This is a genomic window from Pseudomonas sp. YQ_6 (genome assembly GCF_043103245.1).
Lineage (GTDB): Bacteria > Pseudomonadota > Gammaproteobacteria > Pseudomonadales > Pseudomonadaceae > Aquipseudomonas > Aquipseudomonas alloputida.
This window is the reverse complement of record NZ_JBICJR010000053.1, coordinates 55,947-113,617: the sequence shown is the minus strand read 5'-3', so window position 1 is coordinate 113,617 and position 57,671 is coordinate 55,947. Positions and strand designations below refer to the sequence as shown.

Annotated in this window: 44 protein-coding genes and 1 tRNA gene (2 of these 45 cut by a window edge); 25 read left to right on the top strand and 20 right to left on the bottom strand. The window is 63.0% G+C overall.

The features are described 5' to 3' along the window. Positions 1 to 360: the beginning of an inactive transglutaminase family protein gene (locus tag ACF8FG_RS17740; protein ID WP_014591660.1), read on the bottom strand. It extends 1,176 nt beyond the left edge of the window; 360 of the gene's 1,536 nt are visible here — the first part of the coding sequence; the start codon lies at positions 358 to 360; the stop codon falls past the left edge of the window. A 5-nt stretch (positions 361 to 365) separates the two neighbouring features. After that, the gene (locus tag ACF8FG_RS17735; RefSeq protein ID WP_010953297.1) at positions 366 to 902 is read right to left on the bottom strand and encodes an ATP-dependent zinc protease; all 537 of its coding nucleotides are present in this window, start codon (positions 900 to 902) and stop codon (positions 366 to 368) included. A 306-nt stretch (positions 903 to 1,208) separates the two neighbouring features. On the opposite strand from ACF8FG_RS17735, the gene ACF8FG_RS17730 reads away from it, so the two are divergent. The 6 genes from ACF8FG_RS17730 to prpD all read left to right on the top strand — a co-directional run bounded on the left by ACF8FG_RS17730 (position 1,209) and on the right by prpD (position 9,749). Beyond that, positions 1,209 to 1,925 carry a GntR family transcriptional regulator gene (locus ACF8FG_RS17730; protein ID WP_014591659.1) on the top strand — a complete coding sequence of 239 codons (717 nt, stop codon included), beginning with the start codon at positions 1,209 to 1,211 and terminating at the stop codon, positions 1,923 to 1,925. Beyond that, the gene (gene prpB, locus ACF8FG_RS17725) at positions 1,922 to 2,812 is read left to right on the top strand and encodes a methylisocitrate lyase (RefSeq protein WP_014591658.1); all 891 of its coding nucleotides are present in this window, start codon (positions 1,922 to 1,924) and stop codon (positions 2,810 to 2,812) included. Before ACF8FG_RS17730 ends, prpB begins: the two co-directional genes overlap by 4 nt. Before the next feature lie 60 nt (positions 2,813 to 2,872). Then, positions 2,873 to 4,000: a 2-methylcitrate synthase gene (prpC, locus tag ACF8FG_RS17720; protein WP_003250313.1), complete on the top strand. Its 1,128-nt coding sequence runs from the start codon at positions 2,873 to 2,875 to the stop codon at positions 3,998 to 4,000. 162 nt (positions 4,001 to 4,162) lie between these two features. Next, positions 4,163 to 6,751 (top strand): Fe/S-dependent 2-methylisocitrate dehydratase AcnD, encoded by a 2,589-nt coding sequence (gene acnD, locus ACF8FG_RS17715; RefSeq protein WP_019437326.1) that lies wholly within the window; start codon positions 4,163 to 4,165, stop codon positions 6,749 to 6,751. Between the two features lie 151 nt (positions 6,752 to 6,902). After that, complete coding sequence (gene prpF / locus ACF8FG_RS17710) at positions 6,903 to 8,093, top strand: 2-methylaconitate cis-trans isomerase PrpF (RefSeq protein ID WP_017147771.1); 1,191 nt, start codon at positions 6,903 to 6,905, stop codon at positions 8,091 to 8,093. 171 nt (positions 8,094 to 8,264) lie between these two features. Continuing rightward, on the top strand, positions 8,265 to 9,749 hold the full coding sequence (prpD, locus tag ACF8FG_RS17705) for a 2-methylcitrate dehydratase (protein WP_019437437.1): 1,485 nt from the start codon (positions 8,265 to 8,267) through the stop codon (positions 9,747 to 9,749). 175 nt (positions 9,750 to 9,924) lie between these two features. On the opposite strand, the gene acnB is transcribed toward prpD, so the two are convergent. After that, on the bottom strand, positions 9,925 to 12,534 hold the full coding sequence (gene acnB / locus ACF8FG_RS17700) for a bifunctional aconitate hydratase 2/2-methylisocitrate dehydratase (RefSeq protein WP_019437438.1): 2,610 nt from the start codon (positions 12,532 to 12,534) through the stop codon (positions 9,925 to 9,927). Positions 12,535 to 12,939: 405 nt separating this feature from the next. Here acnB and ACF8FG_RS17695 point away from each other — a divergent pair, with 405 nt between their 5' ends. Continuing rightward, positions 12,940 to 13,422 (top strand): DUF1289 domain-containing protein, encoded by a 483-nt coding sequence (locus tag ACF8FG_RS17695; protein WP_003250325.1) that lies wholly within the window; start codon positions 12,940 to 12,942, stop codon positions 13,420 to 13,422. A 10-nt stretch (positions 13,423 to 13,432) separates the two neighbouring features. Here the strand turns inward: ACF8FG_RS17695 and queD are convergent, their stop codons facing one another. Together queD and ACF8FG_RS17685 are read right to left on the bottom strand one after the other, a co-directional pair. Next, positions 13,433 to 13,789, bottom strand: a complete 357-nt coding sequence (gene queD, locus ACF8FG_RS17690; RefSeq protein ID WP_003250327.1) for a 6-carboxytetrahydropterin synthase QueD — start codon at positions 13,787 to 13,789, stop codon at positions 13,433 to 13,435. Positions 13,790 to 13,842: 53 nt separating this feature from the next. Next, a complete protein-coding gene (locus ACF8FG_RS17685) occupies positions 13,843 to 14,922 on the bottom strand; it encodes a patatin-like phospholipase family protein (RefSeq protein WP_014591652.1) in 1,080 nt (359 codons plus the stop codon). A gap of 219 nt (positions 14,923 to 15,141) precedes the next feature. Here ACF8FG_RS17685 and ACF8FG_RS17680 point away from each other — a divergent pair, with 219 nt between their 5' ends. The 5 genes from ACF8FG_RS17680 to ACF8FG_RS17660 all read left to right on the top strand — a co-directional run bounded on the left by ACF8FG_RS17680 (position 15,142) and on the right by ACF8FG_RS17660 (position 19,186). Beyond that, positions 15,142 to 15,450, top strand: coding sequence for a PepSY domain-containing protein (locus tag ACF8FG_RS17680; RefSeq protein ID WP_010953306.1), 309 nt, complete (start codon positions 15,142 to 15,144; stop codon positions 15,448 to 15,450). Beyond that, complete coding sequence (locus tag ACF8FG_RS17675; protein WP_003250344.1) at positions 15,450 to 15,764, top strand: PepSY domain-containing protein; 315 nt, start codon at positions 15,450 to 15,452, stop codon at positions 15,762 to 15,764. The genes ACF8FG_RS17680 and ACF8FG_RS17675 overlap by 1 nt, the downstream gene beginning before the upstream one ends. Beyond that, positions 15,765 to 16,433, top strand: a complete 669-nt coding sequence (locus ACF8FG_RS17670) for a response regulator transcription factor (RefSeq protein ID WP_014591651.1) — start codon at positions 15,765 to 15,767, stop codon at positions 16,431 to 16,433. It begins immediately after the preceding gene. Continuing rightward, positions 16,430 to 17,749: a sensor histidine kinase gene (locus tag ACF8FG_RS17665; RefSeq protein ID WP_267273815.1), complete on the top strand. Its 1,320-nt coding sequence runs from the start codon at positions 16,430 to 16,432 to the stop codon at positions 17,747 to 17,749. Before ACF8FG_RS17670 ends, ACF8FG_RS17665 begins: the two co-directional genes overlap by 4 nt. Before the next feature lie 282 nt (positions 17,750 to 18,031). Next, positions 18,032 to 19,186 (top strand): HPP family protein, encoded by a 1,155-nt coding sequence (locus tag ACF8FG_RS17660; RefSeq protein WP_076403334.1) that lies wholly within the window; start codon positions 18,032 to 18,034, stop codon positions 19,184 to 19,186. Here ACF8FG_RS17660 and ACF8FG_RS17655 read toward each other — a convergent pair. After that, on the bottom strand, positions 19,160 to 20,026 hold the full coding sequence (locus tag ACF8FG_RS17655; protein ID WP_010953310.1) for a LysR family transcriptional regulator: 867 nt from the start codon (positions 20,024 to 20,026) through the stop codon (positions 19,160 to 19,162). The genes ACF8FG_RS17660 and ACF8FG_RS17655 overlap by 27 nt on opposite strands. Before the next feature lie 180 nt (positions 20,027 to 20,206). Here ACF8FG_RS17655 and ACF8FG_RS17650 point away from each other — a divergent pair, with 180 nt between their 5' ends. Further along, entirely contained in the window at positions 20,207 to 22,096 is a 1,890-nt protein-coding gene (locus tag ACF8FG_RS17650) for a propionyl-CoA synthetase (RefSeq protein WP_070384063.1), read from the top strand. 230 nt (positions 22,097 to 22,326) lie between these two features. Here ACF8FG_RS17650 and zapE read toward each other — a convergent pair whose 3' ends face one another. Then, positions 22,327 to 23,397, bottom strand: a complete 1,071-nt coding sequence (gene zapE, locus ACF8FG_RS17645; RefSeq protein WP_318077671.1) for a cell division protein ZapE — start codon at positions 23,395 to 23,397, stop codon at positions 22,327 to 22,329. Positions 23,398 to 23,529: 132 nt separating this feature from the next. Next, positions 23,530 to 23,772 carry a hypothetical protein gene (locus ACF8FG_RS17640; RefSeq protein ID WP_012271609.1) on the bottom strand — a complete coding sequence of 81 codons (243 nt, stop codon included), beginning with the start codon at positions 23,770 to 23,772 and terminating at the stop codon, positions 23,530 to 23,532. A gap of 259 nt (positions 23,773 to 24,031) precedes the next feature. On the opposite strand from ACF8FG_RS17640, the gene ACF8FG_RS17635 reads away from it, so the two are divergent. After that, positions 24,032 to 24,106: transfer RNA gene (locus ACF8FG_RS17635), tRNA-Gln, on the top strand. Positions 24,107 to 24,247: 141 nt separating this feature from the next. On the opposite strand, the gene ACF8FG_RS17630 is transcribed toward ACF8FG_RS17635, so the two are convergent. From ACF8FG_RS17630 to ACF8FG_RS17620, 3 genes are read right to left on the bottom strand one after another with little or no spacing between them, the layout of a single operon-like run. Next, positions 24,248 to 26,635, bottom strand: coding sequence for a response regulator (locus tag ACF8FG_RS17630; RefSeq protein WP_318077668.1), 2,388 nt, complete (start codon positions 26,633 to 26,635; stop codon positions 24,248 to 24,250). Between the two features lie 13 nt (positions 26,636 to 26,648). Next, positions 26,649 to 27,110, bottom strand: a complete 462-nt coding sequence (locus ACF8FG_RS17625; RefSeq protein WP_003250360.1) for a response regulator — start codon at positions 27,108 to 27,110, stop codon at positions 26,649 to 26,651. A 15-nt stretch (positions 27,111 to 27,125) separates the two neighbouring features. Then, positions 27,126 to 29,372 carry an ATP-binding protein gene (locus tag ACF8FG_RS17620; RefSeq protein WP_014591645.1) on the bottom strand — a complete coding sequence of 749 codons (2,247 nt, stop codon included), beginning with the start codon at positions 29,370 to 29,372 and terminating at the stop codon, positions 27,126 to 27,128. 267 nt (positions 29,373 to 29,639) lie between these two features. Here ACF8FG_RS17620 and ACF8FG_RS17615 point away from each other — a divergent pair, with 267 nt between their 5' ends. From ACF8FG_RS17615 to ACF8FG_RS17585, 7 genes are all read left to right on the top strand, one after another. Beyond that, positions 29,640 to 30,167, top strand: a complete 528-nt coding sequence (locus ACF8FG_RS17615) for a spore coat U domain-containing protein (RefSeq protein ID WP_318077665.1) — start codon at positions 29,640 to 29,642, stop codon at positions 30,165 to 30,167. Positions 30,168 to 30,197: 30 nt separating this feature from the next. Beyond that, on the top strand, positions 30,198 to 30,734 hold the full coding sequence (locus ACF8FG_RS17610) for a spore coat U domain-containing protein (protein WP_012052961.1): 537 nt from the start codon (positions 30,198 to 30,200) through the stop codon (positions 30,732 to 30,734). Positions 30,735 to 30,752: 18 nt separating this feature from the next. Then, positions 30,753 to 31,286, top strand: coding sequence for a spore coat U domain-containing protein (locus tag ACF8FG_RS17605; protein ID WP_014591643.1), 534 nt, complete (start codon positions 30,753 to 30,755; stop codon positions 31,284 to 31,286). 3 nt (positions 31,287 to 31,289) lie between these two features. Next, the gene (locus ACF8FG_RS17600; protein ID WP_014591642.1) at positions 31,290 to 31,793 is read left to right on the top strand and encodes a spore coat U domain-containing protein; all 504 of its coding nucleotides are present in this window, start codon (positions 31,290 to 31,292) and stop codon (positions 31,791 to 31,793) included. Between the two features lie 40 nt (positions 31,794 to 31,833). Next, positions 31,834 to 32,610, top strand: a complete 777-nt coding sequence (locus ACF8FG_RS17595) for a molecular chaperone (RefSeq protein ID WP_014591641.1) — start codon at positions 31,834 to 31,836, stop codon at positions 32,608 to 32,610. Positions 32,611 to 32,718: 108 nt separating this feature from the next. Next, on the top strand, positions 32,719 to 35,016 hold the full coding sequence (locus ACF8FG_RS17590; RefSeq protein ID WP_070384060.1) for a fimbria/pilus outer membrane usher protein: 2,298 nt from the start codon (positions 32,719 to 32,721) through the stop codon (positions 35,014 to 35,016). Continuing rightward, entirely contained in the window at positions 35,013 to 35,984 is a 972-nt protein-coding gene (locus ACF8FG_RS17585) for a spore coat U domain-containing protein (protein WP_070384059.1), read from the top strand. Before ACF8FG_RS17590 ends, ACF8FG_RS17585 begins: the two co-directional genes overlap by 4 nt. A gap of 76 nt (positions 35,985 to 36,060) precedes the next feature. Here ACF8FG_RS17585 and ACF8FG_RS17580 read toward each other — a convergent pair whose 3' ends face one another. From ACF8FG_RS17580 to dkgB, 5 genes are all read right to left on the bottom strand, one after another. Further along, the gene (locus ACF8FG_RS17580) at positions 36,061 to 37,209 is read right to left on the bottom strand and encodes a M14-type cytosolic carboxypeptidase (protein WP_070384058.1); all 1,149 of its coding nucleotides are present in this window, start codon (positions 37,207 to 37,209) and stop codon (positions 36,061 to 36,063) included. A gap of 142 nt (positions 37,210 to 37,351) precedes the next feature. Then, entirely contained in the window at positions 37,352 to 38,125 is a 774-nt protein-coding gene (locus tag ACF8FG_RS17575) for a helix-turn-helix domain-containing protein (RefSeq protein ID WP_019437447.1), read from the bottom strand. 36 nt (positions 38,126 to 38,161) lie between these two features. Further along, positions 38,162 to 39,394: an MFS transporter gene (locus ACF8FG_RS17570; RefSeq protein ID WP_070384057.1), complete on the bottom strand. Its 1,233-nt coding sequence runs from the start codon at positions 39,392 to 39,394 to the stop codon at positions 38,162 to 38,164. A gap of 219 nt (positions 39,395 to 39,613) precedes the next feature. Next, a complete protein-coding gene (locus tag ACF8FG_RS17565; RefSeq protein WP_076403315.1) occupies positions 39,614 to 40,801 on the bottom strand; it encodes an MFS transporter in 1,188 nt (395 codons plus the stop codon). 5 nt (positions 40,802 to 40,806) lie between these two features. Next, entirely contained in the window at positions 40,807 to 41,610 is an 804-nt protein-coding gene (gene dkgB, locus ACF8FG_RS17560; protein ID WP_014591634.1) for a 2,5-didehydrogluconate reductase DkgB, read from the bottom strand. A 204-nt stretch (positions 41,611 to 41,814) separates the two neighbouring features. On the opposite strand from dkgB, the gene ACF8FG_RS17555 reads away from it, so the two are divergent. Continuing rightward, positions 41,815 to 46,002, top strand: coding sequence for an NEL-type E3 ubiquitin ligase domain-containing protein (locus ACF8FG_RS17555; RefSeq protein WP_076403309.1), 4,188 nt, complete (start codon positions 41,815 to 41,817; stop codon positions 46,000 to 46,002). A 46-nt stretch (positions 46,003 to 46,048) separates the two neighbouring features. Here ACF8FG_RS17555 and ACF8FG_RS17550 read toward each other — a convergent pair whose 3' ends face one another. Further along, entirely contained in the window at positions 46,049 to 46,543 is a 495-nt protein-coding gene (locus ACF8FG_RS17550; protein WP_003250391.1) for a DUF934 domain-containing protein, read from the bottom strand. Next, complete coding sequence (locus ACF8FG_RS17545; RefSeq protein WP_012052949.1) at positions 46,527 to 48,179, bottom strand: nitrite/sulfite reductase; 1,653 nt, start codon at positions 48,177 to 48,179, stop codon at positions 46,527 to 46,529. The genes ACF8FG_RS17550 and ACF8FG_RS17545 overlap by 17 nt, the downstream gene beginning before the upstream one ends. A gap of 213 nt (positions 48,180 to 48,392) precedes the next feature. On the opposite strand from ACF8FG_RS17545, the gene ACF8FG_RS17540 reads away from it, so the two are divergent. Then, the gene (locus tag ACF8FG_RS17540) at positions 48,393 to 49,469 is read left to right on the top strand and encodes an ABC transporter substrate-binding protein (protein ID WP_014591632.1); all 1,077 of its coding nucleotides are present in this window, start codon (positions 48,393 to 48,395) and stop codon (positions 49,467 to 49,469) included. Positions 49,470 to 50,112: 643 nt separating this feature from the next. Here ACF8FG_RS17540 and ACF8FG_RS17535 read toward each other — a convergent pair. Further along, entirely contained in the window at positions 50,113 to 50,328 is a 216-nt protein-coding gene (locus ACF8FG_RS17535; RefSeq protein WP_014591631.1) for a DUF2970 domain-containing protein, read from the bottom strand. A 169-nt stretch (positions 50,329 to 50,497) separates the two neighbouring features. Next, on the bottom strand, positions 50,498 to 54,205 hold the full coding sequence (metH, locus tag ACF8FG_RS17530; protein ID WP_014591630.1) for a methionine synthase: 3,708 nt from the start codon (positions 54,203 to 54,205) through the stop codon (positions 50,498 to 50,500). Positions 54,206 to 54,387: 182 nt separating this feature from the next. Here metH and ACF8FG_RS17525 point away from each other — a divergent pair, with 182 nt between their 5' ends. Then, a complete protein-coding gene (locus ACF8FG_RS17525) occupies positions 54,388 to 56,688 on the top strand; it encodes a fatty acid cis/trans isomerase (RefSeq protein WP_318077681.1) in 2,301 nt (766 codons plus the stop codon). A 193-nt stretch (positions 56,689 to 56,881) separates the two neighbouring features. Further along, positions 56,882 to 57,671, top strand: partial view of an acyltransferase gene (locus tag ACF8FG_RS17520; RefSeq protein WP_267273822.1) — the 5' portion only. Its footprint extends 245 nt past the window's final position; 790 of the gene's 1,035 nt are visible here — the first part of the coding sequence; its start codon is at positions 56,882 to 56,884; the stop codon falls past the right edge of the window.

Genomic DNA, 57,671 nt, shown 5'->3' with positions numbered 1-57,671 from the left:
GTAGCGCTTGGTCAGTACCAGGCGGTAGTAGAGGGTCTGGTTGCCACTGGCGCGACGTGCCGACCAGGTAACCTTGCGGTTGCCGTCGGCACGGTTGATGCTGACCCCGTAGTTGTTGGAGATGAAGCTCTCGTTGAGGCTGACGTAGTCGCGGTTCAGCGGTGGCACGAACATCTGCACCTTGACCGGGTCCTTGCTGCTGGCCACGAACTCGACCTTGGCGTCGATGTTCCACAGGTCGTCGGTTTCATCCTCGGTCACCGGGATGCCGAGCACGAAGATCTGATAAGCCGTGACCGCCACGCCCAATAGCACCAGCACGGTGATCAGGACTTTCAGATGGAGGGTAAGAGAGCGCATCGGGATTACTCTGCTTTGGGAGCGTCGGTGGCACAGGCAGGTTTGCCGGCCGCATATTTAAGGCTTGGGTCAACCAGTGCGTCGAAGTGCTTGAGCGCCTCGGAACCGATCAGCAGCGGGAACTGGAACGCGCTGCGGTCGGTGAGGTTGACTTCGATGGTGCGCCTGGTCTGGCCCATGCAGATTTCGAGTTCGATGACCGGGCGGGCCGTATAGGCCTTGCCCGATTCGGCATCATAGTCGCCGGCCCGGCGCTTGATCTTGCTGACGCGTGCCAGTGGGCGTTCGATCGGGTGCGAATGGGCCGCATCGATGGCGAGGTAGAAGCGCACCCAGCTTTCGCCATTGCGCTTGAACCGCTTGATGTCGCGGGCGCTGAGCGACGCGGTCTTGGCACCGGTGTCGAGCTTGGCGGCCACTTCCAGGTCCAGGTCGCCCAGATGTGCGTATTCGTTGAGACCATACACGGTCTTGCCCGCAGCCTGGCCAAGGGCCGGCAGCAGGGTGAGGCATAGCAGCAATAAAACGGGTGTAAGTCTCATATTCCTGGCGCGGTGCATTGCAAGGTTCTAGGCAAGGTTCAGGTCAAGGTGACTGGCAATTACTGCGCAAGCTTCCTCGTTTATCTGCCAACAGGCACGAATGCATGACAGACAGGCTATCCATACCCCATCGGAGGCGCGGCATTCTATCACGACGACGTCTTGACGCCAGCGGTGCGCGATCTGACAGCGTTGAAGTGGTGATAGTTCGCGATTAGACGATTGTCGACAATATTCATTTTGTCTTTGACTTGCTGGTCTTGTTTCGCTAGTTTCTGGCCAAGAGTTTTAAAAGGTGTCGACAATATGCAGGACCTTCCCACCCCCGGCCCGGTGCTGACAGACGAAACGGAAACCCTCTCCGAAAACGTCTTCCGACGCATCCAGGCGGCCATTGTCAAGGGTGATATCGCCCCCGGCAGCAAGATTTCCGAGCCGGAGTTGGCGCGCACCTATGGCATTAGCCGCGGGCCGCTACGCGAGGCTATCCACCGCCTTGAAGGCCAGCGCCTGCTGGTGCGCGTGCCGCATGTGGGCGCGCGGGTGGTATCGCTCAACCACGCCGAGCTGATCGAGCTGTACGAAATTCGCGAGTCGCTGGAAGGCATGGCCTGCCGCCTGGCCGCCGAACGCATGAGCCAGGCCGACATCGACGAACTGCGCCGGGTGCTCGACACCCATGAGCGCGATGCCGCGTTCCAGGCCGGCCTGGGCTACTACCAGCAGGAAGGCGACTACGACTTCCATTACCGGATTATTCAGGGTAGCGGCAACCAGACCCTGGTCAAGATGCTCTGCGGCGAGCTGTACCAGCTGGTGCGCATGTACCGTATCCAGTTCTCTGCCACGCCTAACCGGCCACGCCAGGCCTTTGCCGAGCACCATCGCATTCTTGATGCCATCGCCGACCGTGACGGCGAACTGGCCGAACTCCTGATGCGTCGCCACATCGGCGCGTCCAAGCGCAATATCGAGCGTCACTACCTGGACGCCCACAACAACAGCACACGAGGTGAGAAATGACAGTCAAGAGCACCCCCGGTCAGCGTTTCCGTGAGGCCGTTGCCGCTGAACATCCGCTGCAGGTGGTTGGCGCCATCAACGCCAACCATGCCCTGCTGGCCAAGCGCGCCGGCTTCAAGGCCATCTACCTGTCAGGTGGCGGCGTGGCCGCCGGCTCCCTGGGCCTGCCAGACCTGGGCATCACTGGCCTGGATGACGTGCTCACCGACGTGCGTCGTATCACCGACGTGTGCGACCTGCCGTTGCTGGTGGATGTCGACACTGGCTTCGGCGCTTCGGCCTTCAACGTTGCCCGTACCGTGCGTTCGATGAGCAAGTTCGGCGCTGCGGCCATCCATATCGAGGATCAGGTTGGCGCCAAGCGTTGCGGCCACCGTCCCAACAAGGAAATTGTCAGCCAGCAGGAAATGGTTGACCGTATCAAAGCTGCCGTGGACGCCCGCAGCGATGACAGTTTCGTGATCATGGCGCGTACCGACGCGCTGGCCGTCGAAGGCCTGAACGCCGCCCTGGACCGTGCCGAGGCGTGCGTCGAAGCCGGCGCTGACATGATCTTCCCGGAAGCCATTACCGAACTGCAGATGTACAAGACTTTCGCTGATCGGGTGAAGGCACCGATCCTGGCCAACATCACCGAGTTCGGTGCCACGCCGCTGTACACAACCGAAGAGTTGGCCTCGGTCGACGTGTCGTTGGTGCTGTACCCGCTGTCGGCGTTCCGCGCCATGAACAAGGCAGCCGAGAACGTGTATACAGCGCTGCGCCGTGATGGCACGCAAAAGAACGTGATCGACACCATGCAGACCCGCATGGAGCTTTACGATGCCATTGGTTATCACGCCTTCGAGCAGAGCCTCGATGCACTGTTTGCCCAGAAGAAGGGCTAAGCGCTAGCGCCCGAATTAGCCAGAAAGCATCCATAACAAATTCAAGAAAGGAGAAACACCATGGCCGAAGCAAAAGTACTCAGTGGCGCAGGCCTGCGTGGCCAGGTGGCCGGCCAGACTGCACTGTCGACCGTGGGCCAGGCCGGTGCCGGGCTGACCTACCGTGGTTATGATGTGCGTGACCTGGCCGCCGGTGCCGAGTTCGAAGAAGTCGCCTACCTGCTGCTGTATGGCGAGCTGCCAACCCAGGCCGAGCTGGCCGACTACAAGCGCAAGCTCAAGGGCCTGCGTGACCTGCCGCAAGCCTTGAAGGAAGTGCTTGAGCGCATCCCGCGCGATGCCCACCCGATGGACGTGATGCGCACCGGTTGCTCGGTACTGGGCACCCTCGAACCAGAACTGACCTTCGAAGCCCAGCGCGACAAGACCGACCGCCTGCTGGCGCTGTTCCCGGCCGTGATGTGCTACTGGTACCGCTTCACTCACCATGGCGTACGCATCGACTGCACCACTGATGAAGACACCTTGGGTGGCCACTTCCTGCACCTGCTGCACGGCAAGAAGCCGAGCGAGCTGCACGTCAAGGTCATGAACGTGTCGCTGATTCTCTACGCTGAACACGAATTCAACGCCTCGACCTTCACTGCCCGCGTCTGCGCCTCGACCCTGTCTGATTTGTACTCCTGCGTTACCGCAGCCATCGGCTCGCTGCGTGGCCCGCTGCACGGCGGTGCCAACGAGGCTGCGATGGAGCTGATCGAACGCTTCCAGAGCCCGCAGGAAGCCACCGCCGAGCTGCTGCGCATGCTCGAGCGCAAAGACAAGATCATGGGCTTTGGCCATGCCATCTACAAAGAGTCCGACCCGCGCAACGAGGTGATCAAGGGCTGGTCGAAGCAGTTGGCTGACGAAGTGGGTGACAAGGTGCTGTACCCGGTTTCCGAAGCCATCGACAAGACCATGTGGGAGCAGAAGCGCCTGTTCCCCAATGCCGACTTCTACCATGCCTCGGCGTACCACTTCATGGGCATTCCGACCAAGCTGTTCACCCCGATCTTCGTCTGCTCGCGGCTGACCGGCTGGGCGGCGCACGTCTTCGAGCAGCGCGCCAACAACCGCATCATCCGCCCGAGCGCCGAGTATGTCGGCGTCGAACAGCGCCAGTTCGTGCCGATCGAGCAGCGCTGAATAGCTATAGAGAGGCAACCCGTTCCCCTTGTGGGAGCGGGCGTGCCCGCGAATGCACCCGGCCTTGCAACCACTGTGCACCTGCTGACGCATTCGCGGGCACGCCCGCTCCCACAGGTACGGTGAAACCTTCCGAATCCTGTGACCGAGCCTGATTCCATGATGAACACTGCATACCGCAAGCACCTGCCAGGCACCGACCTGGACTACTTCGATGCCCGCGCGGCGGTCGAGGCGATCAAGCCCGGCGCCTACGACGGCTTGCCTTACACGTCCCGCGTGCTCGCCGAGAACCTGGTGCGCCGCTGCGATCCTGCTACGCTCGACGCCTCGCTGAGCCAGCTGATCGAACGCAAGCGCGACCTCGACTTCCCGTGGTTCCCGGCCCGCGTGGTGTGCCATGACATCCTCGGCCAGACTGCGCTGGTCGACCTTGCCGGCCTGCGTGACGCCATTGCCGACAAAGGCGGCGACCCGGCCCAGGTCAACCCGGTGGTGCCGGTGCAACTGATCGTCGACCACTCGCTGGCCGTCGAGTGCGGTGGTTTCGACCCGCAGGCCTTCGAAAAGAACCGTGCCATCGAAGACCGCCGCAACGAAGACCGCTTCCACTTCATCAACTGGACCAAGAAGGCGTTCAAGAACGTCGACGTGATCCAGCCGGGCAACGGCATCATGCACCAGATCAACCTGGAGAAGATGTCACCGGTGGTCCACAGCGACCGTGGCGTCGCCTACCCGGACACCTGCGTCGGCACCGACAGCCACACGCCGCATGTCGATGCACTGGGTGTGATCGCCATCGGCGTAGGTGGTCTGGAAGCCGAAAACGTGATGCTCGGCCGCGCCTCCTGGATGCGCCTGCCGGAAATCGTCGGCGTCGAGCTGACTGGCAAGCTGGCCCCGAACATCACCGCCACTGACCTGGTACTGGCCCTGACCGAGTTCCTGCGCAAGCAGAAAGTGGTCGGCGCTTACCTGGAGTTCCATGGTGAAGGTGCCCGCGCCCTGACCTTGGGCGACCGCGCCACCATTTCCAACATGGCCCCGGAATACGGCGCCACGGCGGCGATGTTCGCCATCGACCAGCAGACCATCGACTACCTGCGCCTGACCGGCCGTGAAGAGCAGCAGGTCAAACTTGTGGAAACCTACGCCAAGGCCACCGGCCTGTGGGCTGACAGCCTGGGCGGCGCGGTCTACGAGCGTACCCTGAGCTTCGACCTGTCGAGCGTGGTACGCAACATGGCCGGCCCGTCCAACCCGCATGCCCGCGTCGCCACCAGCGACCTGGCAGCCAAAGGCATCGCCGGCAGCTGGGAAGAAGTGCCGGGGCAGATGCCGGACGGCGCGGTAATCATCGCTGCCATCACCAGTTGCACCAACACCAGCAACCCGCGCAACGTGATTGCCGCAGGCCTGATTGCGCGCAATGCCAACAAGCTGGGCCTGACCCGCAAGCCGTGGGTCAAGTCGTCGCTGGCACCCGGCTCCAAGGCCGTGCAGCTGTACCTGGAGGAAGCAGGGCTGGAGAAGGAGCTGGAGCAACTTGGCTTCGGCATCGTCGCCTTCGCCTGCACCACCTGCAACGGTATGTCCGGCGCCCTGGACCCGGTGATCCAGCAAGAAATCATCGACCGCGACCTGTACGCCACTGCCGTGTTGTCGGGTAACCGCAACTTCGACGGGCGTATCCACCCGTACGCCAAGCAGGCCTTCCTGGCCTCGCCACCACTGGTGGTGGCCTATGCCATTGCCGGTACCATTCGTTTCGACATCGAGAAGGATGTGCTGGGCGTGGTCAATGGCAAGGAAATCCGCCTCAAGGACATCTGGCCCAGCGACGAAGAAATCGATGCGGTGGTACGTGCAGCGGTCAAGCCGGAGCAATTCCGCAAGGTGTACATCCCGATGTTCGCCATCGAGGAAGACCGCGGGCCGAAAGTTGCGCCGCTGTATGATTGGCGCCCGATGAGCACCTACATCCGCCGCCCTCCCTACTGGGAAGGTGCCCTGGCCGGCGAACGCACGTTGCGTGGCATGCGCCCGCTGGCGGTGCTGCCGGACAACATCACCACCGACCACCTGTCGCCGTCCAACGCCATCATGCTCGACAGCGCCGCCGGCGAATACCTGGCGAAAATGGGCCTGCCGGAAGAAGACTTCAACTCCTACGCTACCCACCGTGGCGACCACCTGACCGCCCAGCGCGCCACCTTCGCCAACCCCAAGCTGTTCAACGAAATGGTGCGCAATGAAGATGGCAGCGTGAAGCAGGGCTCGCTGGCGCGTATCGAGCCGGAAGGCAAGGTTACCCGCATGTGGGAGGCGATCGAGACCTACATGCAGCGCAAGCAGCCGCTGATCATTGTCGCCGGTGCCGACTACGGCCAAGGTTCGTCCCGTGACTGGGCGGCCAAGGGCGTGCGGTTGGCCGGTGTCGAGGCGATCGTGGCCGAAGGCTTCGAGCGTATTCACCGCACCAACCTGGTAGGCATGGGGGTATTGCCGCTGGAGTTCAAGCCGGGGACCGACCGCAAGACCCTGGGCCTGGATGGCAGCGAAACCTATGACGTGCTGGGTGCGCGTACGCCACGGGCGACCCTGACCCTGGTGGTTACCCGTGCCAATGGCGAGCGCCTGGAAGTACCGGTGACCTGCCGTCTGGACACCGCCGAGGAAGTGTCGATCTACGAAGCGGGCGGGGTGCTGCAGCGCTTTGCCCAGGACTTCCTCGAAGCGACCGCCTGAGCATGAATCGGGGGCCGCTGTGCGGCCCTTTCGCGACACAAGGCCGCTCCCACAACGGGCGGCGCAGTACCTGTGGGAGCGGCCTTGTGTCGCGAAAGGGCTGCAAGGCAGCCCCAGGGTATTTCACCGGACTATCAGGATGCCCAAGAAAATGGCACATGTACCCCAGATCAAAATCCCCGCCACCTACATCCGCGGCGGCACCAGCAAAGGCGTGTTCTTCCGCCTGCAAGACCTGCCCGAGCAGGCGCAAATTCCAGGTCCCGCTCGCGATGCGCTGCTGCTGCGGGTAATCGGCAGCCCCGACCCTTACGGCAAGCAGATCGATGGCATGGGCGGCGCCACGTCGAGCACCAGCAAGACGGTGATCCTGTCGCAAAGCATCAAACCCGAGCACGATGTCGACTACCTGTTCGGCCAGGTCAGCATCGACAAGGCTTTCGTCGACTGGAGCGGCAACTGCGGCAACCTGTCCGCTGCGGTCGGTTCGTTTGCCATCAGCAGTGGCCTGGTCGACCCGGCGCGTATTCCGCGCAACGGTATCGCTACCGTGCGTATCTGGCAGGCGAATATCGGCAAGACCATCATCGCCCATGTCCCGATCACTGAAGGTGAAGTGCAGGAAACCGGCGACTTCGAGCTGGACGGGGTGACCTTCCCGGCGGCCGAGGTGCAGCTGGAGTTTCTTGACCCAGCAGCCGATGAAGACGGCGGTGGCGGTGCCATGTTCCCCACCGGCAATCTGGTCGATGACCTGGAAGTGCCGGGGGTCGGTACGTTCAAGGCGACCCTGATCAATGCCGGTATCCCGACCATTTTTGTCAATGCTGCCGATATCGGCTACACCGGTACCGAACTGCAGGACGCCATCAACGGCGATCCGCAGGCGCTGCTGCGCTTCGAGACCATTCGCGCCTACGGCGCCGTGCGCATGGGGCTTATCGACAACGTCGACCAGGCTGCCGGGCGTCAGCACACGCCGAAAGTGGCGTTCGTCGCGCCGCCGAGCACCTACACTGCCTCCAGTGGCAAGGCGGTGCAGGCCGGTGAGATCGACCTGCTGGTGCGGGCCTTGTCGATGGGCAAGTTGCACCATGCCATGATGGGTACGGCTGCGGTGGCAATTGGCACTGCGGCGGCCATTCCGGGCACGCTGGTCAACCTCGCCGCTGGCGGGGGCGAGCGCAGCGCTGTGCGTTTCGGTCATCCTTCGGGCACCCTGCGGGTCGGGGCCGAGGCACGCCAGGTGAATGGTGAGTGGACGGTAACCAAGGCAATCATGAGCCGTAGTGCTCGCGTGCTGATGGAGGGCTGGGTTCGCGTGCCTGGCGACAGCTTCTAACGCACCACTGGCGCTCGGCTTTAGTTCGTTGGGGCCGCCAAGCGGCCCTTCGCGGGCTTGCCCGCTCCCACAGGGTAACCACAGGTTCTGAATGCTGTGGTCAACCTGTGGGAGCGGGCAAGCCCGCGAAGGGCTGCACGGCAGCCCCGGCAATTCTGAAGGGAGCTGGATATGAGCGCCAACGTAGACCTCAACGACCGCCCGGATTACGACCGGGTGCTACAAACCCTGGCCGATTACGCCCTCGGCTACCGGGTCGAATCCCGCGAGGCCCTGGACACCGCGCGCAACTGCCTGATGGACACCCTCGGTTGCGGCCTTCTCGCCTTGCGCTTCCCTGAGTGCACCAAGCTCCTTGGCCCCCAGGTGGAAGGCACGCTGGTCCCGAATGGTGCTCGCGTCCCCGGTACCTCCTATCGCCTCGACCCGGTCAAGGCCGCCTGGGACATTGGCTGCACGGTGCGCTGGCTGGACTACAACGACACCTGGCTGGCCGCCGAATGGGCTCATCCCTCGGACAACCTTGGCGGCATCCTGGCAGTGGCTGACCACCTGTCACAGAAGCGTGTTGCCGCGGGTGAAAAGCCACTGCTGATGCGTGAGGTGCTCAAGGCCATGGTCATGGCGCATGAGATCCAGGGCGTGCTGGCGCTGGAAAACGCCTTCAACCGTGTCGGTCTCGATCACGTGATCCTGGTGAAGGTCGCCTCGACCGCCGTATGCGCCAGGCTGATGGGGGCCAACCGTGAGCAGATGCTCTCGGCCTTGTCCCACGCCTTCGTTGACGGCCAGGCCCTTCGAACCTATCGCCACGCGCCCAACGCCGGTTCGCGCAAATCCTGGGCTGCGGGCGATGCCTCCAGCCGAGGTGTACGCCTGGCCGACATCGCCTTGCGTGGGGAGATGGGCGTGCCGGGCGTGCTCACGGCGTCGCAGTGGGGGTTCTACGATGTTTCGTTCAGCCATACCAACAAAGACCTGGCGCTCAAGCCCGCCGGGCAGTACGAGCTGCGCCTGCCCCAGGCGTTGGGCAGCTATGTGATGGAAAACGTGCTGTTCAAGGTCAGTTTCCCTGCAGAGTTCCACGCCCAGACTGCCTGTGAGGCAGCAGTAACCCTGCATCCACTTGTGCGTAATCGTCTGCATGAAGTCGACCGCATCGTCATCACCACCCAGGAATCGGCGATCCGCATCATCTCCAAGAGCGGCCCGTTGGCCAATGCCGCCGACCGTGACCACTGTCTGCAATACATGGTGGCCGTGCCGCTGATCTTTGGCTATCTGGTGGCCGAGCATTATGAGGACGCCTTCCATGCCAACCACCCAAGTATCGATCGCTTGCGCGAGAAGATGGAGGTGGTGGAAGACCCGCGCTTCAGTCGCGAGTACCTGGAGCCGGACAAGCGTTCGATCGCCAACGCGCTGCAGGTGTTCTTCAAGGATGGCAGCAGCACCGAGCAAGTGGTGGTGGAATACCCGATCGGGCATCGGCGGCGGCGGGGGGAGGGGATACCGTTGCTGGAGGCCAAGTTCAGGGCCAACCTGGCGACCCGCTTTGCCCGGCAGCGGTGTCAGCAGGTTTTCGAACTGTGCAAGGACCAGCAGAAGCTGGAAGGCACGGCTGTGCACAGGTTCGTCGACTTGTTTGTGATATGAGGTGGCCTGTGCCGGTCGCTTCGCGGCTAAAGCCGCTCCTACAAGGGCATGTGCAGGTCTCGAACACCGTGGGAGCCCTGTAGGAGCGGCTTTAGCCGCGAAGCGGCCGGCACAGGCCAAAACAACAAAGCCCCGGCATCGCTGCCGGGGCTTTGTTTACAACCTGTAACTCAGCTTACGCTTGGACCACCGGGATCTTGGCGTTGGCTGCCGCTTCGCGGAACTCGGCGATCTGGTCGAAGCTCAGGTAGCGGTAAACGTCGGCAGCCATGCTGTCGATGTCTTTCGCGTACTGCATGTACTCTTCGACGGTCGGCAGTTTGCCGATGATCGAAGCGACAGCGGCCAGCTCGGCCGATGCCAGGTACACGTTGGTCGCGTCGCCCAGACGGTTCGGGAAGTTACGGGTCGAGGTGGAGACCACGGTCGAACCGGTCTGCACACGTGCCTGGTTGCCCATGCACAGCGAGCAGCCTGGCATTTCCATGCGTGCACCGGCCTTGCCGTAGATGCCGTAGTAGCCTTCTTCGGTCAGCTGGTGAGCGTCCATCTTGGTTGGCGGAGCCAGCCACAGACGGGTCGGAATGCCACCCTTGACCTTCTCCAGCAGCTTGCCGGCAGCGCGGAAGTGACCGATGTTGGTCATGCACGAACCGATGAACACTTCGTCGATCTTCTCGCCTTGTACCGAAGACAGCAGGCGCGCATCGTCCGGGTCGTTCGGCGCGCAGAGCACAGGCTCTTTGACGTCGGCCAGGTCGATTTCGATGATTTCGGCGTATTCGGCATCGGCGTCGGCCGACAGCAGCTCAGGCTTGGCCAGCCAGGCTTCCATGGCCTGGGCACGGCGCTCCAGGGTGCGGGCATCGCCGTAGCCTTCGCCGATCATCCAGCGCAGCAGGGTGATGTTGGACTGCAGGTACTCGGCGATGGCCTTTTCCGGCAGCTTGATGGTGCAACCGGCAGCGGAACGCTCGGCCGAGGCGTCGGACAGCTCGAAGGCTTGCTCGACGGTCAGTTCGTCCAGGCCTTCGATTTCCAGGATGCGGCCGGAGAAGGCGTTTTTCTTGCCTTTCTTCTCGACGGTCAGCAGACCCTTCTGGATGGCGTAGTAAGGGATGGCATGAACCAGGTCACGCAGGGTGATGCCTGGCTGCAGTTTGCCCTTGAAGCGCACCAGGATCGATTCTGGCATGTCCAGTGGCATGACGCCGGTGGCGGCAGCGAAGGCCACCAGGCCGGAACCGGCCGGGAACGAGATGCCGATCGGGAAGCGGGTGTGCGAGTCGCCACCGGTACCTACGGTGTCAGGCATCAGCATGCGGTTCAGCCAGCTGTGGATGATGCCGTCGCCCGGGCGCAGCGACACGCCGCCACGGGTGCGGATGAAGTCTGGCAGGGTGTGGTGGGTGGTGACGTCGATCGGCTTCGGATAGGCCGCGGTGTGGCAGAACGACTGCATGACCAGGTCAGCAGAGAAGCCCAGGCATGCCAGGTCTTTCAGCTCGTCGCGCGTCATCGGGCCAGTGGTGTCCTGGGAGCCGACGGTGGTCATTTTTGGCTCGCAGTAGGCGCCTGGGCGCACGCCCTGGCCTTCTGGCAGGCCACAGGCACGGCCGACCATTTTCTGCGCCAGGGTGAAGCCCTTGCCGGAATCGGCAGGCTGCTCTGGTTTCTTGAACAGGTCGGAAGCACCCAGGCCCAGCTCGGCACGGGCTTTTTCGGTCAGGCCACGGCCGACGATCAGCGGGATACGGCCGCCAGCGCGGACTTCATCCAGCAGCACTTCGGTTTTCAGCTCGAAGGTGGTGACCAGCTCGTCGCTGTCGTGACGGCGTACTTCACCTTTGTATGGGTAAACGTCGATGACGTCGCCCATGCCCAGGTTGGTGCAGTCGAATTCGATCGGCAGGGCGCCGGCGTCTTCCATGGTGTTGTAGAAGATCGGGGCGATCTTGGTGCCGAAGCAGAAGCCACCGGCGCGCTTGTTCGGCACGTAAGGGATGTCGTCGCCGAAGAACCACAGTACCGAGTTGGTAGCGGATTTACGCGAGGAACCGGTACCGACCACGTCGCCGACATAGGCAACCGGGAAGCCCTTGGCCTTGACGGCTTCGATCTGGGCCAGCGGGCCGACCGAACCAGGCTGCTGCGGTTCGATGCCGTCGCGGGCCATTTTCAGCATGGCCAGGGCGTGCAGCGGAATGTCAGGGCGCGACCAGGCGTCCGGGGCAGGCGACAGGTCGTCGGTGTTGGTTTCGCCAGGCACCTTGAACACGGTCAGGGTGTACTTGTCGGCGATGGCCGGGCGCGAGGTGAACCACTCGCCGGCAGCCCAGGAGTCCAGGACGGCCTTGGCGTGCGTGTTGCCGGCCTTGGCTTTTTCGGCCACGTCGTGGAAAGCATCGAACATCAGCAGGGTGTGCTTGAGCTGTTCGGCCGCGACGGCGCCCAGTTCGGCGTCATCCAGCAGTGCGACCAGCGTTTCGATGTTGTAGCCGCCCTGCATGGTGCCCAGCAGTTCGGTGGCGTGCTTGCGGTCGATCAGTGGCGACTTGGCTTCGCCCTTGGCGACGGCGGAGAGGAAAGCGGCCTTGACGTAGGCAGCTTCGTCGACCCCTGGCGGTACGCGGTTGGTGATCAAGTCTACGAGGAAGGCTTCTTCGCCGGCCGGCGGGTTTTTCAGCAGCTCGACCAGGCCTGCAGTTTGTTCGGCGTTCAGCGGCTGGGGAACGATACCCAGGGCGGCGCGCTCTTCGATGTGTTTGCGGTAGGCTTCAAGCACAGTTATTTCCCTCATCAGTGGTCCCTAAAGGGGGTCCGGGACGCTTATCCAGCATTCAATGCACCCATGCGCTGCCGCGGCTTTGTGGGCCGCCCAACCAGGGTCGCAAGGAATCCTTACAGAAGCTGCTTTCAAAGTTTTACGCCTGCAGAACGGGGACTGATGAGGGCTGGCGCGGGCATGCGAGGGATGCATGGCCCGGGCCAACGCCGTTCTACCGGATCAACTGTGCTCGTGACGCTTTGAAAACAGCTTCCAACGGACATTGTTGCCTTTGAAAAGGCCGGATGATTCTACGGCAAAAAAAGCCCGAAGGTAAGGCGGTGTACATGACTTTAACGAGTGACCCTGGTTAGACAAAGGGCTAACATGGGCCTGTGTTCCATCGCCAAGCTGTTGTTTTTCATGTCCAACAAGTCCATCAAAACCCCTTGCGTCGGCCTGTGCTCCACGGTGTACGGAGACACGGTGTGCCGTGGCTGCAAGCGTTTTCACCACGAAGTGATCAACTGGAACGGCTACGACGACACGCAGAAGCGCGCCGTGTGGTTGCGCCTTGAGCAGTTGCTGGTGCAGGTGATGATGGCCAAGCTTGAGGTGTTCGACAAAGGCCTGCTGCGCCAGCAACTGGAGCAGCGCTCCATCCGCTTTGTCGAGCAGCAGTCGGTGTATTGCTGGGCTTACCAGCTGATTGCCCGAGGGGCGCGGATGATCCGTGACCTGGAGGCCTATGGCATGGTGTTGCTGCCGGAGTTCCGTGACTGGGAACTGCCCCAATTGCGCGATGCGATCGATCGCGAGTTCTTTCTGCTTTCAGAGGCGCACTACCAGCGCTACATCGCCCCCAGCTTCCTGCGCGATGCCATGGGCAGCGCGCAGGGCCAGTGAGCCGGGCGAATCAGTCGCCGGTGTATTCGCAACCGCTTGTGCAGGTTTCGTGGATGCGAACCTTGGACAGCTCGGGCATCAGCGGCTTGACCTGGTCCCAGATCCACTTGGCGATCACTTCGCTGGTGGGGTTTTCCAGCCCGGGGATGTCGTTCAGGTAGTTGTGGTCCAGCTGATCATAGATCGGCTTGAAGATCGCCTTGACCTCGGCGAAGTCGCGGATCCAGCCCGTGTGCGGGTCGAGCGGGCCGGTCAGGTGCAGGCCGACCTTGAACGAGTGGCCATGCAAACGGCCGCATTTGTGCCCTTCAGGGACGTGGGGCAGGCGGTGGGCCGATTCGAATGTGAATTCCTTGAAAATTTCCACGCTGTCATAACTCTGTGTGAATCAATAATGCGCGCAGTCTACCAGCATGGCCGCTACAAGGCTTGCAGGCGTTCATGCAGCCGCCCGGTGGCGGTCAGTTCCAGAAGTTCATCCCCCAGGCGCTGGCTCTCGGCAATGGCCTTGTACCAATAGCGCTTGCGCCCTGGCGCATCGCCCATGAAGCGCTTGAAGTCGTTGCGGTCGGGCAGTTTGCCGTAGGGCAGGGCTGCCAGGTATTGCGGCGAAGGCGTCATCAGCAGCACGTTTTGCAGGCGGGTGGCATCGCCCTTGCGCCAGGGCAGGGCCTTGTCGAACCAGCCGGGTACCACCTTGTCGGTGAAGTGCGGGTACAGCACCAGCTCGTCGCCGCGATAGGGCAGGTCGAGGTGATAGTCGAGCAGGCCGCCGTCGCGGTAGGTGCCGGCGCCGGCACCGGGGATGTCTTTCACGCCCTGCATGACCATCGGTATCGACCCGGAAGCGAGCAGGGCGTGGCGCAGGTTGGTCAAGTCCAGCGGCAGGTAGCGTGAGGGGAAGTCGGTCAGCGTGTCGAGCGGAGGCGCGGCGCGCCCATCGTGCAGAATGATGCGCTCGAAGTGGCGGGCCAGGCGCGAACGGCCCAGGAGGTTACTGGCAACCACCGAGCCCAGGCCCAGCCCCAGGCGGCCGCGATGGTCGTGAGCGAGCTGGCCGTGGCTTTTCACCACCAGAATGTTCAGGCGGTAGTGAGGGTTGGCCAGCAGCTGGCCGTCGCGGCCCTCCAGCAAGTCATCAAGCATGCGTTGGCAACTGCGGCTGATTTCGGCCGGGGTGACGCCCTTGGCGAAATCCTGCTCGGTGTATAGCTCGCCCAGGCGGCGGATGCCGGCGACCGGGTCGTCGAGGCAGGCGCTGGCGAAGCGCCAGGCACCGATCGATGCGCCGATCAGGGCACGCTGACGGGGTGCCGAGGGTAGCAACTCGCCGAACAGCGCCAGGTCCAGGCCCTGGATGCCCAGCGGCTTCGGCCCACCCGCCGCGCCCGGCAATACCCCGACATCGGCCGCTTGCAGGCCGCGCTCGCGGATGTGTCGCAAGGCACGCTGGCCGGCCTTGAAGGTGAGGGCGGGGTATTTGATGTGGATGGCGCTCATGGCGGGTCTCTTGGGCTCAAAGCAGCCGTTACAGATAACACACCTGTGTGTGCCTGTATTGGCCCTTTCGCAGCGCAAGGCCGCACCTTGCACGAGGCCAAGTCGGGTTGGCGGCGTAACTGCGCTATCATGCCGCCAGTTGTTTTCAGGTTGAATTAAGGACCGCTGGTTAATCTTAACCCCGTAGACAACTTGCACAGTTCTCAGGAGAGAAGAACGATGAAAACCATGACTGCCCTGATCACCGCCGCTGCCCTCGCCCTGGGCGCCAATGCCGCCTTCGCCAAGGACGTTCAGCCTGACGAAGTGGTCAAACTGGTCAACGCCAAGACCATCAAGTCGCTGGACGAGCTCAAGGCCGCTGCCGTGGCCAAGCACCCAGGCGCCACCGTCACTGACTCGGAACTTGAAGACGAGTACGGCCGCTACATCTACAAGGTCGAGCTGCGTGATACGCAGAACGTCGAATGGGACGTCGACATGGATGCCAAGACCGGTGAGGTGCTCAAGGACGAACGAGACAGCTGATGATCCATGTATCCCGGACGGCACGTTACCTGGCGCTCTCGCTGCTTGCCGTCTGCTCCCTGGCTGTTGCCCGCGACCTGGACCAGGATGAAGCCCTGAAGCTCCGTCAGAAGGGCATCATCCTGCCGCTCGAACAGCTGCTCGAGACCGCCCTGGGGCGTCACCCCGGGGCGCGTCTGCTGGAAGCCGAGCTGGAAGAAGACGATGATCGCTACGAATATGAAGTCGAGTTGCTGACGACTGAAGGTGTGGTGCGCGAGATCAAGCTCGATGCCAGCACCGGCGCCCTGCTCAAAGACGAGGAAGATGACTGAATGCGCCTGTTGCTTGTCGAGGACAACGTACCGTTGGCCGATGAACTGACCACCGGCCTGCAGCGCCAGGGCTATGCCGTGGACTGGCTGGCTGATGGCCGTGACGCGGTTTACCAGGGACAAAGCGAGCCTTACGACCTGATCATCCTGGACCTCGGCCTGCCTGGCTTGCCCGGCTTGGACGTGCTGGCCCAGTGGCGCGCCGCCGGCCTGGCCACACCGGTATTGATCCTCACTGCCCGCGGCTCCTGGGCCGAGCGCATTGAAGGGCTGAAGGCAGGGGCTGACGATTACCTGAGCAAGCCCTTCCACCCCGAAGAGCTGCAACTGCGCATCCAGGCGTTGCTGCGCCGCGCCCGTGGCCTGGCCAATCAGCCGAAGCTGGAAGCAGCCGGCCTGCACCTTGACGAAAGCCGTCAGTGCGTGAGCCGCGACGGGGTGGATGTGCAACTGACTGCCGCCGAGTTCCGCCTGCTGCGCTACTTCATGCTGCACCCGCAGCAGATCCTGTCCAAAAGCCACCTGGCCGAGCACCTCTACGACGGTGAAACCGAGCGCGACTCGAACGTGCTGGAGGTCCACGTCAACCATTTGCGCCGCAAGCTGGGCCGCAGTGTGATCGAAACCCGTCGCGGGCAAGGCTACATCTATGCCGGGAGCGGCGAGTGAAGTCGATCCAGGCGCGCCTGAGCCTGGGCCTGGTGGCGGTACTGGTGGTAGTCGGCGTGGTGCTGGCGCAACTGACCTTGTGGCTGTTCGAAGCCGGGCTGCAACGTTATCTGGAGAGCGGCCTGCGCAAGGAAAGCGAGAATCTGCTGGTGGCATTGGTGCGTGGGCCTTCCGGCCTGCAGCTGGATGAGCGGCGCATTTCGGCTGCCTATCAGCGGCCGTTTTCCGGTTACTACTTCCGCATCGATTTCGACCAGGGTACCTGGAGGTCTCGTTCGCTGTGGGACCTGGACATGCCCAAGCCTGCAGCGCCCGGGCTTTCCGATAGCCATGAACTCGGCCCCGAAGGCCAGCAGCTGCTGGCCCTGCGTGCCGACTACCGGCGCCTGGGCCAGGACATTTCGATCAGTGTGGCTCAGGACTATTCACCGGTCCGCGAAGGTTTCCGACGCTTGCAGCAGATCGGCCTGGGCATGGGCCTGGTGGCGCTGATCCTGATTCTGGTGCTGCAGCGCATCACGGTTACCCGCTCGCTGCGGCCGCTGGAGCGGGCGCGCCAGCAGATCGCCCAACTGCAGCAGGGGCGGCGCTCGCAGCTGGATGCCGAGGTGCCCAGTGAGTTGGTACCGCTGGTGGGGCAGATCAACCACTTGCTCAGCCATACCGAAGACAGCCTGCGCCGTTCACGCAATGCCCTCGGTAACCTCGGCCATGCGCTGAAGACGCCGCTGGCGGTGCTGCTGAGCCTGGCTTCCAGTGAACGCCTGCAGGGTCTGCCGGAGGTGCGCGCGCAAATGCGCGAGCAGTTGCAGCAGATTCAGGAACGCCTGGCGCGCGAGCTGAACCGTGCGCGCCTGGCAGGGGATGCGCTGCCGGGTGCGCAGTTCGATTGTGATGCCGAACTGCCGGGCCTGCTCGGGACCTTGGGCATGATTCATGGCGAGGGCCTGCTGCTGGCAAGTGATGTGTCGCCCGGGCTGTTGTTGCCATGGGACCGCGAGGACGTTCTGGAACTGTTGGGTAATCTGCTGGACAACGCCTGCAAGTGGGCAGACAGCGAAGTGCGCGTGGGTATCGCGTCGAACGCCGAGGGCTACCGGCTGTGGGTTGATGACGATGGCCCGGGTATTGCGCAAGACCAGCGGCAGCAGGTGCTGGAGCGAGGTTCACGGCTGGACGAACAGGTGGCTGGGCATGGGCTGGGGTTGGGCATCGTGCGCGATATCGTTGACGCATGGGGCGGCCGCCTGGCCTTGCTGGAGAGCCCGCTGGGCGGGTTGCGGGTGAGCATCGACCTGCCGCGCAAGGCTCGGTGATGCCGGGGCCGCTGTGCGGCCCATCGCGACACAAGGCCGCTCGCACAGGTGTACGCAATCCCCTTTGGCCCTATCAGTACTGCAAAAAAATTGCAGTACAGCCGCAGTTTTTTGAATTAGCCCAAATTCCCCCCACCCGGCAAAATCCTCCCACGAAACCCTGTGGTTTCCATCTCTCCACGGACGGAGCCCCTTGTGGTATTGCATGCGCAATACGAGGCCCAGGCCAACTCGGCTGGGCTTTCTTTTTGAACAGAAAAACCAAAGATCCCGATTGCCCAAATGTCTGCCTCGCGTTCCGAAAGTCGTCTGCAGCGGCTGTTGCCGGCCCCTCTCAACATCCCCCCAAAAGAATGGTTGCGTGCCGGTATCGGTGCGCTATTTGGCCTTTTCCTCGCGGGCTGGCTGACCAGCATGGCCTATGGCCCGAACATCGCCCTGCACTTGCTCGGCCCGCTGGCTGCTTCGGCGGTACTGGTGTTTGCGGTGCATTCCGGCCCCTTGGCCCAACCTTGGCCGGTGTTGGGCAGCTACGCCCTGGCGGGTGCAGTGGGGCTGGCCATGCGCGAAGGCTTCGGCCCCGAGCTGTGGGTGGCTGCTGCGGCACTCGGCATCTCGATCCTGGTCATGTGCCTGTTGCGCTGCCTGCACCCGCCGGGTGGCGGTGTGGCAGTGAGCGCGGTGCTGGCCGACCCGGGGTTGACCGCCATGGGCGATCACCTGCTGGAGCCGGTGCTGCTCAATGCGCTGATCCTGGTGACAGTGGCAATCGCCTACAACCGTTTGACGGGTGTGCGCTACCCGAAAGGCGCGGTGCCACGCAAAGACCTGCACCACACCCATGACCCACTGCCCGGCGAGCGGGTCGGCATCCGCAGTGAAGACCTGGACCAGGCCCTGGAAGAGCTGGGCGAGTTCGTCGACGTCACCCGTGACGAGCTGGAGCGCATCATCCTCGCCACCGAGCAGCACGCCCTGCAGCGCAGCCTTGGCGGTATCACCGCGGCCTCGGTGATGTCCCGCGATGTGCAGTTCGTCACGCCTGATACCACGCTGGAGCAGGCCTGGAAAATGCTCGCCAGCCATCACCTGAACACCCTGCCTGTCCTGCAGCACGGCAAGCTTGTGGGCATCGTCAGCCTCAGCGACCTGGTTGGCCCGGCGATGCAGCGTGGGCGTTTCAGCTGGCGCGGTCTGTTCGGCCGCCAGGCGGTGCGCATGGCGCAAGTGATGAGCAGGCGGGTTGTCAGTGTCAGCAGCCAGCACCCGTTGGAACGCCTGCTGCCCTTGTTGTGCGAACAAGGCCTGCACTGCTTGCCGGTGCTTGATGGCGACAAGCTGGTGGGGGTGATCACCCAGACCGACCTGATTGCCGGCCTCAAGCGTCAGTTGCTCAGCAAGACCGAGGCTTCAGATAACCGGGTCCCAGCGTTGTGACCAGTCGCTGGCGCCGGCAGCTACCAGCCGGCGCAGGATCGCGAAGGCCTGTTGCAGGGCTTCGCTGTCACGTTTACGCGGGTACACCAGAAAGGTCGGGTAGGTGAACTCCGGAGCCTGAGGTACCCGCTCGAACACGCCGCTGTCCAGATAGGCCTGCACCACCCGCGTGCGGAAGTAGCCACTGCCGCCTTGGTCGAGTATGAACTGCAGGGCCAACGGGCCAAGGTTGAAGCTAAGCGCCGGGCGCGCGCAGTCGGGCAGGGCCGCATCATGCTGGCGGCGGAAGGCCTCGCCCCAGTCGATGTAGATGTACGGCTCGGGCCGCTCGACCCGGCGCACGCGAATCAGCTTCTCTTCCATCAACTGCTCCACCTGCAGGCCTGGACCGTAGGTCGGCTGGTAGACCAGCGCGGCGTCCAGCAAGCCCATCTCGACCTTGCGCAGCAGCGACTCTCCATCGCTGACCTCGCTGCGGATGGCATGGCTGGGCAGTTCACGGTGCAGGGCACTTACCCAGTCGAGCATCATCGGGTTGCCCAGGCTCACCTCGCCGCCCACATGCAGCACCTGCTGGCAACCTTCAGGCAACGGCAGGTCGCGGCGCGCGGCTTCCCAGGTTTGCACCAACTGGTTGGCATAACTGACGAACGCTTCGCCATCGCTGGTCAGGCTGGCGCCGCTGCGGCTACGCACGAACAGCTGGCAACCCAGTTGCTGTTCCAGGCGCTGCACGCGCGCGGTGATCGCGGTTTGTGACACGAACAGGCGTTCGGCCGCGGCGACCAGGCTGCCGCAACGCACAATTTCCAGGAAGGTACGGGCCTGCTCGATGTCCATGGGCTGCTCGGTGGTTGAAGGGGTGGCCTATTCTAGAGGCTTTGCACTGTTATGGGGCGTTATTGCGTTGTCTGCAAATTTGCAGGTCGGTTGTGACTTTAGTCCCATGGCGGCGTGGGTAGAGCGGTCCATACTCAGGTTTCGCCCTTCAATAACAACAAGTACCGGGTTTTTAACGACATGAGCTACCAGCACAGCTACGCCCATTCCATTTCCGACCCTGCCGCGTTCTGGGCGGAACAGGCCGCAGACCTGGCCTGGCACCGCAAGCCTGCCTTGACCCTGCAAGACAACGCCGACGGTACCCACCGCTGGTTCGCGGATGGCCGCCTCAACAGCTGTTACCTGGCCCTCGATCACCAGATCGAGCAGGGCCGGGGCGAGCAGTTGGCGCTGATCTACGATTCGCCCGTGACCGGTGTGCAGCAGACCTACACCTACAACCAGTTGCGCGACGAGGTAGCACGCCTGGCCGGTTTGCTGCGCCAGCTGGGGGTGAACAAGGGCGATGGCGTGATCATCTACATGCCCATGGTGCCGCAAGCGGCCATGGCGATGCTGGCCTGCGCGCGGATCGGCGCGGTGCATTCGGTCGTGTTCGGTGGCTTTGCCGCCAACGAGTTGGCCCTGCGCATCGATGACGCTCGGCCCACCTTGTTGCTGACGGCATCGTGCGGGCTGGAGTTCGACCGGGTCATTGCATACAAGCCGCTGGTTGACCGTGCCCTGCAACTGGCCCGGCACCAGCCGCGCAATGTGCTGGTGCTGCAGCGGCCACAGGCGCACGCTGAACTGCTGCCAGGCCGCGACCTGGACTGGCAGGCGGCCTTGGCCGGCGCCGAACCGGTGGCGCCCGTCGAGCTGGATGCCGGCGACCCGCTGTATATCATGTATACCTCAGGCACCACCGGTAAACCCAAGGGTATCGTCCGGGAAAACGGCGGCAATGCCGTGGCGCTGTGTTACGCCATGCGCCATATCTATGGCATGCAGGCCGGCGATGTGTGGTGGGGCATTTCCGACGTCGGTTGGGTGGTCGGCCACTCACTGATCGTCTACGGGCCGTTGATGAGCGGCTGTACCACCGTGTTCTACGAAGGCAAGCCAATCCGCACCCCGGATGCTTCGGCCTATTGGCGGGTGGTGGAGCAGTACCAGGTCAACGCGCTGTTCTGTGCACCTACGGCCATGCGCGCCATCCGCAAGGAAGACCCGGAGGGCGACCTGATTCGCAAACATGACCTCAGCTCGCTGCGGCAACTGTTCCTGGCGGGGGAAAAGCTGGATTCCAGCACCCATGAATGGCTGGAACGGGTGAGTGGCAAGCCGGTGCACGACCACTGGTGGCAGACCGAGACCGGCTGGCCGGTCACCGCGCCTTGCGTCGGGCTGGAGGGCAGCGCGGCGAAGCCAGGGTCGAGCAACCGGGCGGTGCCGGGTTACAACGTTCGCGTACTGGATGACGAAGGCCACTTGCTCGGGGCCAACCATCAGGGTTCGATCGTGATTGCACTGCCACTGCCCCCCGGCTGCAGCCAGACGCTGTGGGGGGATCACGAGCGCTACCTGCAGGCCTACCTGCGCACATATCCGGGGTACTACCACACGGGTGACGGCGGCTATCTGGACGATGATGGCTTCGTCTACATCATGGGGCGCACCGATGATGTGATCAACGTTTCCGGTCATCGTTTGTCCACCGGTGAAATGGAAGACCTGGTCGCCCGCCACCCGGCGGTAGCGGAGTGTGCTGTGATCGGTGTGCATGACGAGATCAAGGGGCAGGTACCGTTGGCGCTGGTGGTACTCAAGGATGGCGAGGGCATTGCCGAGGCGCAGTTGCTGGTGGAGCTGGTGGGCAGTGTGCGCGAGGAAATTGGCCCGCTGGCCTGTTTCAACCGGGTCCGGCTGGTGAAGCGCCTGCCCAAGACCCGTTCCGGCAAGATTCTGCGGGCGGTGCTGCGCAAGATTGCCGATGGGCAGGATTATGTGCCGCCTTCGACCCTGGATGACCCTGCGGTGCTGGGTGAGATCGAAGCGGTGCTGGCGGATTTGCCCAGGGCGGGTTGATGGTTTGACCTCGATGGCCCCTTCGCGGGCGGGACGTGCATCGGTGGCTCGGCAGAGGCCGTCGTAGGCGCGGGTTCACCCGCGAAGAGGCCGGGCCTGCTGGCCAATTACCACCCGCCGTTCACCGTTGCGGCCGCTACCGTACTCGCGGGTAAACCCGCTCCTACAGACGCATCGGTGGTCGTAGGAGCGGGTTCACCCGCGAATGGGCCGGCTCAGGCACTGCAGGCTCAGGGGGCAATCTGGTGCAGTTGCCCCAACCGGCTGCGGGTACGCATCAGGTCGGCCAGCGGGCCGCCCAGGCTCTCTTTCAGCGGACGTTTACCTATGACAATCACCCGCCGATCCTGGTCATACAGCACATCCACCAGGTTGACGAAGCGCTGCTGAGCCGCCAGCGAACACGCCGAGAGGTCATCCAGCCCATCGATGACCCACTCGTCATACTCCCTGGCCAGCACCAGGTAGTCGATGACCGCGGTGGCCTTCTCGCACAGATCGTCAAAGCCAAGCACCACCCGCCGGCCATCGATGGCCAGCGCTCGCAGCGGGCGCTTGTTCACGTCCAGTATCACCGGTTGTTCGCTCGGCACATTCAGCGCCTGGCGCTGCGCCGCATCACCCGGCCAGACATAATGGCCCTGGGTAAAACGCTGATGCTCGCGGTTGGCCGGCAAACTGCGAAAATCCGTGTCGCCACCGACTTCGAGCACTTGCATCGAGCTGTTGATCAGGCGAATGACCGGCAGAAAACGTTCGTGATACAGCGGGTTGGGCAACAGCCCTTCGGGCGCGTAGTTAGAGGTCACCAGCAGGTACACGCCACGGGCGAACAAGGCGTTGAACAGCCGGGTGAGCAGCATGGCATCGCCTATGTCATGCACGTGGAATTCGTCGAAGCACAGCACTTGGCAACCACCCACCAGCTCGTCCAGCGTTGCGCCCAGCGCGTCGTCCAGCGCCCGGTGGCGGTGCATGCCCTGGTGCAGGCGTGCAAAGAAATCATGAAAATGCAGGCGCAGCTTGGCGGCTATCGGCACGGCCTGGAAAAAGCCATCGAGCAGCCAGCTTTTACCCCGGCCGACCGAGCCGTACAGGTACAGACTGCGCGGTTGACCTTGTTCAAGCTGCGTCAGTTGTTCGGCCATGCAGTGGATTACCCGCCGCTGACCGTCACTCAGCTGATAACCACGGCTGTGCGCCTTGTCCTCGAACCAGCCGAGCAGCTCGCTCTGTTGATTGGCGGTGCCGCGCAAGCGTTGGCCAAGCTGGCGCAGCGGGGTAGGGATCCAGGCAGACAAAAGCAACGCTCCTTGGGCGATGGCGGGGCAGCCTGCAGCTTGCCCGAGAGCGGCCATTTTGACTAATAGAGAAAGTGCCGGGCAATCATCACTTCTTGCGATAGGTCTGGCCGCCTCTTGTGCCTGTGCGGGCTATGCCTTTCGCTCCAGCTGGCGTTCGATCATGTACTTCACCGCCAGGCGACGTTCCTTGAGGTGGCGCAGGTCTTCGTCGACGAAGTTACCGGCCGATATCGATTCGGCAGCGAGCACCTGGTTGTCGATGTCCATATATTCGTCCAGCAAGCGGTCCAGCGCCTTGTCCTGCTGGCGGCGCTGCTGGACGATTTCGCGCGGGTAGTGCAGGTCCTGGTAGAGATCGTGAGAGACAGGCATGGGGTCCTCCTTGGTCAATGCAATGGGCTTACCTGATTGGAAGTGTGGAATGCGATTGTGTTGAAGCGAGGCGGGCGGAAACCGACGGACGGTCGCCACACCAGCGCCCAAATGACTAACTCGCTGTTTTTTGGCAATTTTTTTGATCAGGGGGGTTCACAGACCGAAAGTTTGTTGTTAAAGTGCCGCGCATTCCAAGACAACAACCCGGTTGTCACTCAGTTGGAATTGTCAGAGCAGCAAACGCTGCATCCGATACAGGGGCGTCGCCAAGCGGTAAGGCAGCAGGTTTTGATCCTGCCATGCGTTGGTTCGAATCCAGCCGCCCCTGCCATTTTTCAAGATTCAAACGTATTTAACCCGGTGCCAGGAAAGATGAGCGCTGGGTTTTCGCGTTTTCGCGTTTTCGCGTTTTCGCGTTTTTGTGATTTTGCGCGCCTCCGCACCTCCTGAGCGCGGGGCGTGCCGTACCGGGTTACCCGGAAATCCCCAGCATTTCGTTCAGCGCCCTGGCCAGTTCATCAGCCTGCACCGGCTTCTGGATCACCAGGCTGCCCGGCAGGTCCAGCCCCTGCAACTCCGCATAACCGGTAAGAAACACCACCGGCAGGCGGGGGTATCGTTCGCGGGCAGCCAGCGCCAGTTGAGCACCATTGAACTCGGGCATGGCGAAATCAGTCAGCAGCAGGTCAATGTCGTCATCCAGCAATGCCAATGCCTGCTCGCCGCTGTGCGCCTGGCGCACCTGGTAGCCGTATTGGCGTAACACATCGCCAAGCATGTCGCGCACCAGGTGGTCGTCGTCCACCAGCAGCACCGTGCGGTTATGGCCGCTTTCGCTGATTGACTGACTGAGCACTGCTGCTACGGGTTCGTTCACCATCTCCTCTTTTACCGCCGGCAGGTATACCGCCACCTCGGTACCGCGACCGAGTGTGGTGTCGATGCGCACGCCGCCACCGGACTGCTTGGCAAAGCCGAACACCTGGGCCAGGCCCAGGCCCGAACCTTTGCCAATGTCCTTGGTGGTAAAGAAAGGCTCGAATACCTTGGCCAGCACCTCTTCGTTCATGCCGCAACCCGTATCGCGGATGCTCAGCATCACGTACTCGCCCGGGTCCGGGTCTTCCGGGCGTTGCGGGCGCTTGTCGATATGGGTGTTGCGCGTTGTCAGGGTCAGCTGGCCGCCGTCGGGCATGGCATCGCGGGCATTGATCGCAAGGTTGAGGATGATCATCTCGGTCTGGGTGGGGTCGGTCAGTGCCTGCCACAGGGCCAGGTCAAGGTCCAGACGTACCGAGACGTTGCCACCCAGCGTGCGGCGCAGCAGCTCTTCCAGACCGGCCAGGGTACGGTTGAGGTTCAGCGGCACCGGCTCCAGACGCTGGCGGCGGGAGAAGGCCAGCAACTGCGAGGTCAGCTTGGCACCACGCTCGCCTGCTTCGCGGATATGGGTGAGGCGAGTGCGGGCCTTGTCCAGGTCGGCCTTGGCCAGATCGCGCTCCAGAAAGCTGGCACCGGTGAGTATCACCGTCAGCAGGTTATTGAAGTCATGCGCCACGCCAGCCGTTAGTTGCCCAACCGCTTCCAGCCGCTGCATCTGCTGCAGAGCGGCCTCGATGCGCTCGCGCTCGTTGATCTGTTCGCGCAGCCGCGCGTTGGCGTCTGCCAGGCTCAGGGCGGCTTCGCGCTCGCTGGTGATGTCGCGTGCCACCACGTACAGCAAGGTGTCCTCCGGCACCACCACCCACGACAGCCAGCGCTGTTGGCCGCCGGCATGCAGGATGCGACCGACAAAGCGTGCGCTGGTGCGGCCGTGGGCGAGGGCGGCCAGTTCGGTGAGTAACTGTTCCTGGTCCTGCTCAGGCAGCAGGTGCAGCAAGGACGACTGGCTCAGGCGTTCGCGTGAGAAGCCCAGGCTGGCTTCCCAGGCGGGGTTCAGTGCGACCGGGGTCAGGTCTTTGTTCAGCACGGCCAGCAAATCCTGCGACAGCTCCCAGGCACGATCGCGTTCGCGGGTACGGCGCTCGACCCGCTCGCCAAGCATCTCGTTCAGCTGACGCAGCGCCTGGGTGGCCTGGCGTTGCGCGTGGATGTCCTGCAGTACGCCTGAGAAGCGAACGCACTGATCATCGACGAACTGGCTTTGGCCGCTGCTCAGCAACCAGCGGGGCTCCAGGCCATTGGGTTGCGCGATCCGAAACTCCACGCGGTAATGACCGTCACTTTCCGGGCGCATGGCATGTTCCACCGCCTCGCGCACCAGTGGCAGGTCGTCGGGGTAGATGCCGGCGTAGAACACTTCAAGGCTCATTTCGGTGCTGGTGGGCAGGCCGAACAAGGTCTTGCAGCGGTCATCCCACAGCAACAGGCCCTCTTGCGGGCGCAGGTCCCAGGTGCCCATGCCGGCGGCGTCGATGGCGATGCGAGCACGTGCTTCGACGTCCGCCAAGGCCTCTTCGGCGCGGCGACGGCGCTGGCGTTCCTGTACTTCGCTGAGGGCCCGGCGCACGGCTTTGGGCAGCAGTGGCAGGTTCTTCTTCAGCACATAGTCGGTCGCGCCCAGGCGGATCATTTCCACCGCGTGCTCTTCGCCATAAATGCCGGACAGGAATATGAACGGGATGTCGGGTGCCAGGCGTTGGGCGATGGCCAGCACTTCGGTGCCGGACGAGCCTGGTAGCACGCAGTCACACAAGATCAGGTCGTAGCAGGCCTGGCGCAGGGCATGTTCGACACCCGCATGGTCGAACACCAGCTGCGACTGCACATGCAGCCCGCTGCGCTCCAGGCGCATCAGGGTAAGCTCAGCGTCCATCGAGCTGTCTTCGACCATCAGTAGTTTCAACGGCGTTTGCTGCATCGTTGCGGCGGCCTCAGTTGCTACCGCGACGGTTCAGTCGCAGTGAGCCGGGTGGCGGTTCGTTTAGCACTGCCCAGAATACCCCGAGGTCGGAGATGGCGGTGACGAATTCCTTGAACTCCACGGGTTTGACCACATAAGCGTTTACCCCCAGCTCGTAGGCACGCAACAGGTCGGGCTCTTCGCGCGAAGAGGTGAGCATCACGGTGGGGATGCTGCGCAGTTCGGCAGTGGCGCGCACTTCCTTGAGCACTTCCAGGCCGTCGACCTTGGGCAGTTTCAGGTCGAGTAACAGCACGGCAGGGTTGCCGTCATCGCGCTCGGCATAGGCGTTGCGGCGCAGCAAGTAGTCGAGCGCATCAGCGCCGTCACGCAGCACGATGACCTCGTTGGCCAACTGGCTGCGCTCCAGGGCCAGCAGGGTCAGCTCCAGGTCTCGGGGATTGTCTTCGACCAGCAGAATGGGCTTGAGCATGATGGTAGCGATGCCTCAGGTAGCAGTGTTTCGGGGTAGGGTGAAGTGGAAGCTGGCGCCCTGGTCGACCTGGCCAGTGGCCCAGACTCGACCGTCATGGCGCTCGATGATGCGGCGTACGCTCGCCAGGCCAATGCCGGTGCCTTCGAAATCTTCCATGCGGTGCAGGCGCTGGAAGACGCCGAACAGCTTGTTGGCGTAGGCCATGTCGAAGCCCACGCCATTGTCGCGGATGCAGACCTCGGTTTCGTCAGGGTGCTGTACGGCACTGATCTCGATGCGAGCAGGCGTACGGCCGCGAGTGTACTTGATGGCATTGGCTATCAGGTTGTGCAAGGCCATGTTGATGAATGCCGGGTCGCCGATCACCTTGGGCAGCGGGGCGATGTCCCAAACGATTGCGCGGCCTTCGTAATCGGGGGCTAGCTCGCTGCGAATGGCCTCGACCAGGGCGTTGAGGTCGACGTCGGACAGGCGCAAGGCCGAGCGGCCCATCTGCGAGAAGTTGAGCAGGTTGTCGACCAGGCTGCCGGCAAAGTGCGCCGCCTCACCAATATGCTGGAGGAAGCGTTTGCCGCGTTCGCTCAAGCCTTGGCCTTCGATCTCGCCAAGCAGTTCGGTATAGCCGGCGATGTGCCGCAGCGGGGCGCGCAGGTCGTGGGAAACACTGTAGGAAAACGCTTCGAGCTCCTTGTTGGAACGGCGCAATTCGCCAGCCAGTTGTGCCAGCTCTTCGGCCTTGCGCAGGACAATGCCCAGTACCGCGGCGCGCAGCTCCATCACGCCCTCGATCACCAGTGGGTCCCACGCCTGACAATAGCCGCGCAGTTCTTCCTGCCAGCGTTCAAAACTGTTCCGCGGGTCGAGGTTGCCCTGTGGCCCGACCTGCTTGGTCGGCTGGCCGGCCCAGTTGACCGTGCGTATCTGCTCGGGGCGGAACCACAGCAGGTAGTGCGAGTGGATCTGCGAGATGGCCACCGCCAGCACCCCGCCAGCATGGTTTGCCAGCTCGGGCAGCTCAGTGATGTCGCGGCGCAGGTTGTCGCTATGGAACACCTTGTCTTCGTCACGTTGGCTTAGCCAGTGTACCAGCGCCGTCACCTGGGCCTCAGGCGGGGTCTGGCCGATCAGGTCACAGCGCTCGGCCGAGATCACTGCCGCGCCCTGGGCGTCGGCGAAGGCCAGCAGCACGTGAGGCAGGTCGCGCAAACCGTCACTGACGCTGTCGTGGTCGGCCATGGACGAGATCATGCGTACGATGTGCTGGCGCAGCGCCAACAGCTTGCGCGTACTGGCATGGGACTCGCGGGACTCTATCTGCAACGACAGTACGCTGGCCAACAGCTCGCAGGCCGTGCGGGTGCGCAGGTCCACCGGGCGTGGCTGCTGATGGTGGCAGGAAATCAGCCCCCACAGCTCGCCGTCGACCACGATCGACAGCGACATCGAGGCCAGCGTGCCCATGTTGCGCATGTACTGCAGGTGCACAGGTGACACGCTGCGCAGTACAGCAAAACTCATGTCCAGCGCCTTGCCAGTGCGCGGGTTGGTTGCGGGCAGCAGTGGCGAGGGCTGATAGTTGGCATCTTCGATCACGCGGATACGGTTGACCCGGTAAAGCTCGCGCGCCTGGCGCGGGATGTCTGCAGCCGGGAAACACAGGCCTGCGTAGCTGGGGTAGCCCGGGTCGGCTACCTCGGCCAGCACCTGGCCATTGCCTTCGGCATCGAAACGGTACGCCTTGACCCGCCCAAAGCCGGTGATGCGCTTGAGCTGCAGCACCGCTTGTTGCAGCAGGTCTTCGATACTGCCGGCCAGTTGCAGACTGGCGACAAAGCTGCGCACCAACGGGTAGTAGTCGCCTTGCCCGACCAGGTCTGCTGGCAGGCGGGGTGGTTCGAACTCGGCAATCAGTACCTGATCGTGGCAATGGACCAGCATGTGCAGCAGGGCACTGACGGGGTTGCCCTGGCGCAAGTGCACGTCGCCAATGTGGAAGGGGAAGACTTCGTCTTCGGGAAGCCGTGTGAGGTGCGCGTGCAGGTCAAAGCCCTCGTGAACCAGGTCGGCGAAGTGGCAACCGATCAGTTCGCGGGCTGGCAAGCCCAACCAGTGCTCGACATTTTCACTGGCCTGCAGCACGCACAGGTCGGTGGCATCCAGCACCAGCAGAAAGCCGTGAGGCTGGATGCTGCCCGGAACCTGAATCGGTTCTTGGGCACAGCGCTCCATGGCGTCTGCCAGTGAGTTGTCTGCAGTCATGATTGAAAAAGCTCCTGTCATGTCCGTCCGTGTACGGCACAGGTGTCTGGCGCGGGACGAATACGATTCACCCTAACAGAATCCCGGTGAATTTACCGGCTCCTGGCCATTGGAGGCACGGGGTGGCCACGGGTTCTGTGCGGTACAGGCTTTTTTTGATGCCACGGTATCGCTTTGTCGCTAATACAAAAAAATGGCTTTATGCCACATCGGCTGCGCCGCCTCACTGCTACGCTCAGTTCAAGACGTTTCGATAAGGATAACAAGGTGACGGAGCGTATGCTGGCCGCGCTGTTCGGCCTGTTGTTCAGCGGCACTACCGTTGCTGCGGATTTTCTCGTGGAGGTGCGGGTACTGGTGCAGCGTGGCTGCATGCTGGTCAACCAGACCCGCGATGCGGGAGCCCAGGCCCTGGGACGGATCGACCTGGGTGCTACGGCGCGCCTGGATGGCCCTGGCGCGCCCTTGAGTGGTGTGCTGCTGAGCCAGCGCCCGCCGCGCCTGGAGTGCAACCCGGATACGCCCTATCAGGTGCGCGTCGATGGTGGCCAGCATGGTGGTGTTGGCGAACTGCGCTACCTGGCGAGCGACGATCGCTTGGCGCGGCCCATTCCTTACCGCTTGTACCGTGACGCTGCCTGGCGTGAGCCGCTGGCAGTGGGGGTAGCCCAATCGGCGCGTGTACCGGGCAGCGGTTCGGTTGAATTGCCGTTGTACGCACGTATCGACAAATTGGCCTGGGTGCCAGATGCAGGGGGTTATGCCGACCTGCTGAAAGTCACCGTCACCTGGTAGGGACGCCACCATGCACAAGGACGCCATGCCATGAGCCGCACTTCGATCCTGTTGCTCACCCTCGGCCCGCTACTGGTCCCCGGCGGTGCGGTGCATGGCAGCACCACCGGTTTCATACAGGCGCGGCTGGTCATCAGCGCGTCTTGCCAGATCAGCAGCAACGAGACGCAACCGGCTGTGTTGGGTGACCCAGGCGTACTGGACTTTGGCGAGCGCGGTCCGAACTGGGATCAGCCGTTGCGCAGCCAGGTGGACGAAGTGGGCGGTCAGGGTAGCCTGCAAATCAGTTGCACACCTGAGGTTCGGGCCTTCAACGTGCGTATCAATGGTGGTCTCAATGGCGACGATGGCATTCGCCGCCTGAGCAACGGCCGTGAACTGATTCCTTATCAGCTGGCGGTCGACCCAGGCGGTAACAGCCGCTACGGCGTCGGCCAGGCGCGGGCCTTCACCATTCGCAGCAGCCAGCAAGTGCCGATTCCCATCTACGGTGTGGTAGTGGCGCAACCGCGGGCGCTGCCGGCCGGGCTTTACCGCGACACCCTCAGAGTGACCCTGGACTGGTAACCACGCAAGGAGACTCCGATGCGAACGAACCTTTCATATTGCTTCCTCGCAGGCCTGGGCCTGGCGTTGGCTTCCCAGGCCCAGGCGGCCACGGTGACGGGGAGTATCAGCTCGACCCTGACGCTGACTGCGGCGTGCCAGGTCAATGGCACGTCGGGCACGTCGGGGCTTGACTTCGGTGCCCTGGACTTCGGTACCGAGGATGCCTTGTTCGTCACCGCCGATGCCCAGGTGCTGGGAGGCGGGGGAGGCGCCATGAGCATCCTGTGCTCTGCAGGTACGGTGCCTGTGATCAAAGTGAGTGCAGGCCTGCATGATGGCCAGTCGAGCGGTGGCACCCGTGCGCTCGCTGATGGTTCTGGCAACTTTGTGCCGTATGACCTCTATACCGACGCGGGGCGTACGGCGTTGCTGGCGGTCGACGACACCATCACCCTGCCGACCAGTACCGGCGCCGCTCAGACGGTCAACCTTTATGGCAAGGCCGTCGGCAAGGCGGGCCTGCCCGCAGGGGTCTACAGCGACACGATCTCGGTCGAGCTGTCGTTCTGACCCATGCGCGGCTGGCTGGCAGGAGGCCTGACTGGCGTCAGCATGTTGTTGGCCGCTCCGTTGGGGGCAGTGACCACCAGTACCTTCACGGTGACGGCGCAGGTTGTCGCCGGGTGCCTGGTGGTGGGGGGTGTCACCAGCTACGGCACGCTCGATTATGGCTCGCAGTCGGCGCTGTCCACGGGGCTGCTCAGCACATCGCTGGGTGGTTCTACCGTGACGTTCCAGTGCACGCCGGGCGTGGCCATGAGTATGAGCCTGGACGGCGGGCAAAACAGTGCCAGTGGCACACGCAACCTGAAGCGCACCAGTGGCACGCAAATGCTGGCCTACCAGTTGTACCGGGACGCCGCCTATAGCCAGGCCTTGGGGATCGGCCAGAGCGTGGCGGTGAGCTATTCCGACCCGACGGCGATCAAGTTACCGGTGTACGGACGGGTTCAGCTGACCGGCACGCAGCCGGCAGGGACCTACACCGATGTGGTGCAAGTGACGGTGACCTGGTAACGGCCAGCGCCACCCATGACAAGTGTCTAAGGAGAGCTGCATGCGGGCAGGCGCGAAGTGGACGCGTGGATTGACAGGTTTATTGTCGCTGGCAAGCCTGCCGGCCTGGGCGGCCACTTCGGTGCTGATCTGGCCGATCGACCCGGTGCTGGAGGCCGACCAGAAGGCAGGTGCGTTGTGGCTGGAAAACCGTGGCACTGCGCCGGCAAACCTGCAGGTGCGGGTATTCGCCTGGCGCCAGGGTGATTACCAGGAGCAGTTCCAGGCGCAGCGCGAGATTATCGGCAGCCCGCCGGTCGCCAACATTGCACCCGGGCAGAAGCAACTGATCCGCCTGACCCGTACCGGCCCTTCACCGGCCGGCCAGGAGCAGGCCTACCGCATCATCATCGACGAGATTCCGCCCGCCATTGCGGTCGACAAGGCCGAGCCCGGCGCGACGGCGGCCATTCGATTGCAGATGCGCTATTCGGTGCCGCTGTTCGTCTATGGCGAAGGGCTGTGGGGCAAGGCCGACCCTGAAGGCAGACGCAATGCCGAGGGCGTGGGCAAGCCGCAGCTCAGCTGGCGCCCGGTGACGGTGCAGGGCAAGCCCTATATTGAACTGCGTAACACGGGCCCGGTACATGCGCGGCTGACCGATGTGGTCGTGCAGCAAGGCAGCCAGAGCAAGCCACTGGCTGAAGGCCTGCTGGGTTATGTGCTGCCGGGGGCAAGCATGCGCTGGCCGGCTCCCGTCGCATCCGGCAACGGCAGCGTGCTCAAGGGCAGGGTCAATGGTCAGCGCTCGGCGGACGCCATCCGCCAAGGCCAATGAGCCAACGGCTGAATGAAGTGCAGGGGCCAAGGAGGACCCGGCAATGGTTGGAAACCGTGTGTGAAGTGGCTCCCGGCGACGACGTGCCGCTGGTGCCTGGGACTGGCCATGGTCAGTCCCGCGCTGGTGCTGGCCGACGACTTGCCCCCACCGCCCACGGAGATGTCCGCCATCGCCGAGGCCACCCTTTACCTCGACCTGGTGGTGAACCAGATGCCCAGGGTTGACCTGATACCGGTGCAGCAGCGGGCCGGGCGGTTGTATCTGGACAGCGACGTATTGCGTGCAGCCGGCGTCTCGCTGCCGGGCAATCCCCAGGGGGAGGTGGCCCTGGACAGCATCGCGGGGCTGCACACCGACTACGACAGTCAGAACCAGCGCCTGCTGCTGCAAGTGCCGCCAGCCTGGTTGCCAGAACAGCAAGTGGGTGATCGCAACCTTTACCCGGCCAGCGATGCGCGCAGCAGTTTCGGCGCCTTGTTCAACTACGACCTGTATCTCAACGACACCGATGAAGGCGGTACCTACCTGGCCGCCTGGAACGAGCTGCGCCTGTTCGACAGCTGGGGTACCTTTTCCAGCACCGGGCAGTGGCGTCAGTCTTTCAATGGCGCACAGGCGGACGATACCCGCCGTGGCTTCATGCGTTACGACACCACCTGGCGCTTCACCGACGAGCAGCGCCTGCTGACCTACGAAGCCGGTGACTTCGTGACGGGTGCCTTGCCCTGGAGCAGTTCGGTGCGAGTGGGTGGGGTGCAGCTGTCACGCGACTTCGCTGCGCGTCCTGATCTTGTCACTTACCCGTTGCCTGCGTTCGCCGGTGAAGCGGCGGTGCCGACGTCGCTTGACCTGTTCATCAACGGTTTCAAGTCCAGTACCACCGAACTGCAGCCAGGCCCCTACACCCTGACCAATGTGCCGTTCATCAACGGTGCCGGGGAGGCGGTGGTGGTCACCACTGATGCCCTTGGCCGGCAGGTGTCGACCACCTTGCCGTTCTATGTCACCAGCAGCCTGCTGCAGAAGGGCCTGTCGGACTACTCGGTGGCCGCCGGGAGCCTGCGCCGTGATTACGGCGTACGTGATTTCAGCTATGGACCGGGTATCGCCTCGGGCAGCCTGCGCTATGGGCTCAGTGACATCTTCACCCTGGAAACCCACGCCGAAACGGCTGAGTCGCTGATGCTGGGTGGGCTGGGTGGCAACATGCGCATGGGCAACTTCGGCGTGCTCAACGCCGCCTTGGCGCAAAGCCGGTTCGATGGCGAAAAGGGGCACCAGGTCGCCCTTGGCTACCAGTACAACAGCCAGCGCATCGGCTTCGGTTACCAGCGCCTGCAACGCCACGGCGACTATGCCGACCTGAGCCGGGTGGGCTCTGCGGAGATGCAACTGAGCAAAAGCAGCGAACAGGTCACCCTCAGTGTCAACCTTAACGAGTACGGCAGCATTGGCGCTGGCTACTTCGACGTGCGCGCCGGTGACGGTACGCGTACCCGGTTGATCAACCTGAGCTACAGCAAGCCGCTGTGGGGCAGCAGCAGTGTGTACCTGTCGGCCAACCGTGAAGTGGGTGACAGCCAGTGGGCGGTGCAGGCGCAACTGGTGATCCCGTTCGACTTGCACGGCACCTTGGCGCTGAGCATGGAACGCAGCAATGAAGGCGAGACCCTGCAACGGGTCAACTACAGCCGTGCGGTGCCAGCGGGTGTCGGCGTCGGTTACAACCTTGGGTATGCCGCAGGCAGCGACCGTGATGCCTATCGCCAGGCCGACGTCACCTGGCGCCTGCAATCGGTGCAATTGCAGGCCGGTGTGTATGGCAGCAGCGGCGAGATGACCCGCTGGGCCGACGCCAGTGGTTCTCTGGTGTGGATGGATGCCGGCGTGTTCGCCGCCAACCGTATCGATGATGCCTTCGTGGTGGTCAGCACCGCAGGTTACGCGGATGTGCCGGTGCGTTATGAAAACCAGGAAATCGGCCGTACCGATGCCAAGGGGCACTTGCTGGTGCCTTACAGCAGCGGTTACTACCGGGGTAAGTACGAGATCGATCCCATGAACCTACCACCGGATGTCCTCGCGCCGGACGTTGAGCAGCGTGTGGCGGTACGACGGGGCAGTGGCTACTTGCTGGAATTCCCCCTCAAGCGCGTCATGGCGGCCAGTGTTGAATTGGTGGATGGCAATCAGCAGGTGCTCAAACTGGGTAGCCGTGTTACCCACGCAGAGAGTGGCACCCAGGCGGTGGTGGGATGGGACGGGCTGGTATACCTGGAGAACCTGTCGTTGCATAACCGCCTTCAGGTGGCGCTTGAAGGGGGTGGGCATTGCGAAGTGGCGTTCGACCTGCCCGAAGCGCAAGGCTCGGTCCCTTTGATTGGTCCGTTGGTGTGCCGATGAATGCCTGGCGGCGGGGCCTGGTGGCGAGCGTGCTGCTGTTGCCGAGCAGTACGGCCTGGGCGCTTTGCTCATCGGTGGCCACGTTGCCGGCAGCGTTTGGCAGCCTTAATTCAACGCAGGTTCGCAACACGGTACAGACGGCTTCCAGCCTCAACTCCGGGTTGCAGTGCACCGGTTCACTACTGACCGTGCTCAGCAGCGGTGATCACTTCTACGCCACGATCACGCCCGCTTCGGGCGGGCTGGTCGGCCCGACAGGCGATGTCATTCCCTACACGCTGTATGCCGATAACACCACCCGCTACCCGATTACCCGGGGTGTGGCCTACGACTTCGCCCGCAACGGCATCCTCGACTTGCTGGGGCTGCTCGGCGGTACCACGCCCAAGGCGGTGCCGATCTACATGCGCACCCAGATTGGCAGCAATGTCGCGGCCGGGTTGTATCAAGAGGCCCTGACCGTGGCCTGGAGCTGGGATTATTGCTCGGGGATTGGCGCGTTAGGGATATGCCTTGGGCGCGACATCGGCTCGGGTAGCCAGCTCTTGAACGTGAGCCTGACGGTGACCAACGATTGCCAGATCACCACGCCTGACATCAGCTTCGCCAGTGCGCCGGTGGTGGCGGGGTTCGGCACGGTGAGCCAGGGCATAAACGTGTCATGCACCAAGGGCAGCAGCTACACGGTAGGGCTGGGTGACGGGCAGAACGTGTCCGGTGGGCGGCGGCGGATGAAGTCTTCGGTCAACAACTACCTGGCCTATGACATTTTCAAAAGTGCCGGCACCGTGCGCTGGGGGGCGTCAGGGGCTGCCAGGCGTTCCAGTACAGATGCCGACATCAACCCCGGCGTGGGTACCGGCACGGGTAGCCAGGTGTTCAACTACAACGCCAAGGTCTATACCGATCAGGCGACACCGCCGGCTGCGACCTATACCGACAGTGTGATACTGGATGTGCAGTTCTGAACGGCGGTCAATACCCCCGAAGCAGCCGCCGCGTGTCGCGACGGGCTGCTCCTGCAGGGGCTGCGCAAGACGAGGTTCAGCGCAAATCGCCAACCATGCTTGCCAGGGTCTCCAGCACCGCGCCGGCCAGTGCCTTCGAGCGCGCCCCCGACCACCCGGTGACTGCATCGGGCGCGTCGTCATGGTCCTTGAACGGCATCTCCAGCGTCAGTGACAGGCAGTCATGGGCCATGCCCACCGCATTGCAGGCCAGCGTCGTATTCGCCTGTCCGGGCTCGTCACGGGTATAGCCATGCACCGTCTGGAAGTCGCGGGTCAGGCTGCACAAGGTGCTACGGAACTGCTCTTCGAGTTTGGCCAGCCGAGGGGTGTAACCCGGGTTGCCCTCGCATGCGGCCGTGAACACGTGGGGGATCTCTTCGTCACCGTGCACGTCGATGAAGGCATCCACACCGTACTGCTTCATCTGCGCTTGTGCAAAGAACACTTCCGGGCTGAATTCGACGCTGGCGTCCTGCCAGGCGCGGTTGAGGTCCTTGCCCTTGAAGTTGGTGCGCAGGTGGCCAAGGAAGGCGCCGTCGGGGTTCATGTTGGGGATCAGGTAAAGGTCGGCCTTGGCCAGCAATCGCTGGATCACTGCGTCGTTGGCCTGCAGGCGGTCGATCACGCCTTCCATGAACCATTCGGCCATGTGCTCGCCCGGGTGCTGCTGGGCAATCAGCCACAGCTTGCGCTTGCCTTCGGCACCGTCACCTGCCCGCAGCAGCGGGATATCGCGGCCCTGGATACTGCGGCCGCTGGCCAGCAACTCGATCCCCGGGAGTTCGCGGGCACGCTCGATCAGCTGGTTGTGGCGGGCCCGCGGGTAGGGCTCGAAGTAAGCGAACCAGATCTGGTCCTGTTCAGCCTTGACTTCGAACGATAGCGCCGTACCGTCGAACTGGCTTGGCACGCGGAACCAGCGCTGCTGGTCGTAGCTGGCCACAGCGTTGTAGCCGCTCCACGCGTTCTTGTACGAGGAGCCAGAAGCGTTGTCCAGGCTGAAGCGATGGACCTGCCCCGGTGTGAGCCCGCTGACCTTGAAGTGGAACCACTGGTAGTGGCCGCTGTGGGTGTCCGGGCGGATGGCCAGGTGTACCTGTGCCGGGTTGCTGGCATCCAGTACCTGGATGTTGCCGGAATCGAATGCGCAGTCGATCTGCAGGGGGGACAGCGTCACGGTCATGTGCCGGGCTCCTTTGCGGGCATTGTTGTAGGGGTACTGTATACGGCTTGGCAGGGATGCTGTGCAAGATCAGGCAGGGCGAGCCGTTGGCGGGCAGCTGGTATGCCGCGAGCCAACGGCCGGCAAAGGTGTGAACGTCAGGTTATTTGAAGAACTGACTGGGCGTGGTACCGAACTGGCGTTTGAACATGCTGGCGAAGGCACTTGGGCTGTCATAGCCCAAGGCCCCTGCCACATCGATGATTCGCTCGCCCAGGGCAATCCGCTCCAGTGCCTGCATCAGCCGCGCCTGCTGGCGCCACTGGCCGAAGGTCATGCCGGTTTCCTTGCGGAACAACCGCTGGATGGTCTTTTCGTCCACCCCCAGTCGCAGGCCCCAGTCGGCAACCGTGGCGTTATCCTCGGGCCGTTCATGCAATGCCGTACAGATCACCCGCAGGCGCTGGTCGCTGGGCTGCGACAGCTTCAGCGGCAAGGTCGGCAGTACGCAGATTTCGTCGAGGATCAGGCGCATGACCCGGGCTTCGCGCGAGTCCTCGGCAAAGGGTGCGGTGAAGCCCACCGAGGCCTTGATCAGTTCGCTGAGCAGCGGCGAGATGCTGATGGCCTTGCTCTGCAGGGGCAGGCCGGTTGCCGCGTCGATGCGCACGAACACACTGCGCATCTTCACGTCGCCGACACAGCGAATGGCATGCACCTGGCCGCAAGGCATCCACACACCTCGGCTGGGTGGCACTGTCCAGCATTCGTTTCCGGACTCGACGATCATCAGGCCTTTGATGGCATAGATCAGTTGATGCTTGGTATGGCTATGGGGCTCGATGAACCAGTCGCTTGGGTAGTCTGTCGCACGGCTACCCACTTCCCAGGTCCACTCATCGACCTCCACCAGCAATTCACGCTGCGGCTTTACCATCGTGACCTCGTATCGAAGCAGCCTGGCAGCGCCACTTTAGCAGCAACGGCCAGGACGGGCCTGCGAGCGGGTGGCCGGTAGCAAGGCGGTGGCCAGCCCGAGCAGCGGCAGGAACGCAATGGCCTGGTACACCCACTCGATGCCATGCCGGTCGGCCAGTGCGCCCAGGCCGGCTGCGCCCACGCCGCTGATGCCGAACATCAGCCCGAACATCACCCCCGAAACCATGCCGACCCGGCCTGGCACCGCCTCCTGGGCATACACCACCAGGGCAGCGAATGCCGAGGACATCACCAGGCCGATGGCCACCGCCAGCACGGCTGTCCAGGCCAGGTTGGCATGGGGCAGGGCCAGGGCGAAGGGCGCCACACCGAGGAACGAGACCCAGATCACGGCCTTGCGCCCGATGCGATCACCCACCGGGCCACCGGCAAAGGTGCCCAGCGCAACGGCTGCGAGGAACACGAACAGGTACAGCTGGCTGTGCTGCACACTCAGGCCGAAATGCTCGATCAGGTAGAAGGTGAAGAAGTTGGTGAACGAAGCGATGTAGACGAACTTGGCGAACATCAGCACGGCGATCACCGCCACAGCGCGCCACATGGCACCCCGCGACAGGCCGGGGGCCTGTTGGCCAGCGAAGGTCTTGAGCCGGGCCTGGCCGTGGCGCACGCTCCAGCCTGTCACCCGCAGCAGCACCAGAACAGCCAGCGCAGCGGCCAGCATGAACCAGGCAATGGCCGGTTGGCCGTGCGGAATGATGATGGCAGCAGTGAGCAGCGGGCCGAGGGCCGAGCCGGTATTGCCGCCGACCTGGAAGGTGGATTGCGCGGTCCCGAAGCGCCCGCCGGAGGCCATTCTGGCCACCCGCGAGGCCTCTGGGTGGAAGGTGGCCGAACCCACGCCGACCACGGCGGCGGCCACCAGCAGCATTTCATAGCTGCCGGCAAAGGCGAGCAGGGCGATGCCCACCAGCGTCACCAGCATGCCGGCAGGCAGCAGGTACGGTTGCGGGTGCTTGTCGGTGAACATGCCGACCCAAGGTTGCAGCAGGGAAGCGGTCACCTGATACACCAAGGCGATCCAGCCGATCTGGGCAAAGCTCAGCGCGAAATCGCTTTTCAGCATGGGGTAGATCGATGGCAGTACGGCTTGAATCAGGTCGTTGAGCAGGTGGGCGAATGCAGCAGCACCGACGATGCGCACGACAAAGCCCTGAGGCTGGTCGGCAGGCGTGGCGGCGGCTACGGAGGCGGCGGAGGTTGTCATGGGCAAGGTTCTTCTAGGGCAAGGGAACAAGGCGTTGCCGCAGCAGGTTATCCAGTGCCGAGGTTGCCTGTCTCACGCCGAACAGGCAGCCAATATCGCGTTTCGGGCATCCTTGCCCGTAGCCTGACAGAGCACGCAGGTGGCCGGCCTTTCATCATTACAGCCCGTGTGCAGGAGCGGCCTGGTGTCGCGATGGGTCGCTCCTGCAGCTGATTGCCTTCAGGCCATATCGGCTGCGGTCTTGCCGGCGACCTTGTTGCGCCCGCCCAGCCATACCAGCAACAGCCCCGCAGCCGCCAGCACACCTCCGGCCATTGGCACGGCGGCGTAGCCCAGGTTCAGGCTGATAACCGCACCACCCAGCGCCGCGCCCACGGCGTTACCCAGGTTGAACGCACCCACGTTGATCGACGATGCCAGGCCTGGCGCCTCGATGGCGGCAGTCATTACGCGCATTTGCAGCGGCGGTACCACGGCGAAGGTGAACATGCCCCAGACCAGCAGGGCGATGGCAGCGCCGATGTGGCTACCCAGTACCAGGGGCATCGCCAGCATGATCAGCGCCAGCACGGCGAGGAAGATCTTCGCCGCGCCATCCAGCGACCAGTCGGCCAGGCGGCCACCCAGGCTGTTGCCAAGGGTGAAGCCAACCCCGATCAGTACCAGCGCCAAGGTTACGAAGCTGTCCGAGGCACCGGTCAGTTCGGCCAGCACTGGCGCCACGTAGGTGTACAAGGTGAACATGGCGCCGGCACCGAGCACGGTGGTGGCCATTGCCAGCAGCACGCTGGGGCGGGCAATGACCGCCAGTTCCTTGCGCACATGCGGCACGCTGCCGCGTTCACCCTTGGGCAGGGCGTACCACAGCGCGGCCATGGCCAGCAGGCCGAGTACGGCGGTACCGGCAAATGCCATGCGCCAGCCAATCTGCTGGCCGATCCAGGTGGCGGCCGGCACGCCGCCGATGTTGGCGATGGTCAGGCCCATGAACATGGTGGCCACGGCGCTGGCCTGTTTCTCCTTGGGCACAACGCTGGCTGCCACCACGGCTCCCAGGCCGAAGAACGCACCATGGTTGAGGCTGGTGACCAGTCGCGAGGCGAGCAGGGTGTAGTAGTCCGGCGACAGTGACGACAGCAGGTTGCCAAGGGTGAAGATGGCCATCAGCGCCATCAGCGCAGCGCGTTTCCCAAAGCGGCTGAACAGCAAGGTCATGATCGGCGCGCCGACCATCACGCCAATGGCATAGGCGGTTATCAGCATGCCGGCGCTGGGGATGCTCACCTCCACGCCCTGGGCGATGACTGGCAGTAGCCCCATCGGGGTGAACTCGGTAGTACCGATGCCAAAGGCGCCAATGGCCAACGCGAAGAGCACGCGGCCGGGTGTCATTGTTTGAGCCGTCATCGGTGTCAGTCCCAGGTTGGCGCCAGGCCGTCAGGGCTGACCTCGCGGCCATTGCGCTCCAGCTTGGCGATACGTGCCATGTCGTCGGTGTCCAGCGTCAGGCCACAGGCAAGGAGGTTGCTGGCCAGGTTTTCACGCTTGGTCGACGACGGGATCACTGCATAGCCCAGTTGCAGGGCCCAGGCCAGGGCAACCTGGGCGACGGTAGCCTTGTGCTTGGCGGCGATCTGGGCCAGCACCGGGTCTTTCAGCACTTTGCCGTAGGCCAGGGTCATGTACGAGGTCACGGTGATCCCTTGTTCCTTGAGGAACGCGGTCAGCTTGCTGTTCTGCAGGTAGGGGCTGAGCTCGATCTGGTTGGTGGCGATTTCCCCTTTGCCGACCACGGCAATGGCTTGCCTGGTCAGCTCGATGTTGAAGTTGGAAACGCCGATCTGGCGAGCCAGGCCTTGCTGCTTGGCGTCGGCCAGGGCCTTCATGTACTCGGGCAGTTCTACGCCATTGCCCGGCGCTGGCCAGTGGATCAGCAGCAGGTCGACGTAGTCGGTGCGCAGTTTCTGCAAGCTGTCACGCAGGCTGGGGATCAGCTTGTCGGCGGCGTAGTTGTCGACCCAGATCTTGGTGGTGATGAACAGCTCGCTGCGCGGTACGCCGCTTTCGGCGATGGCCTGGCCCACTTCGGCTTCGTTCTTGTAGATCTGGGCGGTATCGATGACGCGGTAGCCGACTGCCAGGGCAGACTTGACCGAGTCGATGACGGTTTGGCCGGTGAGGCGGAAGGTGCCGAGGCCGAAGGAAGGAACGCTCATGGGGTTGCTCCTGAATAGGGGGAGGATCATGTGGTGCCCAGTGTGCAGGTTTGAACGGCAGCGAATAAGCCACTACGGCGCCAAAGTCATTTGACCTGTAGGCACAAATACATTTTCAAGCTGTGCATTCACTACATAAATAGGGCCAGAGGGGATTGGAACCTTGTTCAGCTAGCGCTTTTTTATCAAGCGTTGAGGCTGCCCATGACCCGTTCCGTAATACCTGCCGATTCCATCGATGCGCTGATTGCCCGTCAGCTGCCAGGCTGGCTCAAGCGCGCGTCTGCCCAAGAGCTGACAAGGCTGCGCGCCGCTGCTTTGCGCCAACAGCAGGCGCAGGACCAAGTCGACGCCTGGCTAGGGGCCATAACCCCCCTGGATGAGTTTGCCGATTCGTTGCTCAAAAGAGCACTTGAGGCCCATTCGATCAGGCAGGTAGACCTACGCCAGGCACAGCTCAGGCTGGTGACCCTGCAGCCAAAACCGTCGATATCTCCTGCTTTGCCAAGCACATCGACACGCATCGTCAGCACCCAGACCCTGCTATCGGCGGCACTGCATAACTTCCACGAAAAGGAAATGCAGCCTGGCTGGTTCGCGGCCGGGTCGCAGTTGGTCACTGCTAGCGGGCACCTGCTGCCGCTAAGTGCGCAAGCCTTTGTCCGCCTTTGCAGAGACCTTGATATCGGCAGGCGTTATCAAAGCCATTTGCAAGCGAAGCTTGAAGGCGAGGGGGCGGCCGTCGAGAGCACCCTGGAGGACGCGATGAGCGCCAACCTGGCGCTTGCTGCAATCGCCGCAAGGATCAAGGGTGAAATCGATGAGCAGACCTGTCAGTGGATCACCCAGGTTGTGGGCACAGGGTCTTTCCTGCCAGCCGACAACACCGTGTTGAAGTGTCACAGCCTGCGGCTGTTGGGCAAGAAGGTTATTGGCGCAGTGGTGATCGAAGTGCGTCAGAACGCCCGCCTGCTTGGCGTTATCGCGTGGTTGCCTGAGGACCCGTATGCCCCGGTGAGTTGGCACACCAGCTGGGAACTGCTGTACATGACCCTTGGCATACGCTTGCGTAATGAAGCCTATCGGCGTTACTTCCAGCGCTTCATCGCAGAGCGTGATCGCGTCGCCTTCTGTGTGGCCCTGAGTGCGCTGCTCAGCCACGGTAATACTGTTCTTCCGCTTGAGCTGGATGGCCGCTGTTTTGCGATCGAGGGCGATGTGTTCGTCGCGCTGCGCCAAGCCCGGATCGACAAAATGCTGGATGACGCACGGGTATTGGCGGTTTCGACAGAGGATGAAGATGTCGCCGACCGTCGCGCACGTTTGCAGGGCTATCTGGACTTGGGGTTGAGCGTGGCAGGCCTGGCAGCGCTGTTTGTGCCTGTGTTGGGGCAGGCCCTGCTGGGGCTTACGGTCGTGCAATTGGCGGGGGAGGTGTACGAAGGCTACCAGGACTGGCAGTTGGGTGATCGCGACGCCGCATTGGGCCACTTGTTCAACGTGGCCGACACGGTTGTGATGGCGGCGGTTACGACGGCCGGGGCGACGGCACTTGGCAAGCTGGCCCAGCGAGTGGCCCAGGTGGATGCCTTGGTGCCGGTAAGCCTGGGCGATGGTCAGTTGCGCCTGTGTGATCCGTCCTTGTCGGGCTATCAGCGTGAGGGCGTCGATCTGATGGTAGGACAGGCCGTGAATGAAACTGGTCGCTCGCTGAGGCGCCTGCACGATGCTGTCTATGAAGTGAGCGAAGGGGACGATGGCGCATGGCGTATTCATCACCCATCGAGGCCACAGGCCTACGTACCGGCACTTGAGCACAATGGTGCCGGGGGATGGGTGCATGAGTTCGAACAACCGCAGCGCTGGCATGACGCCGCCTACATGGTGCGCCGCCTTGCCAGTCGCACGGCGCAGGTGCCCGATGAGGTGGTATCCGTGGCGTTGCAGACCACCGGTTTCGATGCTGACTGCCTGCGCCGTTTGTTACTGGAAAATGCGCCTCCGCCGGCACGCTTGCTCGATGCCATCGAGCGCCAGCAATTGCACCATGATTTCCCGGCGTTGCGAGGTGAGGCTTTCGAGGAGGTCTTCAACGAGCGACAGATCAGCCCGCAAGCAGCAGACCGGGTCTTGATGCGGGACTTCCCAGGCCTTTCCCACCGCTGCGCACGGGAAATCGTCGAGGGGGCCAGCAGTGTCGAGATGGAGAGCCTGACGGGCGCAGGCCGGGTGCCCTTGGCCTTGGCGGAACGTGCACGCTGGGCAATACGCGACAGTCGGATAGACCGTGCCTGCGCAGGGTTGCGCCAGGCTGCGGCAGAAAATGACGATACCGGTAAGCTCGCGCTGGGCCTGATCGATGCCATCGCCCCTTGGTCAGCTGGGGTCAACGTTGAGCTGCCTGCCGCGGGGAGGGGTGGGTTGCTGCAGACGTTGAGACGGCAGCTGGACAGCCGCCAGCGACAGTTGCTTGGTATTAGCCAGATGACGGATGACGCACTGGGTGAGCGGCTTGGGCGTGAGGCACTCGCTGACCGTGAAGCGGCGGCCCGAATGATTGGGCTGGCCCGTGTGGGGCAGGGGATTCGCCCACCTGTGCGGTTGTTCGATGGGCGTTTGGGCTACCCGCTCAGTGGCCACCTGACAGGGACCCGCCAGGCACTGCGGCGCACGTTGAGCCACGTGTTCCCGGTGATGAGCAGTGAGCAGCTGGAGGTCTACCTGCAAGACCTGGCGCAGCGGGGGGTGGACCCGTGGAACCATGTCAGCCAACTGTTACAGGCCAAGGTCAGCCTCAAGCAGGCATTGCTAGCCTGGCGAAATGACGCAGAGCTGAACATTGTTCGCCGCCTGCGTCGTATCAAGGTTGCCAGGCGCATTACGGCAAGCTGGCAGCGTTTTACCCCAGGGGAGGTGGCGGGTGACCACCACCTGACCCTCGTAGGTGAGCGGGTGGGTGACCTGCCGGCCCTGCCTGATAATGTGAGTTTTGACCACATCACGCACCTGACCCTGCGCGATATGCAGGTGACGAGCCTTGATGCGGGCTTTCTTGGTCGCTTCAGCAAGGTGCGCAACCTGGACTTGCGGAACAACCGGCTGACGCGCCTTCCTGCAGGTATCGAGCAACTGACCGAATTGAAAAACCTGCGCCTTGGCGGCAATCAGATCGTGCTTTCCAGCGAGGATAACCTGCGTTTGAGCCAGCTTGTGGAGCTGCGCCGCCTGGAGCTCAACGGTAACCCGATAGGCTTGCTGCCACCCTTGGCGTCTTTCCCCCTGCTGCGCCGGTTGTCCTTGCGCAACACCGGGTTGGGCGAACTGCCCGCTGATCTGGCCAGGCACGGTAATCTGGAGTTGCTGGACATGCGTGACAACCAGATCCAGACGCTGCCCGAAGCATTGTCTTTAGTGCCGCTTCGCTTGTTGCGCGGCCTGGAGCTGCACGACAATCCACTTTCGGACGAAACCCTGCAGCGCTTGCAGTTGGCCAGGGCGTCGGCAGGGGCCGCTGAGCGTCGACGTGCAGCTCATGCCACTTCGATCCCGAACGCTGCAGCCCCTTGGTTTTCAGGATTCACGCCAGCCCAGCGCGAGGTGCGATTGGCGATCTGGAACCGCTTGAGCCAGGAAGCCGGGGCGCAGGATCTGTTTCGCTTTTTCTCTGATTTACGCGTCCTGCGTGAATACCACGCACAACCCCGCGACCTTCAGGCGCGTGTGTGGCATATCCTCGAAGCCTGCGAGCAGCACGCTGAAGTACGGGCGAGCCTGTTCGAGCAAGTTGCCCGACCGCGCAGTTGCAGCGACGAGTTGCTGCTGACGCTCAGCGAGCTGGAGATTGGCGCGATGGTCGTCAGGGCCGGAACAGCCGGTACTGGGTTGCAGAAGGAGCGAGCGCTGGTCAGGCTGGGGCGTTCGTTGTACCGCCTGGACAAAGTCAACGCGATTGCGGCGCGGCATATTGCCGATTACTTTTCGAACGATCCCATCGAGGTTTACCTGACCTATCGCGTCAGGCTGGCAGATAGCCTCGATCTTCCTGCCCAACCCAGCTATCTGTCGCACGAGAGTTTCAGTGGGGTTGGCCGTGAAGACCTGGACGCCGCGCGCAACGAGGTGCTGCGGGAGGAAACGCCACAAGCCTTGGCGCAGGCGCTGGCAGATCGATCCTTCTGGCAGGACTACCTGCACGAGCAGCAGGCAGCGCGCTTCAGCCGCTTGGACGAGCCTTTTCAGCAGCGCCTGGATGCGTTGCTCGAACAGTCGAAGACGTTGAGCGATGGCGACTACTTTGCCCAAACCGAGCATATCTGCGCAGCGCGTGAGGTCGCGAAACGGCAACTTTTGCTTGAATTGAGCCGTGAGGCAATCCAGCGCCACGGCCTGTGAACGAAACAGCCCGCCGAGAGGCGGGCTGTTCGCTGGGGCGGGACGATCAGCGGCGGCGGAACAGCGGCAGCGGTTCGTCGGTGGCGGCCTGGTAGGTCACCGAGAAGTCCTTCAGGCTTTGCAGCGCGTCTTCCGGGTCCTTGTCGGCACGGATGGCGAATGCGTCGAAGCCGCAGCGGGCCATGAAGAACAGCTGGTCGCGCAGCACATCGCCGATGGCGCGCAGTTCGCCTTTGAACTTGTAGCGGTCACGCAGCAGGCGCGCATTGGAGTAGCTGCGGCCGTCGGTGAATGCCGGGAAGTTCAGCGCGATGACCTGGAAGTGGTGCACGTCTTCACCGATTTCCTCTGCTTCCTGGTCGCTGTCCAGCCATACACCCAGGCCGCCATCGCGGGCCTTGAGCACGTGGGCATGGTCGCGCCACATTTGCAGCGGCACGATGTAGTCGTCGCAGTTGGTCAGCTCGTCGAACGAGGTTTCCTTGGGCAGCAGGTGCCAGGTTTCGTCGACGATCTGGTTGTTCTTAATGATTCGCTGCATAGACGCGTTCCTTGAAGGGGTCGATGCCGATACGCTGGTAGGTGTCGATGAAACGCTCTTCCTCGGTACGTTGCTCGACGTACACGGCGATCAGCTTCTCGATCACATCGGCCATGTCATCCTGCGCGAAGGACGGGCCAAGGATCTTGCCCAGGCTTGCGCCGCGTGCGGCGTTGCCGCCCAGCGACACCTGGTAGAACTCCTCACCCTTCTTGTCCACGCCGAGGATGCCGATGTGGCCCACGTGGTGGTGGCCGCAGGCGTTCATGCAGCCGGAGATGTTCAGGTCGATTTCGCCGATGTCGAACAGGTAGTCCAGGTCGTCGAAGCGGCGCTGGATGGACTCGGCAATCGGGATCGACTTGGCGTTGGCCAGCGAGCAGTAGTCGCCACCCGGGCAGCAGATGATGTCGGTCAGCAGGCCGATGTTCGGGGTGGCGAAGCCGCCCTCGCGCAGTTCCAGCCACAGTGCGTGCAGTTGGCGCTGCTCGACGTCGGCGAGGATGATGTTCTGCTCGTGCGAGGTGCGCAGGAAGCCGAAGCTGTAGCGTTCTGCCAGGTCGGCCACGGCGTCCAGCTGCTTGTCGGTCACGTCGCCAGGGGCAACACCGGTAGGCTTGAGTGACAGGGTAACAGCCACGTAGCCCGGGCGTTTGTGGGCGCGGGTGTTGCGCGAGCGCCAGCGGGCGAACCCTGGGTGCTCGGCATCCAGGGCGGTGTAGTCGACGTTGTCGAGTGCGAGGTACTCGGGGTCGACGAAGTGGCGCGATACGCGCTGCACTTCGGCTTCGGTCAGGGTGGTGGTGCCGCCACGCAGGTGGACCATTTCGGCCTCGACCTTTTCGGCGAACACTTCCGGGGTAAGGGCCTTGACCAGAATCTTGATCCGCGCCTTGTACTTGTTGTCACGGCGACCGTAACGGTTGTACACCCGCAGGATGGCGTCGAGGTAGCTGATCAGGTCCTGCCATGGCAGGAATTCGTTGATGAACGAGCCCACCACCGGGGTACGGCCCAGGCCACCACCGACCAGCACACGGAAGCCCAGTTCGCCGGCAGCGTTGCGCACCGGCTCCAGGCCAATGTCGTGCACTTCGATGGCTGCGCGGTCTTCCTGCGAGCCGTTGATGGCGATCTTGAACTTGCGTGGCAGGTAGGCGAATTCCGGGTGGAAGGTGGTCCACTGACGGACGATTTCACACCACGGGCGCGGGTCGACGATTTCGTCAGCGGCCACACCGGCGAACTGGTCGGTGGTGGTGTTGCGCAGGCAGTTGCCGCTGGTCTGGATCGCGTGCATCTGCACGGTGGCCAGTTCGGCGAGGATGTCCGGAATGTCTTCCAGCGCCGGCCAGTTGAACTGCACGTTCTGGCGGGTGGAAATGTGGGCATAGCCCTTGTCATAGTCGCGAGCGATCTTTGCCAGGGTGCGGACCTGGTTGGCGTTCAGCTGGCCGTACGGCACCGCGACACGCAGCATCGGCGCGAAACGTTGGATGTAAAGGCCGTTCTGCAGGCGCAGAGGGCGGAATTCTTCTTCGCTCAGCTCACCGGCCAGGTAGCGGCGGGTCTGATCACGGAACTGCTTGACGCGGTCCTCGATGATCCGCTGATCGTACTCGTCGTATACGTACATAAAAGTCCTGTCTCAGGCATGCAGCTATTCGCGCGCACGGCCGCGCACTCCGGTACGGAGCCGGGGAACGATAGCAGGTTGCGGTTATGCGCTAAAGTGATGTTTTTGCATATGAAAAGAACCAAATGGACTATGTGAGATTGACTGCCATTTGTGCGCTGAGCATCGCCATGCGTTTATAATCCGGCGTTTGCTTCGCAGAGATGTGACCCCATGCTCAAGGCCTTGTGCCAAAGCTTGTGCCTTGCCTTGCCACTGGTGGCAAATGCGCAACCGGCTTCGGTGGTGTTCCTCAACCCGGGGCTGTCCAACGAGACATTCTGGACCAGCTATACCCGCTTCATGCAGGCCGCCGCGGACGAGCTGGGCATGACCCTGCAGGTGCAATACAGCGAGCGCCGAGCCGACCTGGCACTGACCCAGGCCCGGGCGATCCTGAGCGCGCCGCAGCGGCCGGATTACCTGGTGCTGGTGAACGAGCAGTATGTGGCACCGGAAATCCTGCGGCTGTCGCGTGGCACCGGGGTGAAGCTGCTGCTGGTCAACAATGGCCTGACCGCCAGCCAGCGCCTCAGCATCGAGGGCCAGCCCGACAAGTACGCCGAGCCACTGGGTACCTTGATGAGCAACGACGAGCAGGCAGGCTTCCAGATGTTGCACCTGTTGCTCGCACAGCTGCCTCACGACGCAGGTCCGGTGGACCTGGTGGCTTTTGCCGGGGTCAAGACCACCCCGGCCTCGCAGTTGCGCGTTGAGGGCATGCGCCGCGCCCTGGCCGATTTCCCTCAGGTGCGCTTGCGGCAAGTGGTATACGGCGGCTGGAGCCGCCAGCGCGCCTACGAGCAAGCGAAACAGTTGCTTGAGCGTTACCCGGCCACCCGGTTGGTGTGGTCTGCCAATGACCAGATGGCCTTTGGTGCCATGCAGGCGTTCGAGGAGGCGGGGTACACGCCGGGGCGTGACGTGCTGTTCGCTGCCGTCAACAGCTCGCCCGAAGCCTTGCGCGCGCGTATCGATGGGCGCTTGAGCGTACTGATGGGGGGGCATTTCACCCTTGGCGGTTGGGCCATGGTGATGTTGCACGATGACGCTCATGGGCTTGCGTTGAACCGCGACGGCGTGCGCGAGCGCCGTGTTCCGGTATTGCAGGAAATCGATCAGGCCAAGGCCAGGCGCTGGCTGAAGCTGTTGGAAAGGGACGACTACGGCGTCGATTTTCGGCGTTACAGTGCCGAAGGGCGGCCGCCCGGGTACCGTTACCCGTTTCTGGCGTCTCCGGTCGAATATTGAATGACCCTGCTTGAGGGAAGGGCATTGCTCGTCTTAACTGCTGGTGGTGAAGTGCATTCCCATAACCACTACAAGAGGCAATGCAATGGGAAACTCAACCAAGGTCCGCAAAGCTGACAGCAGTGTCGATGCCTGGGCGATCCTCTGCCTGATCGTTCTGGTGGTGGTCACTGCCGTGTATTGGGTCAGCCACCAGTGACTTGAAACTCAAGACCGTGATGTAGCAGGGGCGTCTGCGGGAGGGAATCTCGCAGGCGCTTTATTATTGCCTGTGGCCGCCTCTTCGCGGTGAAAACATGTCCCTTGAGAATGGCGCAGGACCGTCGTAGGAGCGGGTTTACCCGCGAAAGGGCCGGCCCTGCTGGCCAATCTCCACCTGCCGTTCACCGTTGCGGCCGCGACCGTATTCGCGGGTAAACCCGCTCCTACACAGATCGGTGGTGGACACAGGTCGGTGGTTGGACACAGGCCGTCGTAGGAGCGGGTTCACCCGCGAAAGGGCCGGGCCTGCTGGCCAATTTCCACCTGCCGTTCACCGTTGCCGCCGCGACCGTATTCGCGGGTAAACCCGCTCCTACACCTGATCGAGGGTGGACACAGGCCGCTGTAGAAGCGGGTTTACCCGCGAATAGGCCGGCATAGGTTACCGGGTCAGGTGCAGGGCCAACTGCACCAGGCCGATCAATACCGCAATGAACACCAGGGTGAACAGCGCCCCCAGCGCAATGAAATGGCTGGCCTTGCCGTGGGTGAAGTCGCGTGCGCGGTTTTTGCCGCTTTGCACGCCGAAGGCGGCAGCGAGAATGCTGTGCAGCATCTGCCATAAGGTCGGGGGTTTGCCCTGGCTGGAATCATCCATGGTGGCTCCTGGGAAAATCAGAGGCAATCAGGGACAGTGTAGGCAATGGTTGTGAGGTTGCCCGTGCCGGCCTCTTCGCGGGGAAACCCGTTCCGACAGGTAAATGAATGCCCTTGAGGGCTGTTTCATACCTGTGTGGGCAAGCCCGCGAAGAAGCCAACGCAGTCGTTTAGCTGTCATACCCCAGGTTAGGCGCCAGCCAGCGCTCGCTCACGCTGATATCCTGGCCTTTGCGTGCGCTGTAACGCTCGATCTGGTCCTTGTCGACCTTGCCTACGGCAAAATACTTCGCCTGCGGATGGGCGAAGTACCAGCCGCTGACCGCCGCCGCCGGGAACATCGCGAAGTGCTCGGTGAGGTACACCCCGCTTGGCCCGGTTTCACCGATGGCGGTGCCATCGAGCAGGCGGAACAGGGTTTCCTTTTCGGTGTGGTCGGGGCAGGCCGGATAGCCCGGCGCAGGGCGGATTCCGCTGTACTGTTCCTTGATCAGCGCCTCGTTGTCCAGGTGCTCGTCGCGGGCATAGCCCCAGTGCTCTTTACGCACCTGCTCGTGCAGCCATTCGGCACAGGCTTCGGCCAGGCGGTCGGCCAGGGCCTTGACCATGATCGAGCTGTAGTCGTCGCCCTTGTCCTGGTAAGCCTTGGCCACTTCTTCGGCACCGATGCCGGCGGTGGTGATGAAACCGCCTACGTAGTCGGTCACGCCGCTGTCTTTCGGTGCGACGAAGTCGGCCAGCGACCAGTTGGGCTTGCCGTCTGGCTTGATGGTCTGCTGGCGCAGGTGGTGCAGGGTGGCCAGTGCCTGGCCGTCTTCGCCGTAGACTTCGATGTCGTCATCGTGCACCTGGTTGGCCGGCCAGAAGCCGAATACCGCGCGGGCGCTGATCAGCTTCTCGTCGATCAGCTTGTCGAGCATCTCGCGGGCATCCTTGTACAGCGCCGTAGCAGCCTCGCCAACCACCTCGTCAGTGAGGATGCGCGGGAACTTGCCGGCCAGGTCCCAGGAGATGAAGAACGGGGTCCAGTCGATGTACTGGGCCAGGGTGCGCAAATCGATGTCTTCCAGCACCTTGACGCCGGTGAAGGAGGGCACCGCTGGCTGGTAGCTGGCCCAGTCGTATTGCGGCTTGGCAGCGATCGCCTGGGCGTAGCTGAGGCGCTCGGTGCGGGCGCTGCGGTTGGCGGTGCGCTCGCGCACGTCCACGTATTCCAGGCGGGTCTTCTCGACGAAGCCCGGCTTGAGTTCTTTGGACAGCAACTGGGTGGCCACGCCGACCGCGCGCGAAGCGTCGGTGACGTAGATGACTGCGTCGTTGCTGTACTTGGGCTCGATCTTGACCGCCGTGTGCGCCTTGGAGGTGGTGGCGCCACCGATCATCAGCGGCAGTTCGAAGCCCTGGCGCTGCATTTCGCGGGCAACGTGGACCATTTCGTCCAGCGACGGGGTAATCAGGCCGGACAGGCCGATGATGTCGCACTTCTGCTCGCGGGCTGTCTGCAGGATCTTCTCCGCTGGCACCATCACGCCAAGGTCGACGATGTCGTAACCGTTACAGCCCAGCACCACGCCGACAATGTTCTTGCCGATGTCGTGCACGTCGCCTTTCACCGTGGCCATCAGGATCTTGCCCTTGGCTTCCGGCTTGTCGCCTTTTTCGGCTTCGATGAAGGGGATCAGGTGAGCAACGGCCTGTTTCATGACGCGGGCCGACTTGACCACCTGCGGCAGGAACATCTTGCCCGCGCCGAACAGGTCGCCGACCACGTTCATGCCGTTCATCAGCGGGCCTTCGATCACTTCGATGGGGCGCGCGCACTGCTGGCGGCATGCTTCGGTGTCTTCGACGATGAACGCGGTGATGCCCTTGACCAGCGCGTGCTCCAGGCGTTTTTCCACCGGCAGCGAGCGCCACTCTTCGTTTTCCACTTCCTTGGTTGCGCCGCCACCTTTGTAGTCGTCGGCGATGGCCAGCAGTGCATCGGTGCCATGCGGGGTGCGGTTGAGCACCACGTCCTCGACCTTTTCACGCAGCTGGGCCGGGATCTCGTCGTAGATCTCCAACTGGCCGGCGTTGACGATACCCATGGTCAGGCCGTTCTGGATCGCGTGATACAGGAACACCGAGTGGATCGCCTCACGCACCGGGTTGTTGCCACGGAACGAGAACGACACGTTGGACACGCCACCCGAGCTCAGGGCGTGGGGCAGGTGATCGCGGATATAGGCACAGGCTTCGATGAAGTCGACGGCGTAGTTGTTGTGCTCTTCGATACCGGTGGCGACGGCGAAGATGTTCGGGTCGAAGATGATGTCTTCTGGCGGGAAGCCCACTTCGTTGACCAGGATGTCATAGCTGCGCTGGCAGATTTCCTTCTTGCGCGCGGCAGTGTCGGCCTGGCCGACTTCGTCGAAGGCCATGACCACCACGGCAGCGCCATAGCGCTTGCACAGGCGGGCGTGGTGCTTGAACTGCTCGACGCCTTCCTTCATGGAAATGGAGTTGACGATGCCCTTGCCCTGGATGCACTTGAGGCCGGCTTCGATCACTTCCCACTTGGACGAGTCGATCATGATCGGTACGCGCGAGATGTCCGGCTCACCCGCGATCAGGTTGAGGAACCGGACCATGGCTGCCTGGGAGTCGAGCATCCCTTCGTCCATGTTGATGTCGATTACCTGGGCGCCGGCCTCGACCTGCTGCAGGGCGACTTCCAGGGCTTCGGTATAGTTCTCTTCGCGGATCAGCCGGGCGAATTTGGCGGAACCGGTGATGTTGGTGCGCTCACCGACGTTGACGAACAGCGACTGGCGGTCGATGGTGAACGGTTCCAGGCCCGACAGGCGGCAGGCCTTGGCGATTTCCGGGATCTCGCGTGGCTTGTACTTGGCCACGGCTTCGGCGATCGCCTGGATGTGCCCCGGCGTGGTACCGCAGCAGCCGCCGATGATGTTGAGGAAACCGCTGGCGGCGAACTCCTCGACCACCACGGCCATCTCGGCCGGGGTTTCGTCGTACTCACCGAAGGCGTTCGGCAGGCCGGCATTGGGGTGGGCGGACACGTGGGTATCGGCCTTGGTCGCCAGTTCTTCCAGGTACGGGCGCAGGTCCTTGGCGCCGAGGGCGCAGTTCAGGCCCACGGAAATCGGCTTGGCGTGACGCACCGAGTTCCAGAACGCTTCGGTGGTCTGCCCCGACAGGGTACGGCCGGAGGCGTCGGTGATGGTGCCGGAGATCATGATCGGCAGTTCGACGTTGTCCTCCTCGAACACTTGCTGCACGGCGAAGATCGCCGCCTTGGCGTTGAGGGTGTCGAAGATGGTTTCGATCAGGATCAGGTCGGCGCCGCCTTCGATCAGGCCGCGGGTGGCCTCGATGTAGTTTTCGACCAACTCGTCGAAGGTGACGTTGCGGAACCCAGGGTCGTTGACGTCTGGGGAAATCGAACAGGTTCGGCTGGTAGGGCCGAGCACGCCGGCAACGAAGCGCGGCTTGTCCGGCGTCTCCAGGGTCTTGGCATCGGCAACCTGGCGAGCGATGCGCGCGCCTTCGACGTTCAGCTCGTAAACCAACGACTCCATGCCGTAGTCGGCCTGGGAAATCTGCGTGGCGTTGAAGGTGTTGGTTTCGAGAATATCGGCACCGGCATCCAGGTAGGCCTTCTCGATGGCGGCGATCACGTCGGGGCGGCTGAGCAGCAACAAGTCGTTGTTACCCTTCACATCGCTTGGCCAATCGGCAAAACGCGTGCCACGATAGTCGTGTTCCTCCAGACGGTAGCTTTGGATCATAGTACCCATGCCGCCGTCGAGGATCAGGATGCGCTCTTTGAGTGCGTTCTGGAGTGCTTGGAGACGAGCGCTGCGGTCGGACATAGGAACTACCTGGTCGGGCGAATATCAGAAGGTGCCGAATCATAACAAAGCTGCGCGGTTTTTAGGCATGTCGCCCATTTGCATGAAAACTGCTCATGTTGGGCGGGCGGAGGCAGCGCAAAGCACCCAGGACGACCAGGCAACAAATCGTGATGGCTTTCAAGAACCAGGACTTTCCGCACATGGTGCATCGTATCCTTGCCGGCGCCTTCGCCCTGCTCATCAGCGGCGCGGTCTTCGGGCAGGCCCCCCAGTCGAGCCCGGCTATTTCCTACACCCGGGACATTCAACCGATCTTTACCGAGAAGTGCGTGGCCTGCCATGCCTGCAACGACGCCGCCTGCCAGCTCAAGCTGGAAAGCCCTGAAGGCGCGGTACGCGGGGCCAGCAAGGTCCCGGTGTACCAGGGCGAGCGGAGCAAGGCGGTGCCCACCACGCGGCTTTTCTACGACGCCCACAGCGAAGAGCAATGGCGCAAGAAGGGCTTCTACTCGGTGCTCGACAACCAGGGCGGTCAGGCCGCGCTGATGGCGCGCATGCTGGAGTTGGGCCACAAGGCCCCGCTTACGCCCAACGCCAAGCTACCCGAAGAGATCGTCCTGGGCCTGAGCCGCAACAACATGTGCCCGTTGCCCCATGAGTTCGACGCCTATGCCGGCGCACACCCCAAGGAGGGCATGCCGCTGGCGGTGACCGGGCTGACCGAGGACGAATACGCCACCATGCGCCGCTGGCTGGCAGCTGGTGCGCCAGTGGAGTACCAGCCGATCCAGCCTAGCGCGGCCGAAGCCAGGCAGATCGCAGAGTGGGAAGAACTGCTCAACCGCCCGGGTTCCACCGAGGCGCTGGTGGGACGCTGGCTGTACGAGCACCTGTTTTTGGCGCACATCTATTTCGCTGGCGGCGAGCAGGGCCACTTCTTCCAGTGGGTGCGTTCGCGCACGCCAAGTGGCAAGCCGGTCGATATCATTGCCACCCGACGCCCCAACGACCCGCCGGGCACGGACTTCTACTACCGGTTGATCCCGGTGCAGGGCGTGATCGTGCACAAGACGCACATCACCTACCCGATGGGGCCGCAGAAGCTCAAGCGCGTGAAGCAGCTGTTCTATGCCGGCGACTGGCATGCCGCCGCGCTTCCGGGCTACGGTCCGCGCCACCGGGCCAATCCGTTTGAAACCTTCGAGGCGATCCCGGCAGTGGCGCGCTACCAGTTCATGCTGGATAACGCCGAGTATTTCGTGCGCACCTTCATCCGTGGCCCGGTGTGCCGCGGGCAGATTGCCACTGACGTGATCCGCGACAACTTCTGGGCGCTGTTCCAGGAGCCGGCCTTCGATCGCTACGTCACCGATGCCGAGTACCGGGGCGAGGCTACCCCGCTGCTGGCCATGCCTGGTCAGATCGATGACGTGGGCAGTGTGCTGAGCCTGTGGCACGCCTATCGTGACAAGCGCAACGACTACGAGAAACTGCGCCGTGAAGCCTATGCCGAAATGCCGGCACCGAGATGGTCGACGCTGTGGGCCGGTAACGACAACGCGCTGCTGAGCATCTTCCGCCACTTCGACAGCGCATCGGTGACCAAGGGCTTGGTGGGGGATGTGCCGCTGACCGTGTGGTTGTTCGACTACCCGTTGTTCGAGCGCACCTATTACCAGCTGGCGGTCAACTTCGATGTGTATGGCAACGTTTCGCACCAGTTGCAGACGCGCCTGTACTTCGACCTGATCCGCAATGGTGCCGAGGTCAACTTCCTGCGCCTGATGCCAGCCGACCAGCGCAAGGCGATCCTTGGCGACTGGTACCAGAACAGTGGCAAGGTGAAGATGTGGATGGATTATGAAGACATCGACACCGACACCCCGAGCGGCATCAAGCTCGACCCGCGCAACCCCAAACGCGACTTTGGCCTGAAGCTGCTGCAGCGCACCGGCAGCCTGAATGCCGCACCGGACCCGATCAACCGCTGCCAGGGCGCGTTCTGCTCACGGCCGCAGATGAGCGAAGAGTTCCGCAATGCCGAGCAGTCGCTCAGCCGTCTGGTGTCGCGCCCGGCGGCCGGGCTGAAGGTGATCAACCAGTTGCCCGAGGCGACCATGCTGCGTATCGAAGGGCAGGGCGGCCAGCGTCAGGTGTACAGCCTGCTGCGCAACCGCGCGCACAGCAACGTGGCGTTCCTGCTGGGTGAGGCGTACCGCTACCAGCCGGGGCTGGATACCCTGACCCTGTACCCGGGGGTGCTCAGCAGCTACCCGAACTTCATCTTCAACATCCCGACCACGGATGTGCCGGAGTTCGTCGAGGACATGGAGTATGCCAAAGATGACGCGGCGAAGTTCGAGCGCATTGTCATGCGCTGGGGTGTGCGCCGCAGTCACCCAGCGTTCTGGCACTACTTCCACGACCTGAACAGCTATATCAAGGAGACCGAACCGGTCGAGGCGGGCGTGCTGGACATGAACCGCTACGAGAACCTCTGATCGGGTTGGCTGACCTTTCCTAGTACCTTGCGGTCGGAACGGGTGGGTGGTCTTGATCGATTGCAAAGGGGGCTGCTTTGCAGCCCTTCGCGGGTGAACCCGCTCCTACACAGGTACGGCGCTGCTCTCAAGGCTGGCGCTGGCCTCTGCACTCGATACGGGCCTCAATGCACCGCCAAGCGCAGGGTATTCCATGCTGTATTCGCTTCAGGCACTGCGGGCGTTCGCCGCCTGGGTGGTGGTCTGCCACCATTTCATGCAGATCTTCTTCGACTTCCACGCCACCGGCCCCATCGGCCAACTGCTCACCGACCGTGGCGCCGTAGGCGTCGACATCTTCTTCGTCATCAGTGGGCTGGTCATCTACCTGTCGACCCGCGATAAAACCATCGAACCGCGCCAGTTCCTGCTCAATCGGGCGCTGCGCATCGTCCCTGCCTACTGGTTCTACACAGCCTTGATGGCCATGTTGCTGCTGGCATTCAGCCAATGGATGCCACATCAGGCGTTTGACTGGCGGCACCTGTTCCTGTCGCTGCTGTTCATCCCGGCGGAAAACCCAGGTGGCTACGGCCTGTACCCGACCCTGAACGTGGGCTGGACGCTGAACTTCGAGATGTTCTTCTACCTGCTGTTCGGCCTGGCCTTCCTGGTACGCCAACGGCATCACCTGCTGCTGGTGACTGCCGCTCTGTTGCTGGTCAGTGAGGTACTGGGGCGCATGGGCGTGGTCAGCCGCTTCTACAACAACGACATCATCTATGAGTTTCTGCTGGGCATTGGTGTCGGCGTCCTGTACCGCCGCGGGCTGATCCGCCAGGGGCGGTGGTTGCCGCTGGCGTTGCTGGGTGTGGCGGGCATGGCGATCTACTATCTGGACGCTTCCCAGCGCTTGCTGCATTGGGGGTTACCGAGTGCGATGGTCGTCCTGGCCTTCGTGGCCATGGAGCCGCTGTTCCAGGGCAATCGGCTGCTCAAGGCCC

Coding starts and splice junctions, on each gene's coding strand:
- ACF8FG_RS17540 (WP_014591632.1), top strand. CDS start 48,393: ATGCTCAAGGCCTTGTGCCAAAGCTTGTGCCTTGCCTTGCCACTGGTG.
- ACF8FG_RS17730 (WP_014591659.1), top strand. CDS start 1,209: ATGCAGGACCTTCCCACCCCCGGCCCGGTGCTGACAGACGAAACGGAA.
- ACF8FG_RS17565 (WP_076403315.1), bottom strand. CDS start 40,801: ATGACGGCTCAAACAATGACACCCGGCCGCGTGCTCTTCGCGTTGGCC.
- prpB (WP_014591658.1), top strand. CDS start 1,922: ATGACAGTCAAGAGCACCCCCGGTCAGCGTTTCCGTGAGGCCGTTGCC.
- ACF8FG_RS17590 (WP_070384060.1), top strand. CDS start 32,719: ATGGTCAGTCCCGCGCTGGTGCTGGCCGACGACTTGCCCCCACCGCCC.
- ACF8FG_RS17685 (WP_014591652.1), bottom strand. CDS start 14,922: ATGAGCGCCATCCACATCAAATACCCCGCCCTCACCTTCAAGGCCGGC.
- ACF8FG_RS17575 (WP_019437447.1), bottom strand. CDS start 38,125: ATGGTAAAGCCGCAGCGTGAATTGCTGGTGGAGGTCGATGAGTGGACC.
- ACF8FG_RS17650 (WP_070384063.1), top strand. CDS start 20,207: ATGAGCTACCAGCACAGCTACGCCCATTCCATTTCCGACCCTGCCGCG.
- ACF8FG_RS17550 (WP_003250391.1), bottom strand. CDS start 46,543: ATGCAGCGAATCATTAAGAACAACCAGATCGTCGACGAAACCTGGCAC.
- prpD (WP_019437437.1), top strand. CDS start 8,265: ATGAGCGCCAACGTAGACCTCAACGACCGCCCGGATTACGACCGGGTG.
- ACF8FG_RS17570 (WP_070384057.1), bottom strand. CDS start 39,394: ATGACAACCTCCGCCGCCTCCGTAGCCGCCGCCACGCCTGCCGACCAG.
- ACF8FG_RS17595 (WP_014591641.1), top strand. CDS start 31,834: ATGCGGGCAGGCGCGAAGTGGACGCGTGGATTGACAGGTTTATTGTCG.
- prpF (WP_017147771.1), top strand. CDS start 6,903: ATGGCACATGTACCCCAGATCAAAATCCCCGCCACCTACATCCGCGGC.
- ACF8FG_RS17525 (WP_318077681.1), top strand. CDS start 54,388: ATGGTGCATCGTATCCTTGCCGGCGCCTTCGCCCTGCTCATCAGCGGC.
- prpC (WP_003250313.1), top strand. CDS start 2,873: ATGGCCGAAGCAAAAGTACTCAGTGGCGCAGGCCTGCGTGGCCAGGTG.
- ACF8FG_RS17735 (WP_010953297.1), bottom strand. CDS start 902: ATGAGACTTACACCCGTTTTATTGCTGCTATGCCTCACCCTGCTGCCG.
- dkgB (WP_014591634.1), bottom strand. CDS start 41,610: ATGAGCGTTCCTTCCTTCGGCCTCGGCACCTTCCGCCTCACCGGCCAA.
- ACF8FG_RS17585 (WP_070384059.1), top strand. CDS start 35,013: ATGAATGCCTGGCGGCGGGGCCTGGTGGCGAGCGTGCTGCTGTTGCCG.
- acnD (WP_019437326.1), top strand. CDS start 4,163: ATGAACACTGCATACCGCAAGCACCTGCCAGGCACCGACCTGGACTAC.
- ACF8FG_RS17580 (WP_070384058.1), bottom strand. CDS start 37,209: ATGACCGTGACGCTGTCCCCCCTGCAGATCGACTGCGCATTCGATTCC.
- ACF8FG_RS17535 (WP_014591631.1), bottom strand. CDS start 50,328: ATGGATGATTCCAGCCAGGGCAAACCCCCGACCTTATGGCAGATGCTG.
- ACF8FG_RS17630 (WP_318077668.1), bottom strand. CDS start 26,635: ATGCAGCAAACGCCGTTGAAACTACTGATGGTCGAAGACAGCTCGATG.
- metH (WP_014591630.1), bottom strand. CDS start 54,205: ATGTCCGACCGCAGCGCTCGTCTCCAAGCACTCCAGAACGCACTCAAA.
- ACF8FG_RS17675 (WP_003250344.1), top strand. CDS start 15,450: ATGATCCATGTATCCCGGACGGCACGTTACCTGGCGCTCTCGCTGCTT.
- ACF8FG_RS17555 (WP_076403309.1), top strand. CDS start 41,815: ATGACCCGTTCCGTAATACCTGCCGATTCCATCGATGCGCTGATTGCC.
- ACF8FG_RS17670 (WP_014591651.1), top strand. CDS start 15,765: ATGCGCCTGTTGCTTGTCGAGGACAACGTACCGTTGGCCGATGAACTG.
- ACF8FG_RS17620 (WP_014591645.1), bottom strand. CDS start 29,372: ATGACTGCAGACAACTCACTGGCAGACGCCATGGAGCGCTGTGCCCAA.
- ACF8FG_RS17660 (WP_076403334.1), top strand. CDS start 18,032: ATGTCTGCCTCGCGTTCCGAAAGTCGTCTGCAGCGGCTGTTGCCGGCC.
- ACF8FG_RS17605 (WP_014591643.1), top strand. CDS start 30,753: ATGCGAACGAACCTTTCATATTGCTTCCTCGCAGGCCTGGGCCTGGCG.
- ACF8FG_RS17610 (WP_012052961.1), top strand. CDS start 30,198: ATGAGCCGCACTTCGATCCTGTTGCTCACCCTCGGCCCGCTACTGGTC.
- ACF8FG_RS17600 (WP_014591642.1), top strand. CDS start 31,290: ATGCGCGGCTGGCTGGCAGGAGGCCTGACTGGCGTCAGCATGTTGTTG.
- ACF8FG_RS17545 (WP_012052949.1), bottom strand. CDS start 48,179: ATGTACGTATACGACGAGTACGATCAGCGGATCATCGAGGACCGCGTC.
- ACF8FG_RS17655 (WP_010953310.1), bottom strand. CDS start 20,026: ATGGACATCGAGCAGGCCCGTACCTTCCTGGAAATTGTGCGTTGCGGC.
- ACF8FG_RS17640 (WP_012271609.1), bottom strand. CDS start 23,772: ATGCCTGTCTCTCACGATCTCTACCAGGACCTGCACTACCCGCGCGAA.
- ACF8FG_RS17695 (WP_003250325.1), top strand. CDS start 12,940: ATGTCCAACAAGTCCATCAAAACCCCTTGCGTCGGCCTGTGCTCCACG.
- ACF8FG_RS17680 (WP_010953306.1), top strand. CDS start 15,142: ATGAAAACCATGACTGCCCTGATCACCGCCGCTGCCCTCGCCCTGGGC.
- ACF8FG_RS17625 (WP_003250360.1), bottom strand. CDS start 27,110: ATGCTCAAGCCCATTCTGCTGGTCGAAGACAATCCCCGAGACCTGGAG.